The following is a 53,121-nucleotide window of genomic DNA, read 5'->3' on the forward strand; positions in this document are numbered from 1 at the left end:
ATCCCGGTGGGGCGCTACGGCACGCCGGAGGAGTTCGGGGCGATGTGCGCCTTCCTCTGCTCGGCCCATGCGGGCTACGTGGTGGGGCAGAACGTCGTGCTGGATGGCGGGGCGGTGAACGCGACGCTCTGAGGCTTGCCCCCGCCCGGTGGGCGGCATAGGACCCCGAAGATTTCTGTCGGGAATGGGTGATCATGCAGCCGCGGCTCGAGATCCAGGGCCTCGTGCGCCGCTTCGGCGGGCGCGAGGTGGTGTCGGACGTCTCGCTTTCGATCGCGGCCGGGCAGGTGAGCTGCCTTCTGGGACCCTCGGGCTGCGGGAAGTCCACGACGCTGCGCCTGATCGCGGGCGTGGACATGCCGGACGAGGGCGTGATCCGGGTGGACGGGCAGCCCATCGTTGAGGGGACGACCCGCGTGCCGCCGGAGCGGCGCGGCATCGGGCTCATGTTCCAGGACTTTGCGCTGTTCCCGCATCTCACGGTCGAGCAGAACGTGGGCTTCGGGCTGGCGAAGGCCGCCCCTGACCGGCGGGCGCGGATCGCCGAGCTTCTGGAGCGGGTGGGCATGAGCCGGCACGCGGCCAAGCATCCGCACGAGCTGTCGGGGGGCGAGCAGCAGCGGGTGGCGCTGGCGCGGGCGCTCGCGCCCCGGCCCCGGATCATGCTGATGGACGAGCCGTTCTCGGGCCTCGACGACCGGCTGCGCGACGACATCCGCGACGAGACGCTGGAGGTGCTGAAGGCCGAGGGGACGGCGGTGCTGCTGGTCACGCACGAGCCCACGGAGGCCATGCGGATGGCGGACGAGATCCTGCTGATGCGCGACGGGAGGATCGTACAGGCGGGCGCGCCCTACACGATCTACAACAACCCCGTGGACCTGCCGGCGGCGGCGTTCTTCTCCGACCTGAACGTGATCCGGGGGCGGGTGCAGGGCGCGCTGACCGAGACGCCCTTCGGACCCTTCCTGGTGCCGGGGGTGCCGGACGGGACCGAGGTGGACATCGCCATCCGGCCGCAGCACCTGAAGATCGACTTCGACCGGGCGGGCAAGGGGCCTCTGTCCACGCCTACCCACGGCGAGGCCGCACGGGGCGTGGTGGAGCGGGCGCGCTTCATGGGGTCGGAGAGCCTAGTCGAATTCCGCATGGACTTTGACGGGCGGGTCCTGAAGGCGCATGTGCCCTGGGTGTTCCTGCCCAAGCCGGGGACGCCGCTCTGGCTGATGTTCCGGCGCGACCGCTGCTTCGTCTTCCCGCATCAGCCCAGGGTGGCCTGATAGTCGGCGAGCGTGCGGCCGGGCTCGTCCACGAAGAGCTGGGGCAGGGCGGTCACCTCGGCGATCAGGTCGACGCGGAGGAGCTGGAAGGACCGGGTCGTCTCGTCCCAGCAGGTGACGGTCCAAACCCGGCCCCAGTAGTCGAGCCGCAGGGGCCGGACGATGCGGCGGGGCAGGGGATCGTCGGCGAGGTGCAGCCGCAGCTTCTGGCGGGCGCGGATGGCGGCGCGGATCGGGGCCATGTGGCGGAAGCCGCGCGAGGCCTCGGCGAAGGCATGGGTGGCGAAGCCGAAGGTCGCGCCACGCGCCGAGCGGTCCTCGGGCAGCACCGCGTCGATCTTCTCGGACAGCGTGCGGGCGGCCTCCTTGAGCTCCTCGTCGCCCGCCTCGCCCACCACGGCGAGGCCGAGGTGCAGGGCCTCCAGCTCGGGGAGCGAAAGGTTCAGGGGCGGCAGGGTGATGGCGGCGGTGGCGGCGTAGCCCAGGCCGCGTTCTCCGGCGATGGGGACGCCGCTCGCGATCAGCGTGTCCATGTCGCGGTAGATCGTGCGCTGCGACACGCCGAGACGGCGCGCGAGGTCCTCGGCCCGGTGGAGGCGGCCGTCGGAGAGGAGGCGCACGAGGTCGAGGAGGCGGTCGGTCCGGGGGGGCATCGGAGGGCTACTGACAGGTTCGTGTCACAAATTGCGACGGCGGCGGACGGTTCTCAAGCCCGTGCCGGTTCCGGCGGGGGATGTTCTGGCGTAGAACGGGGCAACGCGAACCCTCCGCCGGAGTATCCGACATGCTCAACAACATCGGCCTGCCCGGCCTGCTTCTCATCGCCGTCGTCGTGCTCGTGCTGTTCGGCCGGGGCAAGGTGTCCTCGCTGATGGGCGAGGTCGGCAAGGGCATCACCGCCTTCAAGAAGGGCATCGACGACGGCCAGAAGGAGGTCGAGGACGCCAGGGTGACGGCGGCCCGCGACGTGACCCCCGCCGAGAAGCGCGCGGGCGCCTGAGCCGCCCGCGGCCCGGATCGATATCCACGCCAGAGAGGATAGACTCCCATGCTCAACAACATCGGCCTTCCCGGCCTTCTGCTGATCGCCGTCGTCGTGCTCGTGCTCTTCGGGCGCGGCAAGATCTCGTCCATGATGGGCGAGGTCGGCAAGGGCATCACCGCCTTCAAGAAGGGGATGGACGACGGCCGCAAGGAGATCGAGGACGCGAATGCCTCGACCCCGGTCACGCCCGTGACCACCGTGACCTCGGAGCCCACGGTCACCACCGTGACGCCCGAGCGCGACCGCGTCTGACGATCCCCGGCCCCCTTCGGGGGGCGTGACCCAGGAGGCATAGGCCCATGTTCGACCTCGGCTGGTCGGAGATGCTGCTCATCGGCGTCGTGGCCCTCATCGTCGTCGGGCCCAAGGAGCTCCCGAACCTGTTCCGGCAGGTCGGCGTGTTCATGGGCAAGGCGCGTGGCATCGCGCGCGAGTTCAGCCGCGCGATGGAGGCCGCCGCCGACGAGAGCGGCATGAAGGAGATCGACCGCACCATCCGGGCCGCGGCGAACCCCGTGAAGTTCGGGACCAGCGCCCTGCGCGACGCGGCCACGGGCAAGCCGGCGACGGCGGCTACGGCCAAGGTGCCGACGGCCGGGACGCCGCTCGATCCGGGCGCGCCGATCACCCCCGGGGCGCCGGTCGCCAGCGCCGTGACGGGGGCCGTCGACACCGCGCCCGGCAGCACCGCGCCAGGCAGCGCGGCGGCGGTGCATGGTGCGGCCACCATGGGCGTGGCGGCGCAGCGCGCCAGGGAGCGTGAGGAACGGCTCGCGGCGGCGGCCGCTCGGCAAGCCGCCACGTCGCCGGTGGCTACCCCTGTGGCCGTGGCGCCGGCCGCGGCCTCTGGCGACCTGCCGCCCACGCCCAACCCGGACGGGACGGCATGACCATGACCCCACCCCTCAAGCCCGCCCCCGCCGTGGACGAGATCGACGAATCCTCGGCCCCGCTGATCGAGCATCTGGCCGAGCTGCGGAACCGGCTGATCTGGTCGCTGCTTGCCTTCACGGTGGCGATGATCCTGTGCTTCTTCGTCTGGGAGCCGATCTACGACTTCCTGACGGTGCCGCTCTGCGAGGCGCTGAACTCGCGCGGGCAGGACTGCGCGCTGGTGTTCCTGAGCCTGCAGGAGGGCTTCTTCCTGGCCTTCTCCATCTCGGTGATGGCGGGGCTGGTGCTGTCCTTCCCGGTCATCAGCTACCAGATGTGGCGCTTCGTGGCGCCCGGACTCTACAGGTCCGAGAAGGCGGCCTTCCTGCCGTTCCTCGTGGCCTCGCCCTTCATGTTCTTCCTGGGCGCGGCCTTCGCCTATTACGTCGTCACGCCCATGGCGTTCAGCTTCTTCCTGACCTTCCAGGACGTGGGCGCCCTGGTGAGCGACGGCGTGGTGGCGGAGGGCGAGGGCTCGGCGGCCATGGTGTTCCAGGGCTCGGCGCAGATGTACCTGTCGCTGACGATGTCCTTCATCGTGGCCTTCGGACTGTGCTTCCAGCTTCCGGTGCTGCTCACGCTCATGGGGCGGGCGGGGATCATCAGCTCGAACGCCCTGGTGCGGACGCGGAAGTACGCCGTCGTGGCGATCCTGATCCTCGCGGCGGTGGCCACCCCCCCCGACATGATGAGCCAGATCATCCTGTTCTGCGCGGTCTACCCCCTTTACGAGGTGTCCATCCTGCTCATGCGGCGGCACGAGAGGAAGGTCGAGGCGCAGATGCGCGCCGAGGGGCTGCTGGGTCCGAACGAGACGCTCTATGGCGACGGCGACGCGGAGGAAAAGGCGTGAGCTTCGATAGTCCGGCGGGGAACGACCATCTCCGCCGCATCGCCGAGGCGCTGGAGCGCCTCGCGCCCCCCTCGACGCCGATCCCCGACTTCCGGGGCTTGGCCTTTGCCTGGCACGCCGATCCCGACCGGCTGGCGCTCGTGCCGCGGGTGAGCCGCGTAGACCTGTCGCTCCTGCAGGGCGTGGACCGGGCCCGCGACACGCTTCTTGCGAACACCCGCGCCTTCGCCCGGGGGTTCCCGGCCAACAACGCGCTTCTCTGGGGCGCGCGGGGCATGGGGAAGTCGAGCCTCGTCAAGGCCGTGCACGCCGCCGTCGAGGCCGAGTCGCCGGGGCTCAAGATCGTGGAGGTCAGCCGCGAGGACCTGCCCACGATCGGGCGCTGCCTCGGCCTCCTGCGCGGGGCGCCGGGGCGCTTCATCCTGTTCTGCGACGACCTGTCCTTCAGCCACGACGACGCGCACTACAAGTCGCTCAAGGCGGTGCTGGACGGCGGCATCGAGGGGCGGCCCGAGAACGTGGTGCTTTATGCCACGTCGAACCGGCGCCACCTGATGCCGCGCGACATGATCGAGAACGAGCGGTCGAGCGCCATCACGCCCTCCGAGGCGGTGGAGGAGAAGGTCTCGCTGTCGGACCGCTTCGGCCTGTGGCTGGGCTTCCACCCCTGCTCGCAGGACGAGTACCTCGGCATGATCCGGGGCTACTGCGAGGCCTATGGGATCGCAATCGACGATGCGACGCTGCGGGCCGAGGCGATCGAGTGGCAAGCCACGCGCGGGTCGCGATCGGGGCGGGTCGCGTGGCAGTACGTGACCGACCTCGCCGGGCGGCGTGGGGTGCAACTCGGCTGACGCGGCGGATTGGCGCGAAGGATCAGGGGGTGGGCCGTGGCCCGCCCTTTGCCGTTCCGGGCGCCCTACGGCAGGAAGGCGCTCGGGTCCTGGCTGGCCATGCCGCGCCGGACCTCGAAATGCAGGAAGCTCGGGTCGCCGGCGCGGATTGCGCCGATGGGCTGGCCGCGCGACACGCGGTCGTCCTTGGCCACGGTCAGGCTGTCGACATGCGTGTAGACCGTCAGCAGGTCGTTCGCGTGCCGGATGACGACGATCTGGATGCCCTCGGTGTTGGTGGTGATCGCCGCCACGGTGCCCGCGTCGGCGGCGCGCACCTCGGTCCCGGCCGGCGCGCCGATGTCGATGCCCTCGTTCCGGCCGGGCGCGTAATCGCGGATGATCGAGCCCGTGGCGGGCATGACGAGCTGCGCGCTCGCCGTCTCGGTCTGCTGTGCGCCCAGGTCCTGGGGCACGGGGGCAGGCTCGGGCTCGGCGGCGGGCGCTGGGGGCTCCTCGTCGGGGAGGGGCTCGCTCGCGCTGGGCGGCACAGGGGTGGGGCTGCCCACACCGGGCGCGGCGACGACGTTCGGGCCGGGCGCGGCGGCGGGGACGGGCGGCACGAGGAGCTGCTGCCCCTCGCGCACGGCGAGGTCGGGGCCCAGGCCGTTCCATTCGGCGATGGTGCGGACGGGCACGCCGTAGAGGCGGGCGATCGAGTAGGCGGTCTCGCCGCGGGCGACCGGGTGGCGGATGGGCTCCACGCCCGAGGGCACGCCCGTGGACGGCGCCGCGGGCGCGCTGGCGGTCGGCGCCGGGGGGGCAACGGCCGCGGGCGTCACCGGGGCGAGCGGCGTGGTGGACACGGGGCCCGCCCGGTCGATGGCGGCGGAGGCGACGCTCACGAGGTCGGTCGAGGGCGCGGCGGGAGCCATAGGTGTGCCGGGGGCGGCCACGGGCGCGGGGAGGGCGACCAGTTCCTCGGCCCGCAGGGGAGCGTCGGGCGCCAGGCCGTTGAAGGCGGCGAGCTCCTCGGCGCTCAGGCCGAGGCGGCCGGCGAGCGTGCCCACGGTGTCGCCCTGCCGGGCCACGGCGACCTGGTAGGTCGGATAGGAGATCACGCCGCGCGAGTCGGGGGCAGGCCGCTCCATGGCGTTGAGCGCGGCGTCGGTGGTCGAGAAGCCGTCGCCCAGGCTGCGCATGTCCGTGTCGATGGGACCTCCGCAGGCCGAAAGCGCGCCCAGGGCCAGAGCCGCGCAGGCCGCGCGGCGGGTGCCATGGAATCGGATCGACATGGTAGCTGCCCTCTCATCCCGCCTCGGGCCCGTTCGCGGGCCCCTTGGCGCTCCCTTAATCCGTCCCGAGCCCCGGCAGAAGGGGGACGAAGCGGACGGGGCGCAGTTCGTCGTAGTCGAAGCCCTTTTCGCCCGTGCGCGTCACGCGGATCAGGCTTTGGACCGTGTCGCTCTGGCCGACCGGCAGGACCATGATGCCACCGATGCGCAACTGGGCCAAGAGGGGCGAGGGCGGGTCCTCGGCCGCGGCGGTCACGAGTATGCGGTCGAAGGGGGCCTGCTCGGCCAGGCCGTGGCTGCCGTCGGCGACCAGCGTCGTGATGTTGTGGAGCCCCAGCGACTCGAGGATCTCGCGCGCCTGGAGCACGAGGTCGCGGTGGCGGTCCACGGTGTAGACGCGCCGGGCGAGCAGGGCGAGGATCGCGGCCTGATAGCCCGATCCGGTGCCGACCTCGAGCACCTTGTCGCGGGGGCCGACCTGGAGCGCCTGCGTCATCAAGCCCACGACGGAGGGCTGGCTGATCGTCTGGCCGCAGGGGATGGGCAGCGGCACGTCCTCGTGTGCGCGGTCCTTGAAGATGCCGTGGATGAAGTGGCCGCGCGGGATGCGCTCCATGGCGGTGAGCACGCGCGGGTCGGTCACGCCCGCGCTGCGCAGCGCATAGAGGAGCTGCATCGTGCGTTCGGCCCCTTCGTCGGTCATGCCCCGGCCAGGGCGCGTTCCAGCGCCGGGAGCGCGTCATGGGCCGTGAGGTCTGCCCGGCAGGGCTGGACGGAGATGAAGCCGTCCATGTTGGCCTCCACGTCCGTGCCGGGGCCCGTGCGCTCGTCCTGGGGGCCGCCGCGCACCCAGAGGAAGCGCCGGCCCGAGGGCGAGACGTGGGGCTCGACCGCGTGGACGGCGCGGCGGCGGAAGCCCTGCCGGGTGACGGCCAGCCCCGCGCAGTCGTCGCCAGAGACGGGTGGGAAGTTCACGTTGTAGAAGAGCCGGTAGGGGCCCTGGTCCCAGATCGCCTTGTCGAGGAGCGTGCGCACGACGCGGGTTCCGTGGCGGGCGGCGCAGTCGAAGGGGTTGTCGAGCGCGGCCGTGCGGGGGCCCATGAACTGCGACAGCGCGATGGCGGGCAGGCCCTGGAGCGCGGCCTCCATGGCGCCGCCCAGGGTGCCGGAATACATCGCGTTCTCGCCCGCGTTGTTGCCCCGGTTCACGCCCGAGAGCACGAGGTCGGGCCGGGCGTCCACCAGCACGTCGTGGAGGCCCGCCAGAACGCAGTCGGCGGGCGAGCCTTCGGCGGCGAAGCGGCGCTCGGCCAGCTTCACGATCATCGTGGGATGGGTGTAGCTGATGCAGTGGGCGACGCCCGACTGCTCGAAGGCCGGGGCGACGGTCCAGACCTCGCCCTCGCTTCCGGCGATCTCGGTGGCGATGGCGTGCAGGATCTCGAGCCCGGGGGCGTTGATGCCGTCGTCGTTGGTGATGAGAATGCGCATGACGTCCCCGTTGTGCCCGCCTTTCCTACGGAAGGCGGCGGGCACGGGCAAGGCGGGAGGTCAGCCGAGGATCTGCGGCAGGAGGCGCTGGACTTCGTCCGTGGGGGTGGCGAGGCGCGAGCGGTCCTCGCCGGGGAAGAAGCGGGCGCGGGTGCCGGTGGCCATGGGCTCTGGCTGGAGGACCAGCACGCGGGGGCCGATGCGCTCGGATTCGGCCTGCCACGAGCGGACGAGCGCGATCTGTGCGGCCTTGGTCGCCCCGTAGTGGCCGAAGAACCTCTGGCCGCCGCGCGGATCGTCGAAGAAGACGGCGCGGGACTCGGGCGCGAGGAGGGGCGAGAGGACCCCGATCAGGTCGGCGGTGGCGCGCAGGTTGATGGCGATGGACTTGTCGAGGTCCTTGACCGCGAGATGCCCGGCCGGGGCGAGAGGCCCCGCATGGATGGCGGTGTGGACCCAGAGGTCGAGCCGGCCCCAGCGGTCGTGGATCGAGCGGGCGAGCTGGCGCATCGCGTCGGGCACGGCGATGTCCATGGGGGCGAGCGTCGCCTGGCCGCCCTGAGCCTGAATCCGGTCGTCGAGCTCTTCGAGCGCGCCCACGGTGCGGGCGACGGCGACGACGTGGTGCGTGGGCGCGAGCGCGAGGGCGAGCGCGTGGCCCAGGCCGCGCGAGGCGCCGGTGACGAGGGCGGTAGGCATGGGGCGGGCCTTTCTGGACGATGCGGCCGTCTTCTGCCGCGTCCGGGGCTGGCCCGCAAGGCGGGCGCTCAGCTCGGGAGAGTGAGGAGGACGGACTCGGCGCCGCGCTGGAGGCGGAGGCCCTGTTCGTCGATCGCCAAGACCCGACCGCCGTCGACTTCCGCCCCTTCCGCAACGCGCACGACCTTGCCCGAGGCGAGGCGGAGCAGGGCGGAGTTGCCGTCCGGAGCGCCGAACAGGCCGATCAGCGTCGTCCGGTCGAGCGGGAGGCGGTCGGGAATCGTGGCCTTGGCTTCGGTGTCGGAGTTCACGTGGCCCAGGCTCTCGGGCCGCCCCTGCGGTCGGGTGGGCTCGGGCGCGAGGGCGTCGGGACGCGCGCGCGGGCGCAGGGGCTCGGGGAGGTCCCAGGTGTCGGCCATGCTCGGAACGCCTCTGTCATGGGCGCGCAGCTTCGGGCCGCGCCTCAAAGGGGCGTCCTAGGCAACGGAGGCGGTCCTGCGGAACTGACGAAACCGTGTGCCTGATCGATAGGCAGGATGCAGCGCATCCGGGCAGACCAGAGCAGCGGGCTTCGGCCAGCCACCGCAAGAGTGGCTGTGGCCGATCGTCGCCCCGACCGGGCCTACTCGGCGGCGGTCTTCATCTCGAAGCCCTGGTCCATCATGTCGGCCGGGGCCACGGGGTATTCGCCCGAGAAGCAGGCGTCGCAGTAGCGCGGCGCGAGGGGGTCGCGGCCCCCGGCCTCACCCACGGCACGGTAGAGGCCGTCGAGCGAGATGAACTTGATTGAGTCGACGCCCAGGTGGGAGCGCATCTCCTCCTCGCTCATGTTGGCGGCCAGGAGCTTCTCGCGGTTGGGCGTGTCCACGCCGTAGAAGCAGGGCCAGGCCGTGGGCGGGGAGGCGATGCGGAAATGGACCTCGCGCGCGCCGGCATCGAGGATCATCTCCTTGATCTTGCGCGAGGTGGTGCCGCGCACGACCGAGTCGTCCACCAGGATCACCCGCTTGCCGCGGATCAGCGCCCGGTTGACGTTGAGCTTGAGCCGCACGCCCATGTTGCGGATCTGGTCCGTGGGCTCGATGAAGGTGCGGCCCATGTACTGGTTGCGGATGATCCCCATGCCGAAGGGGATGCCCGACTCCTGCGCGTAGCCGATGGCGGCCGGGGTGCCCGAGTCCGGGACCGGGCAGACGAGGTCGGCGTCCACCGGCGCCTCGCGCGCCAGCTCCTTGCCGATGGCCTCGCGCGTTTCGTAGACCGATCGGCCGCCGATCAGGCTGTCGGGACGCGAGAAGTAGACGTGCTCAAAGATGCAGAAGCGCGACTTGCGTGGGCGGAAGGGGAAGAAGCTTTCGAGCCCCTTCTCGGCCGAGATGACGACCATCTCGCCGGGCTCGATTTCGCGCAGGAACTCGGCCCCCACGATGTCGAGCGCGCAGGTTTCGGAGGCGAGGACCCAACCCCCGCCCAGGCGGCCCACGACGAGCGGGCGGATGCCCAGGGGGTCGCGGCAGCCCACCAGCTTGGTCCGGGTCATGGCGACGACCGAGAAGGCGCCCTCCACCTTGCGCAGCGCGTCCTCCATGCGGTCCACCAGCGTGCGGCCCATGGAGCGGGCCATCAGGTGGATGATGCATTCCGTGTCCGAGGAGGACTGGAAGATCGACCCGCGCTCGATCAGTTCGCGTCGGAGCGCGACGGCGTTGGTCAGGTTGCCGTTGTGGGCGATGGCCGCGCCGCCGATGGCGAACTCGCCGAAGAAGGGCTGGACGTTGCGGATCACCGCCGGGCCCTTGTCACCGCTAGTCGAGTAGCGGACGTGGCCGATGCCGAGCGAGCCCGGCAGCGTGTCCATCACCTCGCGCGAAGTGAAGTTGTCCCGAACGTAGCCCATGCGGCGGGCCTGGTGGAAACCGCCCTCGGGGTCGAAGGTGACGATGCCCCCGGCCTCCTGCCCGCGGTGCTGCAGGGCGTGGAGCCCCAGGGCCACGAAGTTCGCCGCGTCGGCGACCCCGATGACGCCGAAGACGCCGCATTCCTCGCGCAGCTTGTCGTCGTCGAAGGGATGGGCGTAATGGACCTTCTCGGCCATGGTTCGGGCTCCGTGGCGGCGGCGGGGGCGTGCGGCGCCCGGATAGCCGAATGGCGTGGGGGTGTCACGGGCCTGTAACAGAGGTCCGAGCGCTGGGCACGGGAACGTGTCGCCGCAGCAGGCCTCAGGCCGGGGTGGCGCAGCTGCCGACCAGTTCCTCGTATTGGGTGGTGATCCAGCCCAGGGCCGCCTGCGGGTCCTGCTGCTCGATCTGGCCGGTGAGCCGGGCGAAGACGGCGCTGGCGCGGCTGTTCTCGACCATGGGGATGGGCTCGGCCGAAAGGACCGTGTCGTAGATGAAGAAGGCGACCGCGATCAGCAGGACGCCCCGGAACACCCCGAACAGGAAGCCCAGGCCCTGGTCGAGCCCGCCCAGGGCAGAGCGCTGCACGACCGAGGAGAAGAGCGGCGTGAAGATCGAGAAGAGCACGAGCGCCACCGCGAAGACGGCGGCGAAGGCGGCGATGATCGACAGCTCGCAGGAATCGCCGATGAAGTCGCCCAGCATGGGGATCTGGCGGACGAGCGGCTGCGCCCGGTCGGCGAAGATGAAGGCCAGGATCGTGGCCCCGATCCAGCCGGCGATGGCCAGCATCTCGCGCACGAGGCCGCGGCTGTAGGCCAGGAGCGCCGAAACCACGATGACGATCGCGACAATGCCGTCGATGATGGTGAAACCTTCCATGCGTCCCCGTGCCCTGTGTCTCAGGTCTCGCCGAGATGACCGGTCACGGCGGCGGCCAGATCGGGCATCTCCTTCAAGGCAAGCCCGGTGCTGGCCGCACGCTTGGCCAGCGTCGGCAGGATGGCCGCCGTGAAACCAAGTTTCTGCGCTTCCTTCAACCGGTTTTCGGTCTGGGTGACCGAACGGAGCCCCCCGGACAGGCTGATCTCGCCGAAGACGACCGCCTGCGGGTCGAGCGGCCGCTGCGCCTGGGCGGAGACCAGCGCCATGGCCACGGCCAGATCGGCGGCGGGCTCGGTGATGCGCAGGCCGCCCGCGACGTTGAGATACACGTCGAGGCCGGCGAAGCTGAGGCCCGCGCGGGCGTCGAGCACGGCAAGGATCATGGCGAGGCGCCCGCCGTCCCAGCCCACGACCGAGCGGCGCGTCTGGCCCGGCGCGGCGGGGGCGACGAGGGCCTGGATCTCGCACAGGATGGGCCGGGTTCCCTCGATGCCGCCGAAGACCACCGAGCCAGGAACCGGCGCGCCCCGGTCGGCGAGGAAGAGCGCCGAGGGGTTCTTCACCTCGATCAGGCCCTTGCCGGTCATTTCGAAGACGCCGATCTCGTCAGCGGGGCCGAAGCGGTTCTTGACGGCGCGCAGGATGCGGAACTGGTGGCCGCGGTCGCCCTCGAAGTAGAGCACCGTGTCCACCATGTGCTCGACCACGCGGGGGCCGGCGATCGCGCCTTCCTTGGTGACGTGGCCGACCATGACCACCGCGATGCCGCGCCGCTTGGCGAAGGAGGTCAGCTCGTGCGCGGCGGCGCGGACCTGGGAGACGGAGCCGGGCGCCGATTCGACGGTGTCGAGCCACATGGTCTGGATCGAATCGATGATGGCGAGCTGCGGCTGCTCGGATTCGAGCGTCGAGAGGATGTCGCGGAGCGCCGTCGCGGCGGCGAGCTTCACGGGGCTTTCGGTAAGCCCCAGCCGCTGGGCGCGCATCTGGACCTGGCCCGCCGATTCCTCGCCGGTGACATAGACGACCTTGAGGCCGTTGCGGGCGAAGCGCGCGGCGGCCTGAAGGAGGAGAGTGGACTTGCCGATGCCGGGATCGCCGCCCACGAGGATGGCCGAGGCCGCCACGAGGCCGCCGCCCAGGACGCGGTCGAGTTCGGCCACGCCGGCCTCGGTCCGGGGCGGGGGTGCCTCGGCTGTGGCGAGGTCCGTGAGAGTGAGGGCCGCGCCGCGCTTGAGCGCCTTTCCGGGCCCGGTGGCCAAGGGGCTGTCCTCGACGATGGTGTTCCACGAGCCGCAGGCGTCGCAACGCCCCGACCACTTGGACTGCGTGGCCCCGCAGACCGTGCAGGAAAAGACTTGTTCGCGCGCCATGATGCCCCCGATGTGGGCCATGGCGCGCGGGGGCGCAAGCCGTGGGGGATCACGTCATTCGGCGGCGGGGCGCTGGCCCATCGGGAAGACGTTGGCCCGCCGGTCGATGGCGGCGCCGTCGCGGTCGAGGTCCTGGCCCAGCGAGGGCAGCACGCGGCGGAGCTGCTCCTCCAGTTGCTGGATTTGGCTCGCGACGGTGGCTTCCTCCAACTCGACCTGCGAGGTCCAGCGCATGAGCTCGCGGCAGATCACCAGCGCCTCGCCGATGCGCTTCTGCTGCTCCTCGGCCTCCTGCTGCCGCTGGGCAAGGAAGGACTTGGCGCGGGCGACCTTCTCGTCGTTGTAGATCTCGGCCAGCCGATGCGATTGCTGCGACATCTGCGCGGCCATTGTCAGGATGTCGGCTTCGAGAAGCTTGAGATCGGGATGTTCGCGCAGGTAGTCGATCCGCTCGCGGACCTGATCGAATTCCGAGCTGAGCGTGAACACACCCTTTCGGTCGGCGACATGGGCGGCGTGATAGGCCAGCGAGACGTCCTCCATCGTCAGGCGGAAGTCGCGGTGGCTGCGCTCCAGCGACAGGACGCGGAGCGAGGACGGGAAGAACGCGGCGATCATCACGAGAAGGACGGTCAGGCCGATCTGAAGCGCCATGCCGGCTTGGGGAAAGGCCGTTTCGCCGAAGCCCGCCTCCAGTCGCAGCCAGGGCAAGATGCCCAGGGCCGATAGGAGCGTCACGACCACCATCGCCGCTGCTGCGGCGCCCACGACGTAAAGCGCGATCACGTGCAGGATCCGCACGACGTGATTCACGGTGGCGCGGAATTGCATCGACGCCCTCCCTTTCCTGATCCGAAACCATTGATTACCGGCTGCGTGCGCCGCATTCGCAATTTCAATGGCCGGGCGCTGGCTGTGGTTCCTCAGCGCCAGGAAACAATACCACGGGATTGGCCAAAAGATTAGGCCAACTTTTCGGCATTCACGATCAGCGGAGCGTGGCGATGGGGCCTTGGGCGCGGCCGTGGATGAACTGCTCCACGTAGGGGTCGCCGCTGCGGTCCAGCTCGGCCGCCGGACCCATCCAGCGCAGGTGACCGCCGTGGAGGAGCCCGACCCGGTCGGCCACCGCGTGCACGGTGGTCATGTCGTGGGTGATCGTGACGGCGGTGGCGCCGAGGTCGGTCACGGCCTCGCGGATGAGGCGGTTGATGACGCCGGCCATGATCGGGTCGAGGCCCGCCGTCGGCTCGTCGAAGAAGATGACTTGGGGGCTCGCGGCGATGGCGCGGGCGAGCGCCGCCCGCTTCTGCATGCCGCCCGACAGTTCGGCGGGATAGAGATCGGCGGTGCGCTCGGGCAGGCCCACGCGGGCGAGGCTGTCCACGGCGCGGGCGCGGGCCTCGGGGCGGGACAGGCCGTCCTTGAGGTGGCGGAAGGCCACGTTCTGCCAGACGGGCAGCGAATCGAAGAGCGCGCCGCCCTGGAAGAGCATCCCGAAGCGGGCCAGAAAAGCGTCGCGCGGCATCTCGCGCGTGTCCTGGCCGTCGAGGCGGATGGTGCCCGCGTCCGGGGTGACGAGGCCCAGGATGCACTTGAGCAGGACCGACTTGCCGGTGCCCGAGCCGCCGATGACCACCAGCGATTCGCCGCGCCCCACGTCGAGGTCGATGCCGTCGAGGACGGTGTTCGCGCCGAAGGCTTTGCGCAGGCCCCTGAGTTCGATCATGCGGAGAAGAACGCCTCGGTCAGGATCAGGTTGGCCGCGAGGATCGCCACGGCGGCGGCGACCACGGCGCTTTTCGTGGCCCGGCCCACGCCCATCGCGCCGCGGCCCGAGGTCATGCCGAACCAGCAGCCCATGAGCGCCGCGAGGAAGCCGAAGACGGCGCCCTTGGCCAGCGAGGACAGGATGTCGAGCGGTTCGAGGAAGTTGATGGTGTTGCGCAGGTACGGGGTGGACACGAAGCCCAGCCGTTCCGTCGCGACGAACCAGCCGCCCAGGATGCCGATGACGTCGCCCACCGCCACGAGGAGCGGCACCGAGACGAGCCCGGCGAGGACGCGCGGCAGGACGAGGTACTTCATCGGGTGCGTCGAGAGCGTCACGAGCGCGTCGATCTGCTCGGTCACCTTCATGGTGGCGATCTCGGCGGCGATGGAGGAGGTCACGCGCGCGGCGATCATCAGGCCCACGAGGACCGGGCCCAGTTCCCGCACCATGCCGATGGCGACGATCTGGGGGACCACCGCCTCGGCCCCGAAGCGGTTGCCGCCCGCGTAGATCTGAAGCGCCAGGGCGCCGCCGGTGAAGAGCGCCGTGAGGCCCACCACGGGGAGCGACAGCCAGCCGACCTGAAGGAGCGCGAGCCCGATCTCGCGCCCGTGGAAGGGAGGCCGGACGGCGTGGCTGACCGTCTCGGCGGTGAAGGCGGCGAAGCGGCCGATCCCGGCGAGAAGGCCCAGCGTCCAGGCGCCGAGCCGCGCGAGGGCCGTCAGGATCATTCGCGGTGGCTGCGGGCGTAGCGGGTGCCGAGCGACGTCAGCACCTCGTAGCCGATGGTCCCCGCCGCATCCGCGAGCTGGTCGATGGTCTGATGCGGCCCGAGGATCGACAGATGCTCCGGGTCCTCGGGCAGGTCGGTCACGTCGACGATGATGAGGTCCATCGAGACCCGCCCCACGGCGGGGCAGGGCGTGTCGCCGTGCCAGAGCGTGACCTTGTGCGACAGCGAGCGCAGGAGCCCGTCGGCGTAGCCCGCCGAGACGGTGGCCAGCCGCGAGGGCCGCTGCGCCTGCCAGGCGTTGCCGTAGCCTGCGACCTCGCCGGCCTGGAGGTCGCGGACCTGGATCACCGGCAGGTCGAGCGTCGCCACGGGGCGCGCGTGCTCGAAGGGCAGGCCGCCGTAGAGGCCGATGCCGGGGCGCACGAGGTCGAAGTGGTAGTCGGGGCCGAGCAGGATGCCCCCCGTGGCCGACAGCGAGCGTGGCACGTTCAGCCCGTCGGTCATCTGCCGGAAGAGGTCGAGCTGGTAGGCGTTCATCGGGTGGTCGGGCTCGTCGGCGCAGGCGAGGTGGCTCATCAGCAGGACGGGGTTCTGCGAGAGCGCGATCTCGGCCACCGCGGCCCATTCGTTCCATTCCATGCCCAGCCGGTTCATGCCAGTGTCGAGCTGGAGGCCGAAGGGCTGGCCGGGCACCGATTCGAGATGCCGCATGAGTTGGTCAACCGAGTTGACCACCGGCGTGAGCCCGCATTCGGCCACGAGCCGGGCGTCGCCCGCCATGTGGCCGGACAGCACGAAGATCTCTGGGCCGGGGCCCAGGGCGCGGCGGAGCGCGAAGCCTTCCTCGGCATAGGCCACGAAGAACTGCCGGGCGCCGGCGGCGGCCAGCGCGCGGGCGACGGGGCCCACCCCCAGCCCATAGGCGTCGGCCTTGACGACCGGCGCCGCGGGGGTGCGCGCGAGGGAAGCCAGCGCCTGCCAGTTGGCGACGATGGCGGAAAGATCGATGGAAAGACGCCCGGTGCCCATGGCCCGCCTCATGGCAGGAGAGGCGCGGCGCGGCAAGGGGCCGGGCTTGCGCCGAGGTTGCGCGGGAGCAAATCCGCAGGCAAGGGTGCGCGCTAAGGGACGGACCGGAACTCGTTCCCCGCCCCTGCGGGCCCGGTCGGGCCGCTTACGGAGATCACCATGACGACCAAGACCCTGGCGCTCGCGGGCGCCCTCTTCGCCGCGCTCGCCGCCCCGGCCGCTGCGCACATCACGTTCGAGGTTCCCGAGGCGGCGGCCGGCAGCACCTACAAGGGCGTGCTTCGCGTGGGCCACGGCTGCGAGGGCGCGGCCACCACGGCGATCCGGGTGCGGATCCCCGATGGCGTCATCAACGTGCATCCGATGCCCAAGCCCGGCTGGACGCTGGAAACGGTGGTCGCGCCCTATGCCAAGCCGGCGGTGCTGCACGGGGAGACCGTGACCGAGGGCGTGCGCGAGGTGGTCTGGAGCGGCGGCGTGCTGGAGGATGCCTGGTACGACGAGTTCGTGATCCGCGGCACCCTGCCCGAGGGAGAGGCCGGCACGGTGCTCGTGTTCCCGGTCGTGCAGGACTGCGGCGAGGCGGCGAACCGCTGGGTCGAGGTGCCTGCCGAGGGACAGGACCCGCACGACTTGGAGTTCCCGGCGCCGACCCTGACGCTGGTCCCGGCCGCGCATCACGGGCACTGAGGGAGGTGGCCTAGACCCTGGGGTCGAGCGGGTCGAGGTCGGGGTCGACGCCCTGCTTCTCGCCCTCTCCGGCCTGGCCCGGCACCGCGTCGCGCGCGAAATGGGCAGCCGAGGCCCCTTCGCCCACGTCCGGCAGACCCTGCGCGAACGTCTCGGACGGGACGTCGGCGTTGGCGACGGCGGGGCGCCGCGCGGGCGGGGTCCGGGGCGGGGTGGGACGTTCGGTCATGGGTTCGCTCCTGTCCGGGGACTGCCGGGATCAACCGGCGAGCGGGGGAGACGTTCCCGCGGAGGCGCCTGCCGGCCGTCGTTCCGGCCCGCCTATGCCATCGGGCGCCCGAAACTGGGAACAGCGCCCCGCACTGTTCCGCAGGTGGCTTGGCGACCTATCGCTCCTCGCCCTGCCAGGGCTTCACGAGGTTGCCGAAGCGGGTGAAGCGGCCCTCGAAGCTGAGTTCCACGGTGCCGATGGGGCCGTGGCGCTGCTTGCCGATGACGACCTCGGCCTTGCCGTGCAGGCGCTCCATCTCCTCCTGCCAGGTGGCCATCTTCTCCAGCTCGTGCTCGCCGGGTTTCTCGCGCTCCTTGTAGTATTCCTCGCGGAACACGAACATCACCACGTCGGCGTCCTGCTCGATCGAGCCCGATTCGCGGAGGTCCGAAAGCTGGGGCCGCTTGTCCTCGCGGTTCTCGACCTGACGGGAGAGCTGCGAGAGGGCGACCACGGGAACGTCGAGCTCCTTGGCGATGGCCTTGAGGCCCTGCGTGATCTCGGACACCTCGTTCACGCGGCTGTCCTTGGCGGTCGCGGGACGGATGAGCTGGAGGTAGTCGACCATCAGCACGTCGAGCCCGTGGGTCCGCTTGAGGCGGCGGGCGCGGGCGGCGAGCTGGTTGATCGGGATCGCGGGCGTGTCGTCGATGAAGAGCGGGCAGGCCTCCAGGTCCTTGGCGGCCTCGACGAAGCGGCGGAACTCGGCCTCGGTCATGTCGCCGCGGCGGATCTGCTCGGACGGGACCTCGGAGGCTTCGGAGAGGACGCGGGCGGCGAGCTGCTCGGCCGACATTTCCAGCGAGTAGAAGCCGACGATGCCGCCGTTCACCGTGCCTTCGGAGCCGTCGGGGAGGCGGCCGCGCTTGTAGGCCTTGGCGATGTTGAAGGCGATGTTCGTCGCGAGCGAGGTCTTGCCCATGGAGGGGCGGCCCGCGAGGATCAGGAGGTCGGACTTGTGCAGGCCGCCCAGCTTCTTGTCGAGGTCGATGAGGCCTGTGGAGATGCCCGCGAGACCCCCGTCGCGCTGGTAGGCGGCGTTCGCGGATTGGACGGCGTCGGTGACGGCGCGGAGGAAGGACTGGAAGCCCGTCTCGGACTTGCCCTGCTCGGCCATCTTGTAGAGCGCCGATTCGGCCTGGATGATCTGCTCGGCCGGGGGGCTGTCCACGTCGACCTGCGCCGCCTTGTCGGCGATGTCCTTGCCCAGGCGGATCAGCTCGCGCCGGATGGCGAGGTCGTAGAGGAGCTGGGCGTAGTCGCGGGCCGCGAAGCCCGAGATCGCCGCCCCGGCAAGGCGGGCGAGGTAGGCGGGGCCGCCCAGTTCCTTCAGCCCCTCGTCGTTCTCCAGGAAGGCCTTGAGCGTGACGGGCGAGGCCAGCGCGTTCTTGAGGATGCGCGACTTGGCGACCTCGAAGATCCGGGCGTGGACGGGATCGTAGAAGTGCTCGGGCCCGATGATCGCCGAGATGCGGTCGAAGATGTCGTTGTTCGTGAGGATCGCGCCCAGGATCTGCTGCTCGGCCTCGATGCTGTGGGGCATCGCCTCCTGGACGGGCGGCTCGGACGGCAGCGGGCGCGGCCGGAAGGGCGCGATCTCGGTCATGACTCGGAGCCTCGTGTTCGCATTCTGTTTTTCTAGGTCTTACGCCGCCGCCGTCATAGGGACAAACGACGAATCCTGTGGGAGGCTCTGTGGATCGTTCGGCGGGGCCTGTGGACAACAGGGGGCCGGAGCGTTTCCGCCGCGTCTGGGGGCACGGGGCGGACGGTTTCCGGCGCTGCGCCGGGGGTGCCAGTCCGGGCGCAGGGGGCGCGTCCACGACGCGCGGCGGCTGGCATGGCACCAGCGGACCCCGTCCCGGTCCTCAAGGAGCATGGCACCCGGCGGGCGGTTCTCATCGGCCCTGAAGGGCCGGGCACCGGGGGCGCGGGGGACGGCCTGTGTCGTCGGCACCCGTCGCGAGGGCCAGACTGGCAGGCGAGGGTTAACAGATCCTCACACCACCGAACGGTCCTCCCCCGCTTCGCGCAACACCCCCCTGGAGCGTCAGGCCGGGGCCCAGCCCTCCGGGTCGTGGAGGTAGGCCTCGACGGCGGCCAGCGTCTCGGCGTCGAAGGCCTCCCGGCGGCGGGCCTCGGCCAGCACATCCCACCAGGTGCAGAGCGAATGGAGCCGCACGCCCTCGGCGGCGAGGCGCTCGTGCATCTCGGGGAAGATGCCATAGGCGAAGATGACCGCCGTATGGGCGCAGGTGGCCCCGGTGTCGCGGATGGCCTGCACGAAGCTGAGCTTGGAGCCGCCGTCGGTGGCGAGGTCCTCGACGAGGAGGACCCGCTGGCCCTCGGTCATCACGCCCTCGATCCGGGCGTTCCTGCCGTAGCCCTTGGGCTTCTTGCGCACGTAGGTCATGGGCAGCGCCATGCGGTCCGCGACCATGGCGGCGAAGGGGATGCCCGCCGTTTCGCCGCCCGCGATGTTGTCGAAGGCCTCCAGCCCCGCCTCGCGCATCACCGTCACGCACAGGAAGTCCATCAGCGCCGACCGGATGCGGGGGAAGGAGATCAGGCGGCGGCAGTCGATGTAGGTGGGCGCCTTGCGGCCCGAGGCGTGGGTGAAGGGCTCGCGCGCGTTGAAGTGGACGGCCTTGGCCTCCAGCAGCATGGCGGCGGACAGGCGCGCGATCTCCTCGCGCGGGGGGAAGCTCGTGGGGATCATGGCGGCTCCGGGGCGTTGGGTCGGGGCCGCATATGACGGATGGACGGGGGACGGAAGGCCCCGGCGTCAGCAGATCGAATAGGCGTGGGCCCAGAAGGTGCGGTTGGGGATCGGGTCGTCGGTCCGCGTCTCGCGCAGGTAGCGGCCGCCCAGAAGATAGGCTTCGGTTTCGCCATGCGCGGGGCAGGGCCAGGTCGCGGCGGCGCCGGTCTGCCACTGGATGTGGTGGATCAGCTCGTGGAGCACGATCTCGCGGAAGATCGGGTTCTCGGCCGGGTCCTCCCAGTGCTCGGCGTCCGTGACGTACTCGGGTGAGAGGACGTAGATCGTGCCGTGGGCGCCGTCCTCGGCCGAGTAGAGCGCGAGGAGGCGGTCGTCCACGCCGTCCGAAGGCAGGAGCTGCGGCGCGGCCGAGTAGTATTCGCGCGTCAGGTCCGGGGGGCGCATGAGGACGAGGGTGGGGCGGGGCAGGTCGGCGGTCTCGTAGTCGGTCTCGGCCTCGATCCAGGCCAGGAGGGCGTCGAGGAGCAGGTCCATGGGGGGTTCCATCGCAGGCAGCTTGGCGGAACTACGACCAAGGTCGGTGTTTCGTCCCCACCGAGGGCAAAAATTTTGACGAGACTGTTCTGAATTTGGATACAATCGCCGCCGGGGGGTCGTGTGATGGACCTGGGTGGCGTTGTTCTGGACGAAAGGGGAAACCTGCGGAACGCGGCGGGGGCCCCGGTGCCGCTGCGGGCGCAGTCGCTGAAGGTCCTGCTGGTGCTGGCCGGGCGGCCGGGCCAGGTGGTGAGCAAGGACGAGATCTTCGCGGCCGTCTGGGGCGCGGTCCATGTCACCGACGACAGCCTGACCCAGTGCGTGGCCGATATCCGCCGCGCCATCGGCGACCGGGGGCACAGGGTGGTCCAGACGGTGCCCAAGCGCGGCTACCGGCTGGTGCCGCCCAGCGTTCCCGATCCCGAGCCGCTCCAGCCGCCTCCCGCGCCGGAGGCGGCCCCGGTCGTCGCCGCGTCGGCCCCGAAGCGGGCCCGCCCGGCGTGGATCGGAGGGGCGGCTCTGGCGGCGCTGGTGGCGGTCGGGACACTGGGCTGGTCCTGGGGCGGTCGCGGCGGCACGCTGCCCACGCTGGCCGTGATGCCCTTCGAGGACCTGTCGGGCGACCCGCGCTGGGAGCGGCTGGGGCGTGGGATCGCGGCGGACCTGGCCGCCGACCTGTCGCGGGGCGGCAACGTCGTGGTCGCCGCGCCCGAGGCCGAGGCGCGCTACCGCCTGGACGGCACGCTGACGGCCGAAGCGGGTGCGCTGCGCATCGTGGCCCGCCTGACGGACGAGGCCGAGGGGCGGGTGCTGTGGTCGGATCGGTGGACGGGTCCGGCCGAGAGCGTCTTCGCCGTGCAGGACGAGATCCTGCGCCGGGTGGGCGGGCAGATGGACGGGACCTGGACCGGGCTGATCGCGCGGGCGGAGATGGTGGGCGGGGGGACGCGCGACCTGGGGGCCTACGAGCTGTACCTCAGGGGCGCGGAGGCCAAGCACCGCTTCACCCCGGAAGGCTATGTCGAGGCCGTGGGCCATTTCCGGCAGGCGATCGCCGCCGATCCGGGCTTCGTGAAGGCTCATGTCTCGCTGGCCATCGTGCTCATGTTCCAGGTCCTGGGCGCCCCCACCGAGGCCGAGGCGCGGGCGCTGCTCGACGAGGCGCGGGTGGCCGCCGAGCGGGCGGTGGCGCTCGACCCCGAGGACCCGGACGCCCTGGTGCAGCTTGCCTCGGCGCGCGTGGGGCAGGGGCGGCGGGCCGAGGCGCGGGCGGCGCTGGAGCGGGCGGTGGAGCTGGCGCCCAACAACCCCGACGTGCTGACCGTCGCCGCCTGGACCTACCCCTGGGCGGACGGGCCGGGGCTCGACTGGGCGCGGCGGGCGATGGAGCTGCATCCCGCTCCGCCGGGCTACTTCCAGGTCGGGCTCGCGCTCGCGGCGCTGCTCGCGGGCGAGCTGGAGCTGGCGCGGAGGGCCGCCCGCGCCGCGCCCCCCGTCCCCGAGGCCCTGGCCGTCCGGGGCGCGGCCGAGGCGCTGGCGGGCGACCTCGTGGCGAGCCGGGCGGCCTTTGCGGACTTCGCCGCGCAGACCAGCTTCCGCCGGCTGGGGCTCTATTACGGCACGCCGGATTTCGTGGCCGACCCGGCCTGGGCGCCGTTCGTGGAAGGCGCGCGGCGCGCGGGGGTCCTTTCGGGCCGAAGGGGGCTGGCCTGGAACTAGGACCCGACCTGCCAGTGGAGCGGGAAGCCCGGATCGAAGACGGTCACGGGGCCCTCGTCGGTGGCGACGGCGGCGGGCGGAGACCAGGGCTCGCCCCGGACGAGCGTGATCCGCTCCTCGTTGGGAGGCAGGCCGTAGAAGCGCGGGCCGTTGAGCGAGGCGAAGGCTTCGAGCTGGTCGAGCGCCTCGGCGGCCTCGAAGACCTCGGCCAGGATGGACATCGTCACCGGCGCGGTGAAGCAGCCCGCGCAGCCGCAGGGCTGGAGCTTGGCCGCGTCGAGGTGCGGCGCGGAGTCGGTGCCCAGGAAGAAGCGCCTGTCGCCCGACACGGCCGCCTGCACCAGCGCGATGCGGTGCGTCTCGCGCTTGGCGACGGGAAGGCAGTAGTAGTGCGGCCGGATGCCCCCCGCGAGGATGGCGTTGCGGTTGATGACGAGGTGGTGGGTGGTGATCGTCGCCGCCACGTTCTTGGGCTGGTCGCGCACGAAGTCCACGCCGTCCTGGGTGGTGACGTGTTCGAGCACGAGGCGCAGGTCGGGGATGCGGCGGCGGAGGGGCTTGAGCACCCGGTCGATGAACACCGCCTCGCGGTCGAAGATGTCGACCTCGGAGTCCGTCACCTCGCCGTGCAGGCAGAGCGGCATCCCGATCTCGGCCATGCGCTCCAGCACCGGGCGCACCTTGTCGAGATCGCGGACGCCGGCGTGGCTGTTGGTCGTGGCGCCCGCCGGATAGAGCTTCACCGCATGGGCGACGCCCGACAGGAAGGCATGGGCCACGTCGTCGGGGTCGGTCGCCTCGGTGAGATAGAGCGTCATCAGCGGCTCGAACCGCAGGCCTTCGGGCAGCGCGGCGAGGATGCGGTCGCGGTAGGCGGCGGCCTGCGCGGCGGTGACCACCGGGGGCACGAGGTTCGGCATGACGATGGCGCGGGCGAAGTCGCGCGCCGTGTGCGGCAGCACGGCCCGGAGCATGGCCCCATCGCGCAGGTGCAGGTGCCAGTCGTCGGGGCGGCGGAGGGTGAGGCGGGTCCAGGAGCGGTGCGGCATGATGGGTTCGGGCCTAGCACGAGGCGGGGAAAGGGACCAGATGGGGCGATCCTGCCGCCACGCCGCCACGGAAGGGCCGTTAGGCCGCGGGCGGCGTCTGCGGCATGATGGGGCCGAATCCCCCTGCGATGGGTGCCCCCGTGATGCGCGTGCTTTCGGCCCTGGCCGCCCTTCTCGTTCCCGCCGCCCCGGCGGCGGCGGACTGCCTCGGGGGCGATCATCTGGGGCGCGGCGTGGTCGTGACCTTCGAGAACGGCGACCGCACCACCCTGCGGCGCCTGGCCGATGGGGCCATCGAGGTCGAGGAGCGGCGCGCGGGCGAGGGAGCGGCGATGCGCTACCGGTCGGCCTTTGGCGTCTACTTCTTCGAGGAGGTGGAGCTGGACGAGGACGGGGCGCCCGTGCCCGGCACGCGGCTCGAGGTGCTCTATCCGCAGGACCCGCTGACCCTGCCGCCACCCGCGCCCGGGATCGTCTGGTCGGGACGCACCACCAACCGCTTCGCCGACGGGCAGGAGCGCGCCGAGATCGCCACCGTCCGCTTCCTCGAAGGAGAGCCGCTGGAGATCGGGGGCTGCTCCTACCGGACGGTCGCGGCCGAGCTGCGCTACGACTGGGGCAAGGCCGGGGGGCTGACGTTGCGCTACGATTACCTGATCGACCTGGGGGCCGCGGTGATCCGCTCGAACCGGTTCGACGGGAGCGCGCTGCGGGAGACGCGTCCGGTGCGGCTGGCGCCGGCGCGGAAATAGGGCGGGGACCACAGCCGGGGGGAGGACGCGTGGCCGGGGACGGGAACGAGGAACAGGCGGGGATCTGGAACGGCGACGTGGGGCAGCGCTGGCTCCAGTACGGCACGGCGCTGGAGGCGATGCTGGCCGAGGTCTCGGCCCGGCTTCTGGCGCAGGCCGGGCTCGGGCCGGGGATGCAGGTGCTGGAGGTGGGCTGCGGCGCCGGGGCGCTGGCGCTGCAGATCGGGCGGCGGGTCGGGCCGCGGGGCTTCGTGCTGGGGCTCGACATCTCGGAGCCGCTGCTGGCCGAGGCCGAGGCGCGGCGGCGCGTGGCGGGGCTGCCGCAGGTGGGCTTCCAGCTTGAGGACGCGCAGGACGCGCGGCTGCCGCCCGGGACCTTCGACCTCGTGATGTCGCAGTTCGGGGCGATGTTCTTCGCGGACCCGGTCGCAGCCTTCGCCAACCTGCGCGGCGCGCTCAGGCACGGGGGACGGGTCCTGCTGATGGGCTGGGGGCCGGTGGGGCAGAATCCCTTCTTCGCGCTCGCCCGCGCGGCGGCGGTGCGGCAGCTGGGGCCGCCCGAGGCCACGGGGCCGGAGGACGCGCCGGGGCCCTTCGCCTTCGCCGACCGGGCGCGGGTCGAGGCGCGGCTCGCGCACGCGGGCTTCGAGGAGGTGGGCTCCGAGGCGCTGCCGGTGGACCTCTGGCCTCCGGGCGGGCCGGCCGAGGCGGCGGTGCTGGCGACCGGCCTGGGGCCGGCGGCGGCGCGCCTGCGCGAAGCGGGCGCGGGCGAGGAGGAGCGCGCGGCGATCCGGGCCGAGCTGGAGGCCGCCTACGCGCCCTTCGCGACCGCGCGGGGGCTGCGGGTGCCGGCCCTCGTCCACGTCTTCGAGGCCCGGCGGTAGGGGGTCACTGGAAGGCCTGGAGCCCGGTCTGGGCGCGGCCCAGGATGAGGGCGTGGACGTCGTGCGTGCCCTCGTAGGTGTTGACCGTCTCCAGGTTGATCATGTGGCGCATGACCGGGAAGGCGTCCGAGATGCCGTTGCCGCCCAGCATGTCCCGCGCGGCGCGGGCCACGTCGAGCGCCTTGCCGCAATTGTTGCGCTTCATGAGGGAGATGCCTTCGGGGCTGGCGGTGCCGGCCTCCAGCATCCGGCCGAGGGCGAGGGCGCCCTGGAGGCCCAGCGCGATCTCGGTCTGCATGTCCGCGAGCTTCTTTTGGAAGAGCTGGTTAGCGGCGAGCGGCTTGCCGAACTGCTTGCGGTCGAGCCCATAGGCGCGCGCCGTGTGCCAGCAGGACTCCGCCGCGCCCATCACGCCCCACGAGATGCCGTAGCGCGCGCGGTTGAGGCAGCCGAAGGGGCCCTTGAGCCCTTCGACGTTCGGAAGAAGGGCGGATTCGGGCACCTCCACGTCCTCCATCACGATCATGCCGGTGACGGAGGCGCGCAGGGACAGCTTGCCACCGATCTTGGGGGCGGACAGGCCCTTGGCGCCCTTGTCCAGCACGAAGCCGCGGATCTTGCCGCCATGCGCCTCGGACTTGGCCCAGACGACGAAGACGTCGGCGAGGGGAGCGTTGGAGATCCAGGTCTTGGAGCCGTTGAGAAGGTAGCCGCCCTCGGTCTTGCGCGCGACCGTGCGCATCCCGGCGGGGTCGGACCCGGCGTCGGGCTCGGTCAGGCCGAAGCAGCCGATGAGGGTGCCGGCGGCGAGGCCGGGGAGGTACTTCGCGTGATGCTCGGGCGAGCCGTAGGCATGGATCGGATACATCACGAGGCTGGACTGCACGGACATCATGGAGCGGTAGCCCGAGTCGACCCGCTCCACCTCGCGCGCGACGAGCCCGTAGGAGACGTAGCCCGCTCCCAGGCCGCCGTGCTCCTCGGGGATGGTGACGCCCAGGAGCCCGGCCTCGCCCATCTCGTGGAAGATGCCGGGGTCGGCGGTCTCCTCGTGGTAGGCCTGCTGGACGCGGGGGGCGAGGCGCTGTTCCGCGAACTGCCGCGCGGCGTCGCGGAGCATCCGCTCGTCCTCGGAGAGCTGGTCCTCCAGCCGCAGGGGGTCGGCCCAGTCGAAGGAGGAAAGGCCGGGCCCGTGGCCCGCCGCCTCGGTCGGGGGGGCGATGCGCGTGGTCTCGTTCATGGGCGTCTCCTCCGTCCTGCGGGCGCAAGGTAGGGCGGCGCGTCGCGAGGCGCAATGGCGGGGCGGCGGTCGGGTATTCCCCACCTGACAGGCGTCACGGAAAAGCCGAAAAGCCGTGGCATTCCAGCATTTAGCGTTCTGCACCCGCATCGTTCGGAGATTGTCATGAAGGTTCTTTTCGCTGCCGCCGCCCTGTCCGTCCTGGCCGCCGCGCCGGCCCTGGCCTGCCCCAACTGGGAGGCCAGTCCCTCCTTCGGCCAGATCGACCTCTCGGCGGGGTTCATGCCCGACCCCTATGTGCGCAACATCACCGCCGGGGGGCGCTACGACCTGGCCGGGTGCTTCGGGTCCAACGGCTGGGGCGGGTCGGTCGCGTCCAAGCCCGACTTCGACCTCTACTGGTCGGGCAACTCGTCGGCGCTGACGATCTCGGTCAACTCGGGGTCGGACACGGTGCTGCTCATCAACGCGCCGGACGGCGAGTGGTACTACAGCGACGACCCGGCAGCGATCACGTTCCGCAGCCCGCAGCAGGGGCTCTACGACATCTGGATCGGCTCCTACGGCGGCCACAGCGGCATCCCCGGCCAGCTCGTCATCACGGAGCGCTGAGGTGCCGGCCTCCGCGGCCGGCTCTGCCCCGGGGTTATGGCCTGCGGGGCGGATGTTATTGCCTAACCTCCGGGCGGAAACCAGATCCGCCAGCATGCGTTGATCGCGGACCCCGCGCCCGCCCCGTCCGGGGGACGGGCGCCGTCCGCCGGAGGAAATACCGATGACGTCACGACCCATCCGCGCCACCACGGCGCTGGTCGCCACGCTGGCGCTGCTGGTGCCGCAAGGCGGCCTCGTCTCCGAGGCCCAGGCGCAGGAAACGGTGCGGCTGTGCCGCGACCAGTCCGAGCCCCCCTGTCCGGACGGCGAGCCCCGCCGCGGCAGCCGCTTCATCGTGAACGAGGATGGCAGCCTCAGCCGCGCCAACGGTGGCGGCGGCGAGGAGGGGCGCGCCCGGGAGGGAGGCGGCGGCGAGGGGGAGCGCGCCCGGGAGGAGGGCGGCGGCGAGGGCCGCGAAGAGGAGCGCCGGGCCCGTCGCGAGGAGCGCCGGGCCGAGGAGCAGGCGCGCGAGGAAGAGCGCCGGGCCGAGGAGCAGGCCCGCGAAGAGGAGCGCCGGTCCGAGGAGCGCACCCGCGAGGAGCGGCGCGCGGCCGAGGAGCAGGAGCGCGAAGAGGGCCGCCGGGCCGAGGAGCGGGCCCGCGAGGAGGAGCGCGCGGCGGAAGAAGAGGCTCGGGCGCAGGCCGAGGCCGAAGAGGAAGCGCGGCGGCAGGCCGAAGAGGAGGCGCGGGCCGAGGAGGAATCGCGGGCCGCCGCGGAGGCCGAGGAGCAGGCCCGCGCGGAGGCCGAGGAAGAGGCTCGGGCCGAGGAAGAGGCGCGTGCCCAGGCCGAAGCCGAAGCCGAGGAGGAGGCCCGCGCGGCTGCGGAGGCCGAAGAGGAGGCCCGTGCCGAGGAAGAGGCGCGGGCCCAGGCCGAAGCCGAAGCCGAGGAGGAGGCCCGCGCAGCTGCGGAGGCTGAAGAGCAGGCCCGTGCCGAGGAAGAGGCGCGTGCCCAGGCCGAAGACGAGGCCCGCGCCGAAGCCGAAGCCGAGGCGCAGGCCGAGGAAGGAACCCGGGCCCAGCGCCGCGAGGAGCGCCGCGCCCGCGCCCGCGCCGAGCGCGAGGCCGCGCAGGAGGCTCTGGCCGAGGAGGAGGCGCGCGCCCGCGCCGAGGCAGAGGCGGAGGCCGAGGCCGACACGGAGGCCCGCGCCGCCCGCCGGGCCGAGGCCCGCGCTCGCGCCCGCGCCGAGGCCGACGCCGAGGCGGCCGCCGCTCTGGAGGATGCCGCTCAGCGGGAGGCCGAAGCCATCGAGGCCCGCGAGGCGGCCGAGGCGGAGCTGGAGGAGACGCGCCAGCGGCTCGAGGCGGCGCTGGCCGCCGAGGCGGGCGCTGCCGAGGAGGAGGCCAACGTCGAGGAGCTGAGCATCGGCGAGGCGGATGTCCGCACCGCGACCGAGGACTTCGCCACCGACGTGAGCGGCGACGACGAGGACGACGGTGGCCTGAGCACCCTGGAGCGCGCGCTCCTTCTGGGGCTGGGCGCCGCGGCGGTGGGCTCGTTCCTCAACAACGGCGACGAGGTGGTGACGAACTCGGGCGACCGGGTGGTGACGCGCAATCCGACCACGGGCGGCTACGACGTCTACCGCAACGACGACGCGATCCTCTACCAGCCGGGCTCGGACGTGCGGACCGAGACCTTCTCGGACGGGTCCACCCGGACCTTCGTGGACCGCGGCGACGGCACGCAGGTCGTGACCATCCGGGACGCGAACGGGGTCGTCCTGCGCCGGGCGCGGGTGCTGCCCGACGGCACTCAGGTCCCGCTGATCGACGACCTGCGCGAGGTCCCGCCCGTGGACGTGCGGGCGCTGATCGACGAGGCCCCCGCGCCGGTGGTGGTGGAATCGGCCGGGCTCGACGTGGCCGAGCTGCGGGCGCTGCTGGAGGAGGAGCCGGAATACGACCCCGGCCGCGACTTCTCGCTGCGGCAGGTGCGCGAGATCTCGGCGGTGCGGAACCTGATGCCGGCCGTGGACCTGGAGGTGAACTTCCCCAGCGGATCGGCGGCCATTCCGGGGACGCAGCTGTCGAACCTCGTGGAGATGGGCATCCTGATCGAGGACGCGCTGGACGAGAATCCCGGCGAGGTCTTCCTGATCGAGGGCCACACCGACGCGGTGGGCGGCGACGCGCTCAACCTCGCTCTGTCGGACCGGCGGGCCGAGTCGGTCGCGCTGGCGCTGACCGAGAACTTCGATATCCCGCCCGAGAACCTGGTGGTGCAGGGCTACGGCGAGGAGTTCCTGAAGGTGCGGACCGAGTCCGACGAGGAGGAGAACCGCCGCGCCACGATCCGCCGGATCACGCCGCTGCTGGACGTGGCCTCGGCCGAGTAGGGCCGCGGAGCGAGGGACGGGAAGGGGGGTCGCGGTCGCGGCCCCCCTTCGTCGTCGCGGCGCCGTGTCCGGCCCGGAGGCGGGGCCTTTTCAGGGCGCCGCCGCATGCTTATGTTGCGGTTTCCACCAGGAGGCGTGCCCATGTTCTCGATCCCCGGCAAGCAGGCCGTGAGCCTGACCCCCGCCGCCGCGCGGCAGATCGCCCGGATGATGACCAAGGACGGACGGTCCGGGCTGCGCGTCGGCGTCAAGAAGGGCGGCTGCGCCGGCATGGAATACACGATGGAATGGGCCGACAGCGTCAACCCGCTCGACGAGGTGGTGGAGCAGGACGGCGCGCGCGTGATGATCGCCCCCATGGCCCAGATGTTCCTGATCGGCACCGAGATCGACTACGAGACCTCGCTGCTGGAGGCGGGCTTCAAGTTCCGCAACCCCAACGTCGTGGACGCCTGCGGCTGCGGCGAGTCGGTGAAGTTCGCGGAACCCGCCGTCCGCTAGGACCCTTTCCGGGGGCCGGGCGGCTTGATAGGTCTCCTCCGGCCAACAGGAGGGACAGGGATGCGCCGCAGGCTTGCCGCCGGGAACTGGAAGATGAACGGGACGGCCGCGAGCCTGTCCGAGGTCGAGGCCCTGCTGGACGCGCATGTGTCCCCCAGCGTCGAGATCCTGCTCTGCCCGCCCGCCACGCTCATCTCGGCCATGGCGGCGGTCAAGGGGCAGCATCCGCTGATGATCGGTGGGCAGGACTGCCACGCCGAGGCCAAGGGCGCGCATACCGGCGACATCGCGGCGGCGCAGCTGGCCGACGCGGGCGCGACGCATGTCATCGTCGGCCATTCCGAGCGGCGCACCAATCACGGCGAGACCGACGAGACGGTCGCGGCCAAGGCGCGCGCGGCGCACGGGGCGGGCCTCGTGGCGGTGATCTGCCTGGGCGAGACGCTGGAGGAGCGCGAAGGAGGCCGCACGCTGGAGGTCGTGGGGCGCCAGCTCGACGCGAGCGTGCCGGACGGCGCCACGGGGCAGAACACCGTCATCGCCTACGAGCCCGTCTGGGCCATCGGCACGGGCCTCACGCCCACGAACGGGCAGATCGGCGAGGTCCACGAATTCCTGCGCTCGCGCCTGTCGGCCCGGTTCGGGGCGGAGGCGGCGCATGTCCGGTTGCTCTACGGCGGCTCGGTCAAGCCTTCGAACGCCGCCGAGATCTTCGGCATCCCCGACGTGGACGGGGCGCTGGTGGGCGGCGCGAGCCTGAAGGCCGCCGACTTCTCGCCCATCATCGAGGCGCTGGAGCAACTGGCGGACGTGGAGCTGCCCTGATGCTGCGCCTGGCGCAGTCGCCCACCGACCCCGCCTTCGTCCAGGACCCTTATCCCTTCTACGACCAAGCACGGGCGGGCGGGGACCTGTTCTGGTGGGAGGACTACGGGCTGGCCTGCGCCATCTCGCACCGGGCGGTGTCGGCGCTGCTGCGCGACCGGCGGCTGGGGCGCGAGGCGCCCGAGGGCTTCGCGCCGGACTTCCCCGAGCACACGCGGCCCTTCTACGACATCGAGGCCCATTCGATGCTGGAGCTGGAGCCGCCGCGGCACACGCGCCTGCGGGGGCTGGTGCTGCGCGCCTTCACCTCGCGCCGCATCGCCGCGATGGGGCCGGAGATCGCGGCGCTCTGCGACCGGCTGATCGACAGCTTCCCCTCGGGGCCCTTCGACCTCCTGGACTCCTATGGGCGGATCATCCCCGTGGTGGTGATCGCACGCCTTCTGGGCGTGCCCGAGGAGCGGGCCGACGACCTGCTGCGCTGGTCCAACGCCATGGTCGCCATGTATCAGGCCCGGCGCACCCGCGAGGTGGAGGAGGCGGCCGTCGAGGCCGCGCTCGCCTTCCGCGCCTTCGTCGAGGAGACGATCGCCGCGCGGCGGTCGCGGCCCGGGGACGACCTGCTCACGCATCTCATCGCCGCCGAGGAGGGGGGCGAGAGGCTGTCCACCGACGAGCTGGTGACGACCTGCATCCTGCTCCTGAACGCCGGGCACGAGGCCACGGTGCACACGATGGGCAACGGGGCCAAGACGCTGCTGGAGCATGAGGTTCGGGACATAACCGACGGCGCGGTCGAGGAGATCCTGCGCTTCGACCCGCCGCTGCACATGTTCACGCGCTGGGTCTACGAGGACGTGGAGCTTTACGGACACCGCTTCGCGCGCGGGGACCGGGTGGCGCTGCTCCTGGGCGCGGCGAACCGCGATCCCGCGGCCTATTCCGACCCGCACCGGTTCGACCCGCGCCGCGAGGGACCTGCGAACGTCGCCTTCGGCGGCGGCATCCACTTCTGCGTGGGCGCGCCGCTCGCGCGGCTGGAGCTGGTGATCGGGCTGGGGCGGCTGTTCGAGCGCTGTCCCGGCCTGCGGCTTGCGGAGCCGCCGCGCTATGGGGACGTGTATCATTTCCATGGGCTCGAACGGCTGATGGTGGAGGCGTAAGGCGTGGTCATGCGAGAAGGCTCGCAGGATGGGGTTAACGAAGTCTGACAGCACCGAACGGTCGTACCACTGAGAAGTTAACACCGCATCGGCGCGGAAACGGCGGCTTCAGAGCGGCAGAGCCACCGTGCTCTTGATCTCTTCCATGGAGAGCAGGGCAGTGACGTTGTAGATGCGGACCTCGGAGATGAGCGCCTGATAGAAGGTGTCGTAGGCGCGGGCGTTCCTCACGCGCACCTTCAGGATGTAGTCGATGTCCCCGGCCAGGCGGTGGGCCTCCTGCACCTCCGGCCGCGCGCGGAGGGCGGCCAGGAACTTCCGCTGCCAGTCGGCCTCGTGCTCGCTGGTGCGGATCAGAACAAAGAAGGTGGCCTCGAAGCCCAGGGCCTCGGCGTCGAGGAGGACCGTGTTGGCCTTGATGATCCCGGCCTCGCGCATCCGGCGGATGCGGTTCCAGACGGGGGTCTTGGACGAGCCCACGGCGCGGGCGATCTCGTCGAGCGAGCGGCCCGAGTCGGCCTGCAGTTCGGCAAGGATTTTCCTGTCCGTCTCGTCGGGGCGGAACGTCATCCCGGACCTGTCCTTCCTGCGGAACGCCCGTCCAGAACCGGGCCATAGGGCGAACATACGTCCTTATCTGCGTCGGGCAATGGCGGGAAACCGGGACAAAGTTCTATATCTGCACGACAGGCAAGGCGCCTGGGACGGAGTCGGCGGATGCAGCATTTTCCGATCTTCATGGCGGTCAAGGGACGGCGGATCGTGGTCGCGGGCGGCGGTGAGACCGCCTTGGCCAAACTGCGCCTGCTGCTCAAGACCGAGGCGCGGCTGACCGTGATCGCGCCTGCGCCCGAGGCCGAGGTCGAGCGGCTGGCCGCCGAGGGGCGCGTGATGCTGCTGCGGCGCGCCTTCGAGCCGGGCGACGCCCTTTGCGCCGTGCTGGCCTATGCCGCCACCGACGGCGACGCCGAGGACGCCCGCGTGGCGCGGCTCGCCCGCGCGGACGGGGCGCTGGTGAACATCGTCGACAACCTGGAGGATTCGGCCTTCATCACGCCCGCGATCGTGGACCGCGATCCCGTGGTGGTGGCCATCGGCACCGAGGGCGCGGCCCCGGTGCTGGCGCGGGCCATCAAGGCCGACCTCGAGGCGCGGCTGCCGTCGTCGCTGGGGTTCCTGACGCGCATCGGCAAGACCTTTCGCCATGCGGCCGAGCGGCTGCCCTTCGGCCGCAAGCGGCGCGAGTTCTGGGCGGACTACTACGACCGCGTGGGCCCGCAGGCCTTTGCCAAGGGGGGCGAGGAGGCCGTCGCCCCGGCGCTGGCCCGGCTGCTGGCCGACCATCTGGAGGAGGCCCCGAAGAAGGGGCACGTGGACTTCGTGGGCTCGGGCCCCGGCGACCCGGACCTGCTGACCGTGCGGGCGCGGCGGGCGCTGGACCGGGCCGACGTGGTGATCCACGACCGGTTGGTGACGCCCGCGATCCTCGACCTCGCGCGGCGCGAGGCGCTCATCATCGACGCGGGCAAGGAGGGCTTCGGCGCCTCTACCCCGCAGGCCGAGATCGACGCCATGCTGGTGAGGCACGCCAAGAAGGGCCGCCATGTCGTGCGGCTGAAGGCGGGCGACCCGACCGTGTTCGGGCGGCTCGACGAGGAGATCGAGGCGGTCGAGGCGGCCGGCATCTCCTTCGCCATCGTGCCGGGGATCACGGCGGCCTCGGCGGCCGTCGCGGCCATCGGGCAGAGCCTGACGAAGCGGGGGCGCAACGCCTCGGTCCGGCTGCTGACGGGGCACGACGTGAAGGGCTTCGCCGACCACGACTGGAAGGCGCTGGCGCGCCCCGGCGAGGTCGCGGCGATCTACATGGGCAAGAAGGCCGCCCGCTTCGTGCAGGGACGGCTGCTCATGCATGGCTGTCCGCCCGAGACGCCCGTCACCGTCGTCGAGAACGCCTCGCGCGCGGACCAGCGCATCCTTTCGACCACGGTGGCCGAGATGGAGCCCGCGATGACCGAGGCGGCGCTTGACGGCCCCGCCCTGACCTTTATCGGTCTGGCGCCCCGCGCGGCGCAGGCCGCTGTCCGCACCTTCGCCCAAGAGGCCATCCCATGAGCCGTCGTTTCACACCCAAGGTCGTTTCGGCCAACCACCTGATCGAAGGCGATGCCGTCTGGCTGACCGAGGACGATCGCTGGACCCGCGACATCGCCCAAGCCGAGCTGATCGAGGACGAGGCCGTGGCGCAGCTCCGGCTCCTGTTCGCCAAGAGCCAGCCGGCGGTCGTCGTCGGGCCCGATCTCGTGGACGCCGTCAAGGGCGCCGATGGCGGGCCGGTGCCCACGCATTTCCGCGAGGCCTTCCGCACCCACGGCCCGACCAACTACCTCCATGGCAAGCGCGCCGAGGGCCTGACGCCCCGCGGCAAGATCCCCGGCAACGAGACGCTCTCCAATGTATAAGTACAACGAATTCGACGAGGCCTTCGTCCGCGAGCGCGTGCGCCAGTTCCGCACCCAAGTGGAGCGCCGCATCGACGGCTCGCTCACCGAGGAGGAGTTCCGGCCGCTGCGGCTGATGAACGGGCTCTACCTCCAGCTTCACGCCTACATGCTGCGGGTGGCGATCCCCTACGGGACGCTGAACCCCGACCAGATGCGGCAGCTCGCCATGATCGCCGAGCGGTGGGACCGGGGCTACGGCCACTTCACCACGCGGCAGAACATCCAGTTCAACTGGCCGCGCCTCAAGGACGTGCCGGACATTCTCGACGCGCTGGCGGATGTGGGGATGCACGCGATCCAGACGTCGGGCAACTGCGTGCGGAACGTGACCGCCGACCATTTCGCGGCCGCCGCGGCCGACGAGATCGCGGACCCGCGCCCGGTGGCCGAGCTTCTGCGCGAGTGGTCCACCGACCACCCCGAGTTCCAGTTCCTGCCCCGCAAGTTCAAGATCGCCATTACCGGGTCGCCCAACGACCGGGCGGTGACGCGCGCCCACGACATCGGCCTGCGCATGGTCCGCAACGAGGCCGGGGAGCCCGGCTTCGAGGTGCTGGTGGGCGGGGGCTTGGGCCGCACGCCGATGCTGGCGCAGGTGATCCGGGACTTCCTGCCCAAGGCGGACCTGCTGCCCTACATCGAGGCGATCCTGGGGGCCTACAACCTCAAGGGCCGGCGCGACAACAAGTACAAGGCGCGCATCAAGATCACCGTCTTCGAGAACGGGCTCGACGCCTTCAAGGCCGACGTGGAGGAGCGCTTCGCGCGGCTGCGGTCGCAGTGGACCGGCGCCGACCAGGAGATCCTGGCCGAGATCGAGGCGCAGTTCGCGCCCCCCGCCTTCCGCAACGCCCCCGTGGACGCGTACGAGGCCTTCCGCGCCGGGAACGGCGTGTTCCGCGCCTGGACGGACGTGAACCTCCATCCCCACAAGGTGGACGGCTACGCCATCGTCTCGATCTCGCTCAAGAAGCACGGGGCGACGCCGGGCGACGCGACGGCTGACCAGATGCGCGTGATGGCGGACCTCGCCGAGCGCTATGGCCACGGAGAGCTGCGCATCTCGCACGAGCAGAACGTGATCCTGCCGCATGTCCACAAGTCGGACCTGCCGGCGGTCTGGGCGGCGCTGCGCGAGGCCGAGCTCGCCACGGCGAACATCGGGCTCGTGAGCGACATCATCGCCTGCCCGGGGATGGACTACTGCGCCCTGGCGACGGCGCGGTCGATCCCCATCGCCCAGCAGATCGCCACGCGCTTCGAGGAGCTGAAGGTCGAGCACGAGGTGGGGCCGCTCAAGATCAAGATCTCGGGCTGCATCAACGCCTGCGGGCACCACCACGTGGGCCACATCGGCATCCTGGGCCTCGACCGCGCGGGGGTGGAGAACTACCAGGTCACGCTCGGCGGCGACGGCACGGAAACGGCTGCCATCGGCGAGAAGATGGGCCCTGGCTTCCCGGCCGAGGAGATCGTCGGCGCGGTGGAACGGCTGGTGCTGGGCTACCTGGAGGTCCGGCGCGACGCCGAGGAAACGTTCCTGGAGGCGTTCCGCCGCCTGGGGCCCGAGCCCTTCAAGGGCTTCCTGTACGGGACAGAGGAAACGGCGGATGCGGCCTGAACCCATCGCGGCGGCGGATGCCGTGCCGGTGAGCGGCCATGGGCTGAGTCCCGTGGCCGAGCGCGTGGCCGAGCTGAACGCCCGTTACAAGCATCACTCGGCCACCGACGTGATGCAGCATGCCATGACCGACCCCCAGGTGGGGCGGCTGGCGCTCGTGTCCTCGTTCGGGGCCGAGTCGGTGGTGCTGCTGCACATCGCGGCGGTGAAGAACCGGCACGTCCCGGTCCTGTTCATCGACACCGAGATGCTGTTCGCCGAGACGCTGGCCTACCAGCTCGAACTGACCGAGCGGCTGCGTCTCACGAACGTGCAGGTCATCAAGGCGGCCTCCGCCGAGGTCGCGGCCAAGGACCCTTGGGGCCTCCTGCACAAGGGGAACCCCGACGCCTGCTGCGACCTGCGCAAGACCGTGCCGCTGCAGACCGCGCTTTTGGGCTATGACGCCTGGATCACGGGGCGCAAGCGGTACCAGGGCAAGACGCGGGCCGCGCTCGACTTCTTCGAGAACGAGGGCGACATGCGCATCAAGGTCAACCCGCTCGCCCATTGGACGAGCGAGGATCTGAAGGACTACATGGCCGAGAACCGCCTGCCGCGCCACCCGCTGGTGGCCAAGGGCTATCCGTCCATCGGCTGCGCGCCCTGCACCACGCCCGTCAAGGAGGGCGAGGACCCGCGCGCGGGCCGCTGGCGGAACCAGGGCAAGGACGAATGCGGCATCCACGTCGTGGACGGAAAGGTCGCGCGCGGCCCCGTCGCGGCCAGCGGAGGATTTTAGGCATGGCCATCATCGTGACCGACACCGGCTTCGCGGTCGACGACTTTCCGGGCGTGATCCGTCCCCTGGCCGAACTGGGCGAGATCCAGGAGGGCGACGGGGTCGAGATCGGCCCCGCCGACGACCCGCGTGCGCTTGTGGGCGTTCTGGGGCAGGTGGCGCTGGTGCGCGTCCGCTTCCCGGCCTTCAACGACGGGCGGGGCTTTTCCCACGCCCGCGACCTGCGGAGCTTCGGCTTTCACGGGCGGCTGCGCGCCGTGGGCCACGTGCTGGCGGACCAGTACGCCATGGCCCGTCGCGTGGGCTTCGACGAGGTCGAGATCGACGAAGGCTTGGCCGCCCGCCAGCCCGAGGGCCAGTGGCTGAGCCGCGCGAACTGGCGCGACCACTACTACCAGGGGCGCCTGCGCGCCTGAGCCGCATTCCCCTGCGGCACCATTTCCTTACATGAGGCGCTCGACAGCGAGCGAGGACCGATGACCGAGCAGACCCCCGTCAAGGACAAGGCCGCCACCGCCGTGACCCTGCCCGACGCGCAGACCGTCACCAGCGTGCGGCACTACACCGACCGCCTGTTCGCCTTCCGCTGCACGCGGCCCCAGTCGCTGCGCTTCCGCTCGGGCGAGTTCGTGATGATCGGCCTCATGGGCGACAACGGGCGGCCCCTGCTGCGCGCCTATTCCATCGCCTCGCCTTCCTGGGACGAGGAGCTGGAGTTCTACTCGATCAAGGTGCCGGACGGCCCTCTGACCTCCAAGCTCCAGCACGTGCAGCCGGGCGACCAGATCATCCTGCGGCCCAAGCCTGTGGGCACGCTGGTGCATGATGCGCTACTGCCGGGCAAGCGGCTGTGGATGTTCTCGACCGGGACGGGCTTCGCGCCCTTCGCCTCGCTCCTGCGCGACCCCGAGACCTGGGAGAAGTACGACGAGGTCGTCATCACCCACACCTGCCGCGAGGTGGCCGAGCTGACCTACGGCCGCGAGATCGTCGAGGCGCTGCGCGACGACGAGCTGATCGGCGAGCTGGTCGAGGGCAAGCTGAAGTATTACCCGACGACGACCCGCGAGGAGTCGCCCAAGATGGGGCGCATCACTACGCTGATCGAGAGCGGGGAGGTCTTTGCCGACTTGGGGATCCCGCCGCTCGACCCGGCGGTGGACCGGGCGATGGTCTGCGGAAGCCTCGCCTTCAATCTCGACATCAAGGCGCTGCTGGAGAAGGCGGGCCTGCGCGAAGGTGCGAACAGCGACCCCGCCGAGTTCGTGGTCGAGAAGGCCTTCGTCGGCGACGGCGTCTGACGCCCGCTTTGATAGGACGCAGGTGAAGGGCGCATAAGCCGGTCATGCGCCTTTCGTCGTTGCGGACCCTGCATCTGACGGCTGATCTCGAGACCAGACCACGGGGGCGGTGGAGGGCGACCCCTTTGGTGGGTCGCGCCTCATGCGCTTCCCCTATGGTTCCCTTATCTGGAGTCCGACCTTTTAGGTTGCCGACCGGCGGCTTGCCGTGGCGCCGGGCCGGCATGGGCAGTTCTGCCTATAAATCTGGGCCACGCGCGGCACGCCTCTTGTACATGGGAGCCACCCTTCATCGAGATGATGGGGGACTGTCGCTGTCTGACGGTCGATGCCGGGGACGAAGGGCGCTCACCTTCTGGGCGGGGCCGAGGGCCCAGGCATCCGGCGCGGTCTGCCGCTGGACGTCGCCGCCACGCAGATGGCGCGGGCCTGCGGGCCGCACGGATCGAGCGCCGAGTACCGGCACAACGCCGTGCGCTCGCTGGAGGAGCACGGCATCTGGAGCCGAAACCTGTAGCTCCAGCGGCTGGTGGCCGTAAAGATCGACCGGTTGCACGCCGTGCCCGCCTGACGGGGCGGTACCGTTCGATCGCCTTCTGGCCGGTCTCCGCCGCGTCGGCGGAAGTCGCCTGCCTCTGGGGAGGCCATGCTCTGTGGGATGCACAGGGTCGAGGACCTCGATGAACCGGCATCGAGGTCCTCTAAGGTATGCGCGCCCGAAGGCGTCAGTCGGTGGCCGGGTCGGCCACGGCCGGACCAGGATCGGCGCCCTCCGTCGTGGGCGCGCGCACGGCGGGACCGGCATCGCCCGCGGTCGCTCCGCCCTCGGCTTCGTTGGCCAGAAGGCCCGAGTCGTCCGTGGCCTCCTCGGTGGCGCCCGTCTGGGCGCTGGCCGCGTCCTCGGCCGCTTCGGCGGCCGCGCCGTCCTGGGCCTCGGCGTCATCGAGAGCGCCGCCGGTGCCCACGGCCTCGGGAGCGTTGTCGTTGGTCGTGTCGAGACCCGGAGGGGTCTGGCCGGGGTCGGCGCTCCCCTCCTGCGTGGTGCCGGGCTCGGCCGGGACGGGCGCCGCTTCCGGGTCGGTGCCGATCAGCCCTTCCTGCTCCTCGGAGTCCGCGGTGATTCCGGTCGCGCCCGCGCCCTGCGTCTCCTCCTCGGTCGAGACGGCCCCTACGCCGGTGTCGGGCTCCTCGTCGGCGGGACCTTCCTCGGCCGGCACCGTCTCGGAGGTGTCCGCCGCCCCTTCCTCGGCGGCCTCCGCTTCCTCCCCGGTCGCCTCGTTGCCCACGTCGGCGCCCGCCGTCGCGGCCGTGCCGGCGCCGGTCTCGTCCGCGGCACCCTCCTGGGCGGGGTTCGTGACCTCGGCCTCGTCGCCGGGCACGGCGGCGCTGTCGGTCGCGGTCTCGCCGGTCGGCTGCGTCGAGCTGGGCACCTCGCCCACCTCCACGTCGCCGGCGCTGGTGTACATGTAGGCGACCACCGCAGCGGCGATCACCACGACGATGGCAATGATCCGTGTCATCCGTTTGTCCTTCACCTCGCGGGGACCGGCGGCCCCCGGCCTTGGGCGGAGATATGTCACGGATCCGTGTGGCGGCAACGGCGGTCGCGGGGGCGTGAGAGAGGCGCGCGGGCTTGAAGGCACGGCCCATTTTCACTATGTTCCGGCGCGCATTCCCTGTCACTGCCGAAGGACCAGAGCCATAGGACGCAGACCCCACAACGCACCGCCGGTGCGCGAGACCGGCCCCCGGATCAACGAGCGCCTCCTGCGCGGCGGTGACATCCGCCTGATCGGGGCCAACGGCGAGAATCTTGGCGTCACGTCGCCCGAGCGGGCGCTGTCGCTGGCCGAGGATGCCGGGCTCGACCTTGTCGAGATCTCGCCCACGGCGAACCCGCCGGTCTGCAAGATCATGGACTTCGGCAAGTTCAAGTACGAGACCCAGAAGAAAGAGGCCGAGGCCCGGAAGAACCAGAAGGTCATCGAGATCAAGGAGGTCAAGTTCCGGCCCGGCACCGACACGCACGACTATGACGTGAAGATGCGGTCGGTGTTCAAGTTCCTGGAGGAGGGCGACAAGGTGAAGGTCACCCTGCGCTTCCGTGGCCGCGAGATGGCGCACCAGGACCTGGGCAAGGCGCTGCTGGACCGCGTGGCCGAGGACGTGAAGGCGGCGGGCAAGATCGAATCGATGCCCCGCCTGGAAGGCCGCCAGATGGTCATGATGATCGGCCCCGTGAAGTAGGGCCGACCGCATTCCCGAGAGACTGGCCCGGATACCCGTCCGGGCCTTTTTCGTTCATGAGGGCCGGCCGGCAACGCCGCGCCAGCGTCCCGGCCGCGCCGGAAACCGGGCCAGCCTGTCAGGGCTGCCGCTTGCCGGGGTTTTCGAGGCCGAGAACGGTCGCCGCGGGACCTTACATGAAGCCCAGTTCGAGCCGCGCCTCGTCCGACATCATCTCCATGCCCCACTGGGGCTCGAAGGTCATCTGGACATCGACCTGCTTCACGCCCGGGATGGCGTTGACCGCGTCGGCGACCCAGCCCGGCATCTCGCCCGCCACGGGGCAGCCGGGGGCCGTCAGCGTCATCACGATGTTCACGGCGCTCTCGGCGTCGATCTGGATCGTGTAGACGAGGCCCAGGTCGTAGATGTTCACCGGAATCTCGGGGTCGAAGACGGTGCGGCAGGCCTCGACCACGCTGTCATAGAGCGGATGGTCGATGGTGGACGGCGCGATGAGCGGCGTGCCTTCGAGCTTGGCTTCGGCGATCGACATGCGAGGCTCCCGGCTGAAATCCCGACCGATCATATAAGGAATCGGTCCCGGGCGGTAAAGGGGACCGGCCGGGCATTCAGTCGCAGGCCCGCGCCTCGCCCCGGTCGATCAGGTTGCGGGCGGGAATCCGCACGAAGTCGTCGCCGTGGCGCCAGTCGCGCAGGAAGAGTCGCGCGACCCGGGGCGGGTAGTAGGCGGCCATGGTGCGCGAGACGGCCTCGAACTGCGCCTCCGACATCCGCCAGCCCCAGGGAAAGCGGGGGCCGTGGAAGCCCAGCACCGCGTCGGGCTCGAAGCAGGCGGTCGAAAGGCCCAGGTACATCGTGCAGGCCGACAGGCATTCGCCGGAGACGCGCTTCTCTTCGCCTCGCGCCTCCAGCGCGCCGATCTCGATGACGCGCAGCGCGACCGAGCCGCCGGGGTCGCGGGCGGGCTCGTCGGTCGCAGCGGCGCAGGCGGCCAGAAGAGCAAGGGCGGATAGGCGGATCATGCCGGCAGACTGGCCGAGCTTGCCGTCCGCTTCAACGCACGCCCGCGCGAGGCCGCGCGCCGGGCGGGTTCCCCCCGCCTCCGCGCTCGGATAGGGAAGCCCGTCAGGAGGCGCAGACCATGGCCACAGGCTTTTCCTTCACTCTGAACGCGACCGACGGGCGGGCCCGGACGGGCGTCATTTCGACGCCCCGGGGCGAGATCCGCACCCCGGCCTTCATGCCGGTGGGCACCGCCGCAACGGTCAAGGCCATGCTGCCCGAAAGCGTGCGCGCCACGGGGGCTGACATCCTCCTGGGCAACACCTACCACCTCATGCTGCGGCCCGGGGCCGAGCGGGTCGCGCGGCTGGGCGGCCTGCACAAGTTCATGAACTGGGAGCGGCCGATCCTGACGGATTCGGGCGGCTTTCAGGTGATGTCGCTGTCGTCTCTCCGCAAGATGACCGAGGAGGGCGTGACCTTCTCCTCGCACATCGACGGCTCCAAGCACGCGCTCACGCCCGAGCGGAGCATGGAGATCCAGAAGCTCCTGGGCTCGGACATCGTCATGGCCTTCGATGAATGCACGCCCTTCCCGGCGACCGGGGAGGTCTCCCTGGCCTCCATGCAGCGGTCGATGCGCTGGGCGCAGCGGTCGCGCGACGCCTTCGGGGACCGGCCGGGGCACGCGCTCTTCGGTATCCAGCAGGGCAGCGTCTTTCCCGAGCAGCGCGCGGAATCGGCCGAGGCGCTGAAAGCCATCGGCTTCGACGGCTACGCCGTGGGCGGCCTCGCGGTCGGCGAGGGGCAGGAGAAGATGTTCGAGGTGCTGGACTACGCACCCGGGATGCTGCCCGAGGACCGTCCGCGTTACCTGATGGGCGTGGGCAAGCCCGACGACATCGTGGGGGCCGTCAAGCGCGGCATCGACATGATGGACTGCGTGCTGCCCACGCGGTCGGGGCGCACGGGGCAGGCCTGGACGCGGCGGGGGCAGGTGAACCTGCGCAACGCCCGCCACGCCGAGGACACGCGCCCGCTGGACGAGGCCTGCACCTGCCCGGCCTGCCGCAGCTATTCGCGCGCCTACCTGCACCATGTCGTGCGCGCGGACGAGATGATCGCGGGGATGCTGCTCACCTGGCACAACCTGCATTATTTCCAGGAGATCATGGCCGGCATGCGCGCGGCCATCGCGGCAGGGCGCTTCGCCGAATGGGAGACGGGCTTCCACACCCTTCGGGCCGAGGGGGACATCGAGCCCGTCTAAGGGCTCTCCGGGGGTGTTGCGCGAAACGCCGGACCACCGCGCGGTGGTGTCAGGTTTCGTTAACTTCCCGCTGGCAGCCTTGTCGCAGAGTGGCCGGAGAAGGGAGATCGCCATGAGGTGCCGACAGCGTGATCGGGGGGCCAGCCGTCCCCGGCCTGCCGGGGCGGGCAGGTTGACACCCCCGGCCCAAGTCACCAACTATGCTTCACCGACCGGGGAGGGCCGAGTGCCGCCGATGACCGGGGCCAGAGCTCTCCGCTTAAGAGGAATTCCCGAATGACCGATCCCCTCGCGACCAGCCATCCCGTCCTTCCGCTGCGCGACATCGTGGTCTTCCCGCACATGATCGTGCCCCTCTTCGTGGGCCGCGAGAAGTCCGTCCGCGCGCTGGAGGCCGTCATGGCCGAGGACAAGCAGATCCTGCTGTCCTCGCAGATGGATCCGGGCGTCGATGACCCCGGAACCGACGGCATCTACAAGGCGGGCGTGCTGGCCAACGTGCTGCAGCTCCTCAAGCTGCCCGACGGCACCGTGAAGGTGCTCGTCGAGGGCAAGAGCCGCGTCCGCATCACCGAGTTCGTGACGAACGAGCGCTACTTCGAGGCCCGCGCCGAGTCGCTCGACGAGGCCATGGGCGACCGGGAGGTCGTGCAGGCCCTGTCCCGCTCCGTGGGCCAGGAGTTCGAGAAGTACGCCAAGATCAAGAAGAACATCCCCGAGGAGGCCATCGCCGCCGTCACCGACGCGACGGACCCGGCGAAGCTGTCGGACCTGATCGCCGGGCATCTCGGCATCGACGTCAAGCAGAAGCAGGACCTGCTGGAGACGCTCGTCGTCTCCGAGCGGCTGGAGAAGGTCTTCGGCCTGATGCAGGGCGAGATCTCGGTCCTGCAGGTCGAGAAGAAGATCAAGACCCGCGTCAAGTCGCAGATGGAGAAGACCCAGCGCGAGTACTACCTGAACGAGCAGATGAAGGCGATCCAGCGCGAGCTGGGCGATGGCGACGAAGGCCAGAACGAGATCGCCGAGCTCGAGAAGCGGATCGCGGACACCGATCTGTCCAAGGAAGCGCGCGACAAGGCCGAGGGCGAGCTGAAGAAGCTCAAGTCCATGTCGCCGATGTCGGCCGAGGCGACGGTGGTGCGCAACTACCTCGACTGGCTGCTGGGCGTGCCGTGGGGCCTCAAGTCCAAGGTCTCCAAGGACATCAACAAGGCCGAGGCGATCCTGAACGCCGACCACTACGGCCTGGAGAAGGTCAAGGAGCGCATCGTCGAGTATCTTGCCGTGCAGGCGCGGTCCGCGAAGCTCAAGGGCCCGATCCTGTGCCTCGTCGGTCCTCCCGGCGTGGGCAAGACCTCGCTCGGCAAGTCGGTGGCCAAGGCCACGGGGCGTGAGTTCATCCGCATCTCGCTCGGCGGCGTCCGGGACGAGTCGGAGATCCGCGGCCACCGCCGGACCTATATCGGCTCCATGCCCGGCAAGATCATCCAGGCTCTGAAAAAGGCCAAGACCACGAACCCGCTCATCCTGCTCGACGAGATCGACAAGATGGGACAGGACTTCCGTGGCGACCCGGCCTCGGCGATGCTGGAGGTGCTGGACCCCGAGCAGAACGGGACCTTCGTCGACCACTACCTCGAGGTGGAGTACGACCTGTCCAACGTGATGTTCATCACGACGGCCAACTCGTACAACATGCCGGGGCCTCTGCTTGACCGGATGGAGATCATCTCCCTCGCCGGCTACACCGAGGACGAGAAGCGCGAGATCGCCAAGCAGCACCTGCTGCCCAAGGTCATGAAGAACCATGGCCTCAAGGTCGGCGAGTTCGAGATGACCGATGGGGCGCTCAACGAGATGGTCCGCACCTACACCCGCGAGGCGGGCGTGCGGAATCTGGAGCGCGAGATCGCCAAGGTGGCGCGGAAGTCCACGACCAAGCTCGTGAAGAAGGAAGCGACCAAGGTCGTCGTGACCGAGGAGAACCTCGAGGAGTTCCTGGGCGTCAAGAAGTTCCGCTATGGTCTCGCGGAGAAGGAGGACCAGATCGGCGTCGTCACGGGCCTGGCCTGGACGAGTGTCGGCGGGGATCTCCTGTCCATCGAGGCGCTTCGCCTGCCCGGCAAGGGCCGGATGAAGACGACCGGCAAGCTCGGCGACGTGATGAAGGAGTCGATCGAGGCGGCGGCGTCCTATGTGCGGAGCATCAGCCCGCAGATCGGGGTGAAGCCTCCGAAGTTCGACAAGATGGACATCCACGTCCACGTCCCCGAGGGCGCGACGCCCAAGGACGGCCCTTCGGCGGGCCTCGCCATGGTGACGTCCATCGTTTCGGTGCTGACGCAGATCCCCGTCCGCAAGGACATCGCCATGACCGGCGAGGTCACGCTGCGGGGCAACGCGCTGGCCATCGGCGGCCTGAAGGAGAAGCTGCTCGCCGCGCTGCGCGGCGGCATCAAGACGGTGCTGATCCCGGCCGAGAACGAGCGCGACCTGCCGGAGATCCCGGAGAACGTGAAGCAGGGGCTGGAGATCATCCCCGTGTCGCACGTCTCGGAGGTGCTGAAGCACGCGCTGGTGCGCCAGCCCGAGCCCGTGGAATGGGACGAGGAAGCCGAGGAGGCGGCGGCGCTGGCCAAGGCCAAGGCGGTGGACGAGGCCTCGGGCGCTGTCGCGCACTGACCGGAGCCAAACACCGGGAAGATCTGGATGGGGGCGCGGCGAAGGCCGCGCCCCTTTCGCCTGTCAGTCGGGCAGGGCTTCCAGGAAGGCCGTGACCACGGCGGCCGAGTTGCCGGCAGCGAGGCCCATGAAGGTGCCCATCTCATTTGCGCCCTCGCCTCCGCCAGCAAGGTCCGAAAGGCTCCGGAAGGCGATGAACGGGACGTCGTTGGTGTAAGCGACGTGGGCGACGGCGGCGCTCTCCATGTCGAGCACCTGCGCTTCGAAGGTGGCGTGCACCCATTCCCGGAACTCGGCGTTGTCGACGAAGGCCTGGCCCGAGACCCCCTTGCCGCCCACGACGATCTGCGGCGGGTCCGAAAGGCAGGCGCCCTCGGCACCGCAATCTTCCAGCGTCGTATTGGCGGCGATCTGCTCGGCGATGCGGAGCCAGTCCGGATCGGCGGGGAACCAGACCTTCTGCTCGACCCCCTCGGCTCCGTCGCGAGTGACGCCGACGGGCTGGGGATGGATCATGCCGAAGCTGGCGATGCCGCTAGGCTCCATCCAGGGCGGCAGGGCGAAGTCGCCGTCCGTCTCGCGGGCGAAGACCGACTCCAGGTACTGGCTCCATTCGGAGGCGACCACGACGTCCCCGATGGCGAGCGCGGGGTCCACGCCGCCCGCGATGCCCGAGAAGACGACGCCTTCGATGTTGAAGCGGTCGATCACAAGCTGGGTGTTCATCGCGGCATTCACCATCGAGACGCCGGTGAGGAACAGGACGACGGGTCGGCCCCCCAGCTCGCCCGTGACGAAGCGGACGCCGTTCACGACATGGTCCTGCGGCTCTTCCATCAGGTCGAGGAGGGTGGTCCATTCGGGCTCGAAGGCCGACATGACGGCGATGCGCGGCTCGGAGTCGAGCGGCTGGGCAAGGGCCGCGCCGGGCGCGAGAAGCGCCAAGGCGAGGATGCGGGCGGAACGGATCATGCAAAGGTCTCCGGCTTGGGTGCGCCCTGAGGGGAGGACGCGGGAGTCGCAAGGTCAAGCCGTGGACCGCGCGAGACCGCTTGCACCCCCCTGAAAAGGCCGCTAAACGGCGCGTCATCGGGCGATTAACTCAGTGGTAGAGTGCTTCCTTCACACGGAAGAAGTCGGGGGTTCGAATCCCTCATCGCCCACCACCTCCTCCCCGATATCATCATGCTTCGCCATGGCGAGACCGAGTGGAACCGTCAGGGCCGCTTCCAGGGCCTGCTTGACTCGGACCTGACCGATCGTGGGCGCGCGCAGGCCGTGGCCATGGGCGCGATGCTCCGATCGCTCGGGGTTTCGGGGGCGAGCCACGCCGCGCGCACGAGCCCGCAGGGTCGCGCCCGAGTGACAGCGCAACTCGCGTTGGCGGGCACCGGCCTCTCGGCCCAGGACGATCCCCGGCTGGTCGAGATCGGCATGGGCGATTGGACGGGCCTGTGCCGGCTCGAGATCGATGCGCGCTGGCCGGGGCCTGCGGGAGAGGCGCTCTTCGACTTCTACGCTCGTTGCCCCGGCGGCGAGACGCTGGAAGCGGTCGCGGCGCGCGCCGCCTCAGTGCTGGCCGACCTCGACCGGCCGACGGTGATCGTCACCCATGGCATCACTCTGCGGATGCTCTGCGCCCTGGCCCTGGGACGGCCGCCTGCCGAAGGGGGACTTTTGCTGATGCGGCAGGGCACCGTGCTCCGCATCGCCGGCGGAGAGTTGTCCGTCATGGATCCGTCGGGCTTGCCAGCGTCCGTCCTGAACGGTAATTCGCGCGGGCCGGGTGGTTAGCTCAGTTGGTAGAGCGTCTCGTTTACACCGAGGATGTCGGGGGTTCGAGCCCCTCACCACCCACCACGCCCCCGGAGGACTGATCGTGACGGTGCCCCTGTTCTCGGTCGTGATCCCTTTCCGCAACGCCGCAAGCACTCTGCCGGCCACGTTGGCCTCTCTTCGCAGGCAGACGCTGGAGGATTGGGAAGCGCTGGTGGTCAACGACGGCTCCACGGACCGCGGGGCGGCTCTGGTCGTGGATCTGGCCCGTCAGGACCCGCGCCTGCGGCTCATCGACGAAGGTGGCGTTGCGGCGCGGGGCGCTGCGGCCACGCGGAATCTGGGAATCCAGGCGTCGCGGGGGCGCTACGTGGCCTTTCTCGACGCCGACGACCTCTGGCGGCCCACGAAGCTGGAGCGACAGGCCGAGGCCTTCGCGGCGGGCGCGCCCATGGTCTTTTCCTCCTACCAGCGGATGGACGGGGATGGGCGGGCGCTGGGCGTGGTCCCGGCGGCCGCACGGGTGGCCTGGGAGGACGCGCTGGGGGGCAATCCCATCGGCTGCCTGACCGCCGCCTATGACACGGACCGCTTCGGGCGGGCCGAGATGCCGCTTCTGCCCATGCACGAGGATTATGCCTTCTGGCTGGCGCTGCTGCGGGACGGAGCGGTGGCGTGGGGCCTGCCGGAGGTGCTGGCCGACTACCGCGTGCGGCCGGGCTCGGTTTCGGCCAACAAGGTCCGGGGCGCGGCGGCCGTATGGCGCATCCTGGGGGCGGAAGGCGTCCGGCCCGCCGAGCGGGTCCTGCACTTCTCGCGCTACGTGCGGACGGGGCTGGCGCGGCGGCTCTAGCGTCGTTCCGGCGTTTGTCGCAGGACAAGGAGCCGGACCAGTTCCTCGATCTCCACCCCCCAGAGGCGCAGGCGCACGGCGCTCGCCGTCAGCCGCCAGCCCAAGGGATGGGACGACACAACATAGGCCGCGATCTCGCGCAGGGGCGGGCAAAGGCTTCGGACCGTCCAGAACACCCGGCGGCGGAGCGGGCCGGCGGCGACCTGCCCGCCTTTGATGCGGCGGGCCTTGGTCACGAGCTCCTGGCGGCTCGCGCGGGCGGGGTGGTCGACGACCGCGTCGGGGACGTAACGAAGCGGGTGACCCTGCGTGCGCGCACGGCGGCAGAACTCGGCGTCGCCACCGGAAAGGCGGGTGGCGTCGAAGCCCCCCAGCGCCGCGAAGACCCCGCGCGGGAGCGACAGGTTGGCCGTGGCCGCATACCCGTGCCGGATGAAGGATTTCTGAGGGATTCCTCGCACCGTGTCGAAGATCTCCCAAGGGTTGGGCCGGGGGCCGGGACGGATCTCGACGGGGCCGGCGAGAAGCTCGGGCACGTCGCGGCGGGCGGCCATGAGCCCGGCGAGCCAGCCGGGAGAGGGCAGGCAGTCGGAATCCGTGAAAGCGAGGACCTCTCCGCGAGCCTCGGCCGCGCCGGCGTTGCGGGCGGCGTAGGAGCCCTTCTGCGGGCAATGGACAAGCCGGGTGCGCTGGACCGGCGACCGGAGCGGCCCGGGCCAGGGCTCGGGGCCGTTGTCGACGAGGAGGAGCTCGAAGTCGGTCCAGGTCTGGGCGGCCAGCGCCCCGAGCAGGAGGGGCACGCGGTCCCAGTCGGCGTAGACCGGGACGATGACCGAGACAGCGGGGGGCACTGGGTCACTCATGAAGTCCCGCGACCTCCAGATAGCGCCGGGCGGCACGGTCGGAGCCGTAGCGCAGCGCGGCGTCGCGACGGGCGGCGAGGTCGCCGGGAGCGTCGAGCGCCGAGAGCATCGCCTCGGCCAGCCTCGCGGGATCGCCAGGGGGCACCAGTGGACCGAGACGTCCGCCGTCGAGGATCTCGGAGGGTCCCGAGGGGCAATCGGTCGAGACCACCGCGCAACCGCAGCCCATCGCCTCGATGAGCACGGTGGGCAGGCCCTCCCAGCGGGAAGACAGGGCGAAGAGGTCCGCGCGGGCGAGGTAGGGGAGGGCGTCCGGCACATGCCCGGGCAGGTCCAGCGCCTCGGTCAGCCCGAGGTCGGCGCCCAGGGCGGCGAGGGCCGGACGGTCCTCGCCCTCGCCCAGGATGACGAGCCGCGCGCCGGGCCGGGCCTCGCGGAGTCGGGCGAAGGCCCGCAGGAGCGTCGGGAAGTCCTTCTGCGCCGTCAGGCGACCCGCGCCGAGGATCACGGGCGCCCCGGAGTCGCGCAAGCCGGGCGCGCGGGCGGCCAGCCAGGGGTGGGGGCAGGGGTCCTCGCGCCTCAGGAGGCGGGCAGGGGTCCAGACCGGGTTGTCGACGACCTCGACCAGGCCGGGCGGCAGGGCGAGCCGGGCTTCCAGGTCTTGCGCCACCCCGGCCGAGACGGCGACGCGGGCATCGGGCCGGCGGATCAGCCGGTCCGCCAGGTGTCCGGCGAGACGGTCCATGCGCGAGGGGACGCCGATGCGTTGGGTGCTGCCGTGCGTGTGGTAGGTCCAGACGAGGCGGGTGCGGCCCCGCAGCCCCGCCCGGTGAAGCCCCGCCAGCATGAGGAGATTGACGTAGTCGCGGGCCGAGATCAGGACGGCGGGCCGCGCCTCGCCCAGGTAGCGGACGAGGGCCGGCAGGGCCGAGCGCGCCCGGCGACCCAAGCGGACGGGCCGAAGGCCTTGGGGCACGGCTCGGGTCTCAGCCTCGTCGAGGAGGAGGAGGTCCACGGGGTGGCCGCGCTCGCGCAGCGCCTCGCCGAGGTTCAGCATGACGACCCCGATGCCGCCGCCACCGATCCCGCCGGGGGCGAGGCAGATGCGGGGGCGGTCCTCGGGGGACGTCATCGGGCGACTCCCTGCTCCGCGAGATCCCGGCGTGCAGGCGTCCGCACCGGTCGGCCGAGCCGGAGGGCATGGGTCCGGGCCGGAACGGGACGTTCGCGCTCCCGCGCAGGGCCGAGGGCCCGAGGCCGCGCCGAACGCGGCCGTGCGCGTAGGAGGCGCTCCGCGGGCCGGTGGGCGACAGGCGGGATGGAGCGCAACGGCGCCGGTGCAGTCGTCGTGTGGGTCAAGGCCGAGCGTCCTGGGTCCGCTCTTGGAACGGACCGTTTCCGCCGCCGAGCCATCGCAGAGCCTGATCCATTGCTAGCCGCGCGTTGTGGCAGGGCCTGCCCCGCGGGCCTTGCAGGAGGTGGAGGGCGACCACATGGGATTGGCCAGTGTCTCGGAGGGTTTGAGTGGCCTTGTGGTGCGGCGCGGAAACGAGGGCGCGGGAATGGCGGTCGACCGCCACGGCGTTCCTGGTGTGCACGAGCTCGCCGCGGGCGTGGACCTCGGAGGATTTGCGGCCGAGCGGGATTTGAAGGAGCGGCAGAGCGCCGATCGGGAGCGGGTGGAATTGGTCGCCACGAGTGACTTGGCCGCTCCGTCGGGGGCGGCGGCCGTCATTCCCGATTGCGGCGCGGAGCCGGCCAAGCCGGACGTTGGAGCCGAGCGGGGCCGCCAAGCTCTCGGGGTAGCGGACATGCGGGATGTGGACGTTCATCTTGGGCATCAGGCGGCACGATCCGTGACGGGGGCCAGTCGGCGCGGGGCGGGCGAGATCATGGGGCCGTGGCTCCCGGCAGGTTGGGTCCCGGTTCGGATGCGCTGCCGCCGATGCCTGGGGCGGGGCCGCGCGATCACGTTCGAGGTCTTACTCGCGCGGTCGGTGAGGCGCAACCGCGGCGGGTGACGTCACCGTGCAGGGCCTTTGGCCCAGCTCTCGCAACGGGATCGCCAGTGCTGTCCTCCAGGCGTCCTGCCGCCGACGAAGTGGACCTGACTTGTTCACTCCCGCCGTTTGATGACCCGGAGCGGCGACGTCCCCTCTTCGCATCCCATCTTTAGCGAGGCGGGGGCGTGGTGGTTTCCGCAAGGCTGGGGTCCGATGGCCGGGGCCGTGAAGCTCACGCCCGCCACACAGGACGATGGGCGGCTTGGGCGCGTCCGGTCTCCTGCACGGTCCGCCGTAGCGCAAACGGCACGGCGCGCTATGATCATCCGCGCGGCGGGGGCTCAGGGGCGGACGTGCGGGAGGGTGGCGTGACGGCGATGGGGCAGGCGGCGCGCCCGGGAAGGCTCGGGAGCCTTCTGCTGGACCGGTTCGGAGGCTGGGCGACGGCGCGGCGCAGCGTGGCCTTTCGCTGGGGCCTGGCGACGGTCGCCTTCGGGCTGGCGACGGCGACGCGGTTCATCCTGGACCCCCATCTTCCGCAGGGCTTTCCCTTCCTGACCTTCTTTCCGGCCATCACGCTGACGGCGTTTCTCGCCGGGACGGTGCCGGGCGTGGTGGTGATGATCCTGTCGGGGGCCGTGGCCTGGTACTGGTTCATCCCGCCTGTCGGCAGCTTCCAACTGGGCAGCGGCGCCACGCTGGCGATGGGGCTCTATGTCTTTGTCACCGGGACGGAGATCGGGCTGATCTGGCTGATGCGGCGGGCGGTGGAGCGGGCGGCGGAGGCCGAGGCCGCCGCGCGCGCGATGGCGCAAAGCCGGAGCCTGATGTTCGCGGAGCTTCAGCATCGCGTCTCGAACAACCTCGCCGTGGTGGGCTCTCTCCTGGCGCTGCAGCGGCGGGGCGTGGCGGACCCGGCGGCGCAGCGGGCGCTCGACGAGGCGGTGGCGCGGCTCGACGTGGTGGCGCGGCTGAGCCGGCTGCTTCACGACCCCGAGGCGCAGCAGATCGACTTTGGCGCCTTCCTGCGCGCCATGGTGCCCGACGCGGTGGCCGCCGCCGGAGCGGGCGACCGGGTGGCGGTCCGGGTGGTGGCCGAGCCGGTGGTGGTGCCGGCCGACCGGGCCGTGCCGCTGGGGCTGGTGGCGACCGAGCTTCTGGCCAACGCGCTGGAGCACGGGGTGCAGACGGGCGCGCGGGGGACGATCCATGTCGCGCTGGAGCAGAGGGGCGGGGTGGCGCGGCTCACGGTGCGCGATGACGGGCCGGGGCTGCCCGAAGGCTTCGACGTCGCCGGCGCCCGCAGCCTGGGCCTGAGCATCGCGCGGCAGTTCGCGCAGCAAATCGGTGGCGTCCTGTCGATGTCGTCCGAGGGGGGTACGCTGTCCTGCCTCGAGATGCCCTTGGGCGAGAGGGCCTGAGGGCGCACAGGGGCTGTGCGAGGGGGCGTTTGTCCGTGGCGCGCGGGGCGCTTACCTTGGGGTCAGTCCTCCCGCCGCGAAAGGTGGCCCCATGAGCTGGAATCCTTCCCTCGATCCCGTCGTTCCCGAAGGCGCCGCCATCGACGCCATCGAAACGGTCATCGTGCCGCGCGCCCGCGACCTGGGCGGATTCGAGGTGCGCCGCGCGCTGCCCTCGGCCAAGCGGCAGATGGTCGGGCCCTTCATCTTCTTCGACGAGATGGGCCCGGCCGAGTTCCTGACGGGCAAGGGGCTCGACGTGCGGCCGCATCCTCATATCGGGCTCGCGACCGTCACTTACCTGTTCCGTGGGCGCATCCACCACCGCGACTCCCTGGGCACCGACCAGTGGATCGAGGCGGGTGCGGTGAACCTGATGACGGCCGGGCAGGGGATCACGCATTCGGAGCGCATGGACCAGGGGGCGCTGCCGCAGAGCATGTGGGGGCTCCAGACCTGGCTGGCGCTGCCCCTGGACAAGGAGGACGGGGGGGCGGCCTTCGGGCACACGCGGGCGGAGGAGCTGCCGCTGCTGGACGGGGAGGGCAAGACGGTGCGGCTGATCCTGGGTCGGGCCTGGGGCGCCGAGTCGCCGGTCGTGACGCCGTCCGAGACCTTCTACGCCGACGTGACGCTGGCGCCGGGGGCGCAGGTGCCGCTGCCCGCCGAGCAGGAGGACCGGGGGGCCTATGTCCTGGGCGGCAGCGTCGAGGTCGCGGGCGAGCGGTTCGACGCGGGGCGGATGCTGGTGTTCCGGCCGGGCGACGCGCTGGCGCTGCGGGCGGGGCCCGAGGGGGCGCGGCTTGTCATGCTGGGGGGCGCGACGCTGGAAGGGCCGCGGCACATCTGGTGGAACTTCGTCGCCTCGTCGAAGGAGCGGATCGAGGCGGCCAAGGAGGCCTGGCGGCAGGGGGACTGGCGCGAGGGGCGCTTCGCGCTGCCGCCGGGGGATGACGCAGAGTACATCCCGCTGCCGGACAAGTAGGCCGGGAAACCGGCTTGACGCCATCCGGCGCACCCCCTAGAAGCCCCCTTGTCCGACGCAGGCACGACAGCGTCGGCGGCAGATGCGCGGTTGTAGCTCAGTCGGTTAGAGTACCGGCCTGTCACGCCGGGGGTCGCGGGTTCGAGCCCCGTCAACCGCGCCACTGCTGGACGACGATGAACGGCGCCCCCTGGGGCGCCTTTTTCGTCTGGGGGAACCATGGGCCACGGGGCAAGGCTTCTGCTGGGATTGCTGGCGCCCGTCCTGGGGGCGGTGTTGGGCGGCGGGCTTGGCATCCTGGGCG

General features: G+C 71.1%; 57 protein-coding genes and 3 tRNA genes (2 of these 60 only partly in view). 34 read left to right on the top strand and 26 right to left on the bottom strand.

Annotated features, from left to right (window positions below):
* Together FHG71_RS04570 and FHG71_RS04575 are read left to right on the top strand one after the other, a co-directional pair.
* Nucleotides 1–132, top strand: partial view of an SDR family oxidoreductase gene (locus FHG71_RS04570; RefSeq protein WP_139080440.1) — the 3' end only. The gene continues 648 nt to the left of window position 1, outside the view; only the last 132 of its 780 coding nucleotides appear in the window; the start codon falls outside the window, past its left edge; the stop codon is at nt 130–132.
* A 62-nt stretch (nt 133–194) separates the two neighbouring features.
* A complete protein-coding gene (locus tag FHG71_RS04575) occupies nt 195–1,280 on the top strand; it encodes an ABC transporter ATP-binding protein (protein WP_425467324.1) in 1,086 nt (361 codons plus the stop codon).
* Here FHG71_RS04575 and FHG71_RS04580 read toward each other — a convergent pair.
* Nucleotides 1,262–1,933 (bottom strand): helix-turn-helix transcriptional regulator, encoded by a 672-nt coding sequence (locus tag FHG71_RS04580; protein ID WP_139080441.1) that lies wholly within the window; start codon nt 1,931–1,933, stop codon nt 1,262–1,264. The genes FHG71_RS04575 and FHG71_RS04580 overlap by 19 nt on opposite strands.
* A 131-nt stretch (nt 1,934–2,064) precedes the next feature.
* On the opposite strand from FHG71_RS04580, the gene FHG71_RS04585 reads away from it, so the two are divergent.
* The 5 genes from FHG71_RS04585 to FHG71_RS04605 are packed head-to-tail and all read left to right on the top strand — an operon-like array spanning nt 2,065 to nt 4,965.
* Complete coding sequence (locus tag FHG71_RS04585; RefSeq protein WP_139080442.1) at nt 2,065–2,280, top strand: twin-arginine translocase TatA/TatE family subunit; 216 nt, start codon at nt 2,065–2,067, stop codon at nt 2,278–2,280.
* A gap of 48 nt (nt 2,281–2,328) precedes the next feature.
* Entirely contained in the window at nt 2,329–2,577 is a 249-nt protein-coding gene (locus tag FHG71_RS24200; RefSeq protein ID WP_246045340.1) for a twin-arginine translocase TatA/TatE family subunit, read from the top strand.
* 47 nt (nt 2,578–2,624) lie between these two features.
* Nucleotides 2,625–3,215, top strand: a complete 591-nt coding sequence (tatB, locus tag FHG71_RS04595; RefSeq protein WP_139080443.1) for a Sec-independent protein translocase protein TatB — start codon at nt 2,625–2,627, stop codon at nt 3,213–3,215.
* Between the two features lie 2 nt (nt 3,216–3,217).
* Entirely contained in the window at nt 3,218–4,111 is an 894-nt protein-coding gene (tatC, locus tag FHG71_RS04600; RefSeq protein WP_139080444.1) for a twin-arginine translocase subunit TatC, read from the top strand.
* Nucleotides 4,108–4,965, top strand: coding sequence for an ATP-binding protein (locus FHG71_RS04605; protein WP_139080445.1), 858 nt, complete (start codon nt 4,108–4,110; stop codon nt 4,963–4,965). The genes tatC and FHG71_RS04605 overlap by 4 nt, the downstream gene beginning before the upstream one ends.
* A 65-nt stretch (nt 4,966–5,030) precedes the next feature.
* Here the strand turns inward: FHG71_RS04605 and FHG71_RS04610 are convergent, their stop codons facing one another.
* From FHG71_RS04610 to alr, 12 genes are all read right to left on the bottom strand, one after another.
* Nucleotides 5,031–6,239 (bottom strand): peptidoglycan DD-metalloendopeptidase family protein, encoded by a 1,209-nt coding sequence (locus FHG71_RS04610; protein WP_139080446.1) that lies wholly within the window; start codon nt 6,237–6,239, stop codon nt 5,031–5,033.
* Nucleotides 6,240–6,294: 55 nt separating this feature from the next.
* Nucleotides 6,295–6,942: a protein-L-isoaspartate(D-aspartate) O-methyltransferase gene (locus FHG71_RS04615; RefSeq protein ID WP_139080447.1), complete on the bottom strand. Its 648-nt coding sequence runs from the start codon at nt 6,940–6,942 to the stop codon at nt 6,295–6,297.
* On the bottom strand, nt 6,939–7,730 hold the full coding sequence (gene surE, locus FHG71_RS04620; RefSeq protein ID WP_139080448.1) for a 5'/3'-nucleotidase SurE: 792 nt from the start codon (nt 7,728–7,730) through the stop codon (nt 6,939–6,941). The genes FHG71_RS04615 and surE overlap by 4 nt, the downstream gene beginning before the upstream one ends.
* A 60-nt stretch (nt 7,731–7,790) precedes the next feature.
* The gene (locus FHG71_RS04625; protein ID WP_139080449.1) at nt 7,791–8,429 is read right to left on the bottom strand and encodes an SDR family NAD(P)-dependent oxidoreductase; all 639 of its coding nucleotides are present in this window, start codon (nt 8,427–8,429) and stop codon (nt 7,791–7,793) included.
* A 68-nt stretch (nt 8,430–8,497) separates the two neighbouring features.
* Entirely contained in the window at nt 8,498–8,848 is a 351-nt protein-coding gene (locus FHG71_RS04630; RefSeq protein ID WP_139080450.1) for a hypothetical protein, read from the bottom strand.
* Between the two features lie 203 nt (nt 8,849–9,051).
* The gene (gene purF, locus FHG71_RS04635) at nt 9,052–10,524 is read right to left on the bottom strand and encodes an amidophosphoribosyltransferase (RefSeq protein WP_139080451.1); all 1,473 of its coding nucleotides are present in this window, start codon (nt 10,522–10,524) and stop codon (nt 9,052–9,054) included.
* Between the two features lie 124 nt (nt 10,525–10,648).
* Nucleotides 10,649–11,209 carry a CvpA family protein gene (locus FHG71_RS04640; protein ID WP_139080452.1) on the bottom strand — a complete coding sequence of 187 codons (561 nt, stop codon included), beginning with the start codon at nt 11,207–11,209 and terminating at the stop codon, nt 10,649–10,651.
* 20 nt (nt 11,210–11,229) lie between these two features.
* Nucleotides 11,230–12,585 carry a DNA repair protein RadA gene (gene radA, locus FHG71_RS04645; protein WP_139080453.1) on the bottom strand — a complete coding sequence of 452 codons (1,356 nt, stop codon included), beginning with the start codon at nt 12,583–12,585 and terminating at the stop codon, nt 11,230–11,232.
* A gap of 54 nt (nt 12,586–12,639) precedes the next feature.
* On the bottom strand, nt 12,640–13,416 hold the full coding sequence (locus FHG71_RS04650; protein WP_176559288.1) for a DNA repair protein: 777 nt from the start codon (nt 13,414–13,416) through the stop codon (nt 12,640–12,642).
* A 157-nt stretch (nt 13,417–13,573) separates the two neighbouring features.
* Nucleotides 13,574–14,314, bottom strand: a complete 741-nt coding sequence (locus tag FHG71_RS04655; protein WP_139080454.1) for an ABC transporter ATP-binding protein — start codon at nt 14,312–14,314, stop codon at nt 13,574–13,576.
* Nucleotides 14,311–15,090: an MlaE family ABC transporter permease gene (locus FHG71_RS04660; RefSeq protein ID WP_176559289.1), complete on the bottom strand. Its 780-nt coding sequence runs from the start codon at nt 15,088–15,090 to the stop codon at nt 14,311–14,313. Before FHG71_RS04660 ends, FHG71_RS04655 begins: the two co-directional genes overlap by 4 nt.
* On the bottom strand, nt 15,087–16,121 hold the full coding sequence (gene alr / locus FHG71_RS04665; RefSeq protein WP_139080455.1) for an alanine racemase: 1,035 nt from the start codon (nt 16,119–16,121) through the stop codon (nt 15,087–15,089). Before alr ends, FHG71_RS04660 begins: the two co-directional genes overlap by 4 nt.
* Before the next feature lie 159 nt (nt 16,122–16,280).
* Here alr and FHG71_RS04670 point away from each other — a divergent pair, with 159 nt between their 5' ends.
* Nucleotides 16,281–16,811, top strand: coding sequence for a YcnI family copper-binding membrane protein (locus FHG71_RS04670; RefSeq protein ID WP_139080456.1), 531 nt, complete (start codon nt 16,281–16,283; stop codon nt 16,809–16,811).
* A gap of 10 nt (nt 16,812–16,821) precedes the next feature.
* Here FHG71_RS04670 and FHG71_RS04675 read toward each other — a convergent pair whose 3' ends face one another.
* From FHG71_RS04675 to FHG71_RS04690, 4 genes are all read right to left on the bottom strand, one after another.
* Nucleotides 16,822–17,040, bottom strand: a complete 219-nt coding sequence (locus FHG71_RS04675; protein ID WP_139080457.1) for a hypothetical protein — start codon at nt 17,038–17,040, stop codon at nt 16,822–16,824.
* Nucleotides 17,041–17,197: 157 nt separating this feature from the next.
* The gene (locus tag FHG71_RS04680) at nt 17,198–18,688 is read right to left on the bottom strand and encodes a replicative DNA helicase (RefSeq protein ID WP_139080458.1); all 1,491 of its coding nucleotides are present in this window, start codon (nt 18,686–18,688) and stop codon (nt 17,198–17,200) included.
* A gap of 444 nt (nt 18,689–19,132) precedes the next feature.
* A complete protein-coding gene (locus FHG71_RS04685; RefSeq protein ID WP_139080459.1) occupies nt 19,133–19,801 on the bottom strand; it encodes an orotate phosphoribosyltransferase in 669 nt (222 codons plus the stop codon).
* Between the two features lie 66 nt (nt 19,802–19,867).
* Nucleotides 19,868–20,338, bottom strand: a complete 471-nt coding sequence (locus FHG71_RS04690; protein WP_139080460.1) for a hypothetical protein — start codon at nt 20,336–20,338, stop codon at nt 19,868–19,870.
* 126 nt (nt 20,339–20,464) lie between these two features.
* On the opposite strand from FHG71_RS04690, the gene FHG71_RS04695 reads away from it, so the two are divergent.
* A complete protein-coding gene (locus FHG71_RS04695) occupies nt 20,465–22,060 on the top strand; it encodes a winged helix-turn-helix domain-containing protein (RefSeq protein WP_139080461.1) in 1,596 nt (531 codons plus the stop codon).
* Here FHG71_RS04695 and pyrC read toward each other — a convergent pair.
* Nucleotides 22,057–23,109, bottom strand: a complete 1,053-nt coding sequence (gene pyrC / locus FHG71_RS04700) for a dihydroorotase (RefSeq protein ID WP_139080462.1) — start codon at nt 23,107–23,109, stop codon at nt 22,057–22,059. The two genes, FHG71_RS04695 and pyrC, sit on opposite strands and share 4 nt — an antisense overlap.
* Before the next feature lie 143 nt (nt 23,110–23,252).
* On the opposite strand from pyrC, the gene FHG71_RS23420 reads away from it, so the two are divergent.
* Nucleotides 23,253–23,861 (top strand): hypothetical protein, encoded by a 609-nt coding sequence (locus FHG71_RS23420; RefSeq protein WP_218014035.1) that lies wholly within the window; start codon nt 23,253–23,255, stop codon nt 23,859–23,861.
* Between the two features lie 29 nt (nt 23,862–23,890).
* The gene (locus tag FHG71_RS23425; RefSeq protein WP_176559291.1) at nt 23,891–24,745 is read left to right on the top strand and encodes a class I SAM-dependent methyltransferase; all 855 of its coding nucleotides are present in this window, start codon (nt 23,891–23,893) and stop codon (nt 24,743–24,745) included.
* A gap of 4 nt (nt 24,746–24,749) precedes the next feature.
* On the opposite strand, the gene FHG71_RS04710 is transcribed toward FHG71_RS23425, so the two are convergent.
* Entirely contained in the window at nt 24,750–25,985 is a 1,236-nt protein-coding gene (locus FHG71_RS04710; protein ID WP_139080464.1) for an acyl-CoA dehydrogenase, read from the bottom strand.
* Nucleotides 25,986–26,150: 165 nt separating this feature from the next.
* Here FHG71_RS04710 and FHG71_RS04715 point away from each other — a divergent pair, with 165 nt between their 5' ends.
* The 5 genes from FHG71_RS04715 (at nt 26,151) to FHG71_RS04735 (ending at nt 31,463) form a co-directional block, all read left to right on the top strand.
* Nucleotides 26,151–26,597, top strand: coding sequence for a peptidase S1 (locus FHG71_RS04715; RefSeq protein WP_139080465.1), 447 nt, complete (start codon nt 26,151–26,153; stop codon nt 26,595–26,597).
* A 163-nt stretch (nt 26,598–26,760) separates the two neighbouring features.
* On the top strand, nt 26,761–28,974 hold the full coding sequence (locus tag FHG71_RS04720; RefSeq protein ID WP_139080466.1) for an OmpA family protein: 2,214 nt from the start codon (nt 26,761–26,763) through the stop codon (nt 28,972–28,974).
* A 141-nt stretch (nt 28,975–29,115) separates the two neighbouring features.
* Nucleotides 29,116–29,475: a HesB/IscA family protein gene (locus FHG71_RS04725; protein WP_139080467.1), complete on the top strand. Its 360-nt coding sequence runs from the start codon at nt 29,116–29,118 to the stop codon at nt 29,473–29,475.
* Nucleotides 29,476–29,535: 60 nt separating this feature from the next.
* Nucleotides 29,536–30,300, top strand: coding sequence for a triose-phosphate isomerase (gene tpiA / locus FHG71_RS04730; RefSeq protein ID WP_139080468.1), 765 nt, complete (start codon nt 29,536–29,538; stop codon nt 30,298–30,300).
* Complete coding sequence (locus FHG71_RS04735; protein ID WP_139080469.1) at nt 30,300–31,463, top strand: cytochrome P450; 1,164 nt, start codon at nt 30,300–30,302, stop codon at nt 31,461–31,463. The genes tpiA and FHG71_RS04735 overlap by 1 nt, the downstream gene beginning before the upstream one ends.
* Before the next feature lie 108 nt (nt 31,464–31,571).
* Here FHG71_RS04735 and FHG71_RS04740 read toward each other — a convergent pair whose 3' ends face one another.
* Nucleotides 31,572–32,033 (bottom strand): Lrp/AsnC family transcriptional regulator, encoded by a 462-nt coding sequence (locus FHG71_RS04740; RefSeq protein WP_139080470.1) that lies wholly within the window; start codon nt 32,031–32,033, stop codon nt 31,572–31,574.
* 147 nt (nt 32,034–32,180) lie between these two features.
* On the opposite strand from FHG71_RS04740, the gene cysG reads away from it, so the two are divergent.
* From cysG to FHG71_RS23430, 7 genes are all read left to right on the top strand, one after another.
* Nucleotides 32,181–33,578: a siroheme synthase CysG gene (cysG, locus tag FHG71_RS04745; RefSeq protein ID WP_139080471.1), complete on the top strand. Its 1,398-nt coding sequence runs from the start codon at nt 32,181–32,183 to the stop codon at nt 33,576–33,578.
* Entirely contained in the window at nt 33,575–33,925 is a 351-nt protein-coding gene (locus tag FHG71_RS04750) for a DUF2849 domain-containing protein (protein WP_139080472.1), read from the top strand. The genes cysG and FHG71_RS04750 overlap by 4 nt, the downstream gene beginning before the upstream one ends.
* Nucleotides 33,918–35,588, top strand: coding sequence for a nitrite/sulfite reductase (locus FHG71_RS04755; protein ID WP_139080473.1), 1,671 nt, complete (start codon nt 33,918–33,920; stop codon nt 35,586–35,588). Before FHG71_RS04750 ends, FHG71_RS04755 begins: the two co-directional genes overlap by 8 nt.
* A complete protein-coding gene (locus FHG71_RS04760) occupies nt 35,578–36,369 on the top strand; it encodes a phosphoadenylyl-sulfate reductase (protein WP_139080474.1) in 792 nt (263 codons plus the stop codon). Before FHG71_RS04755 ends, FHG71_RS04760 begins: the two co-directional genes overlap by 11 nt.
* A gap of 2 nt (nt 36,370–36,371) precedes the next feature.
* Nucleotides 36,372–36,785, top strand: coding sequence for a DUF934 domain-containing protein (locus FHG71_RS04765; RefSeq protein ID WP_139080475.1), 414 nt, complete (start codon nt 36,372–36,374; stop codon nt 36,783–36,785).
* A 60-nt stretch (nt 36,786–36,845) separates the two neighbouring features.
* Nucleotides 36,846–37,670: a ferredoxin--NADP reductase gene (locus tag FHG71_RS04770; RefSeq protein WP_139080476.1), complete on the top strand. Its 825-nt coding sequence runs from the start codon at nt 36,846–36,848 to the stop codon at nt 37,668–37,670.
* A gap of 328 nt (nt 37,671–37,998) precedes the next feature.
* Nucleotides 37,999–38,187: a hypothetical protein gene (locus FHG71_RS23430; protein WP_176559292.1), complete on the top strand. Its 189-nt coding sequence runs from the start codon at nt 37,999–38,001 to the stop codon at nt 38,185–38,187.
* A gap of 208 nt (nt 38,188–38,395) precedes the next feature.
* Here the strand turns inward: FHG71_RS23430 and FHG71_RS04780 are convergent, their stop codons facing one another.
* Nucleotides 38,396–39,190: a hypothetical protein gene (locus FHG71_RS04780; RefSeq protein WP_139080477.1), complete on the bottom strand. Its 795-nt coding sequence runs from the start codon at nt 39,188–39,190 to the stop codon at nt 38,396–38,398.
* Between the two features lie 211 nt (nt 39,191–39,401).
* Between FHG71_RS04780 and infC the strand changes: the two genes are divergently transcribed.
* Nucleotides 39,402–39,917, top strand: coding sequence for a translation initiation factor IF-3 (infC, locus tag FHG71_RS04785; protein WP_246045341.1), 516 nt, complete (start codon nt 39,402–39,404; stop codon nt 39,915–39,917).
* Between the two features lie 172 nt (nt 39,918–40,089).
* On the opposite strand, the gene FHG71_RS04790 is transcribed toward infC, so the two are convergent.
* Both FHG71_RS04790 and FHG71_RS04795 read right to left on the bottom strand, forming a co-directional pair.
* The gene (locus FHG71_RS04790; RefSeq protein ID WP_139080479.1) at nt 40,090–40,452 is read right to left on the bottom strand and encodes an SUF system Fe-S cluster assembly protein; all 363 of its coding nucleotides are present in this window, start codon (nt 40,450–40,452) and stop codon (nt 40,090–40,092) included.
* A 76-nt stretch (nt 40,453–40,528) separates the two neighbouring features.
* Nucleotides 40,529–40,942 carry a hypothetical protein gene (locus FHG71_RS04795; protein ID WP_139080480.1) on the bottom strand — a complete coding sequence of 138 codons (414 nt, stop codon included), beginning with the start codon at nt 40,940–40,942 and terminating at the stop codon, nt 40,529–40,531.
* A gap of 119 nt (nt 40,943–41,061) precedes the next feature.
* On the opposite strand from FHG71_RS04795, the gene tgt reads away from it, so the two are divergent.
* Both tgt and lon read left to right on the top strand, forming a co-directional pair.
* The gene (tgt, locus tag FHG71_RS04800; RefSeq protein WP_139080481.1) at nt 41,062–42,192 is read left to right on the top strand and encodes a tRNA guanosine(34) transglycosylase Tgt; all 1,131 of its coding nucleotides are present in this window, start codon (nt 41,062–41,064) and stop codon (nt 42,190–42,192) included.
* 276 nt (nt 42,193–42,468) lie between these two features.
* The gene (gene lon, locus FHG71_RS04805) at nt 42,469–44,877 is read left to right on the top strand and encodes an endopeptidase La (RefSeq protein WP_139080482.1); all 2,409 of its coding nucleotides are present in this window, start codon (nt 42,469–42,471) and stop codon (nt 44,875–44,877) included.
* Between the two features lie 63 nt (nt 44,878–44,940).
* On the opposite strand, the gene FHG71_RS04810 is transcribed toward lon, so the two are convergent.
* The gene (locus FHG71_RS04810) at nt 44,941–45,849 is read right to left on the bottom strand and encodes a 5'-methylthioadenosine/S-adenosylhomocysteine nucleosidase (protein WP_139080483.1); all 909 of its coding nucleotides are present in this window, start codon (nt 45,847–45,849) and stop codon (nt 44,941–44,943) included.
* 119 nt (nt 45,850–45,968) lie between these two features.
* Here FHG71_RS04810 and FHG71_RS04815 point away from each other — a divergent pair.
* From FHG71_RS04815 to FHG71_RS04830, 4 genes are all read left to right on the top strand, one after another.
* Nucleotides 45,969–46,043, top strand: a tRNA-Val gene (locus FHG71_RS04815).
* Between the two features lie 19 nt (nt 46,044–46,062).
* Nucleotides 46,063–46,671, top strand: a complete 609-nt coding sequence (locus FHG71_RS04820) for a histidine phosphatase family protein (RefSeq protein WP_139080484.1) — start codon at nt 46,063–46,065, stop codon at nt 46,669–46,671.
* Nucleotides 46,662–46,737, top strand: a tRNA-Val gene (locus FHG71_RS04825). Before FHG71_RS04820 ends, FHG71_RS04825 begins: the two co-directional genes overlap by 10 nt.
* Before the next feature lie 19 nt (nt 46,738–46,756).
* On the top strand, nt 46,757–47,506 hold the full coding sequence (locus tag FHG71_RS04830; protein WP_176559293.1) for a glycosyltransferase family 2 protein: 750 nt from the start codon (nt 46,757–46,759) through the stop codon (nt 47,504–47,506).
* Here FHG71_RS04830 and FHG71_RS04835 read toward each other — a convergent pair.
* Together FHG71_RS04835 and FHG71_RS04840 are read right to left on the bottom strand one after the other, a co-directional pair.
* Nucleotides 47,503–48,369 carry a glycosyltransferase family 2 protein gene (locus tag FHG71_RS04835; protein WP_139080486.1) on the bottom strand — a complete coding sequence of 289 codons (867 nt, stop codon included), beginning with the start codon at nt 48,367–48,369 and terminating at the stop codon, nt 47,503–47,505. The two genes, FHG71_RS04830 and FHG71_RS04835, sit on opposite strands and share 4 nt — an antisense overlap.
* Complete coding sequence (locus FHG71_RS04840) at nt 48,362–49,501, bottom strand: glycosyltransferase (RefSeq protein WP_139080487.1); 1,140 nt, start codon at nt 49,499–49,501, stop codon at nt 48,362–48,364. Before FHG71_RS04840 ends, FHG71_RS04835 begins: the two co-directional genes overlap by 8 nt.
* Before the next feature lie 1,248 nt (nt 49,502–50,749).
* Here FHG71_RS04840 and FHG71_RS04845 point away from each other — a divergent pair.
* The 4 genes from FHG71_RS04845 to FHG71_RS04860 all read left to right on the top strand — a co-directional run.
* Entirely contained in the window at nt 50,750–51,793 is a 1,044-nt protein-coding gene (locus tag FHG71_RS04845; protein ID WP_246045350.1) for a sensor histidine kinase, read from the top strand.
* Between the two features lie 91 nt (nt 51,794–51,884).
* Nucleotides 51,885–52,817 carry a pirin family protein gene (locus FHG71_RS04850; RefSeq protein WP_139080489.1) on the top strand — a complete coding sequence of 311 codons (933 nt, stop codon included), beginning with the start codon at nt 51,885–51,887 and terminating at the stop codon, nt 52,815–52,817.
* A gap of 86 nt (nt 52,818–52,903) precedes the next feature.
* A tRNA-Asp gene (locus tag FHG71_RS04855) sits at nt 52,904–52,980 on the top strand.
* A gap of 56 nt (nt 52,981–53,036) precedes the next feature.
* Nucleotides 53,037–53,121: the 5' portion of a hypothetical protein gene (locus FHG71_RS04860; protein ID WP_139080490.1), read on the top strand. It continues 161 nt past the right edge of the window; 85 of the gene's 246 nt are visible here — the first part of the coding sequence; it begins with the start codon at nt 53,037–53,039; its stop codon lies beyond the right edge, outside the window.

Origin of the sequence: Rubellimicrobium roseum (assembly GCF_006152145.1) — a bacterium.
In the GTDB taxonomy this organism is placed as follows: domain Bacteria; phylum Pseudomonadota; class Alphaproteobacteria; order Rhodobacterales; family Rhodobacteraceae; genus Rubellimicrobium; species Rubellimicrobium roseum.

Bases quoted from the DNA above. Each gene is read 5' to 3' on its own strand.
- FHG71_RS04575 (WP_425467324.1), top strand. From the start codon at position 195: ATGCAGCCGCGGCTCGAGATCCAGGGCCTCGTGCGCCGCTTCGGCGGG.
- FHG71_RS04580 (WP_139080441.1), bottom strand. From the start codon at position 1,933: ATGCCCCCCCGGACCGACCGCCTCCTCGACCTCGTGCGCCTCCTCTCC.
- FHG71_RS04585 (WP_139080442.1), top strand. From the start codon at position 2,065: ATGCTCAACAACATCGGCCTGCCCGGCCTGCTTCTCATCGCCGTCGTC.
- FHG71_RS24200 (WP_246045340.1), top strand. From the start codon at position 2,329: ATGCTCAACAACATCGGCCTTCCCGGCCTTCTGCTGATCGCCGTCGTC.
- tatB (WP_139080443.1), top strand. From the start codon at position 2,625: ATGTTCGACCTCGGCTGGTCGGAGATGCTGCTCATCGGCGTCGTGGCC.
- tatC (WP_139080444.1), top strand. From the start codon at position 3,218: ATGACCCCACCCCTCAAGCCCGCCCCCGCCGTGGACGAGATCGACGAA.
- FHG71_RS04610 (WP_139080446.1), bottom strand. From the start codon at position 6,239: ATGTCGATCCGATTCCATGGCACCCGCCGCGCGGCCTGCGCGGCTCTG.
- FHG71_RS04615 (WP_139080447.1), bottom strand. From the start codon at position 6,942: ATGACCGACGAAGGGGCCGAACGCACGATGCAGCTCCTCTATGCGCTG.
- surE (WP_139080448.1), bottom strand. From the start codon at position 7,730: ATGCGCATTCTCATCACCAACGACGACGGCATCAACGCCCCCGGGCTC.
- FHG71_RS04625 (WP_139080449.1), bottom strand. From the start codon at position 8,429: ATGCCTACCGCCCTCGTCACCGGCGCCTCGCGCGGCCTGGGCCACGCG.
- FHG71_RS04630 (WP_139080450.1), bottom strand. From the start codon at position 8,848: ATGGCCGACACCTGGGACCTCCCCGAGCCCCTGCGCCCGCGCGCGCGT.
- purF (WP_139080451.1), bottom strand. From the start codon at position 10,524: ATGGCCGAGAAGGTCCATTACGCCCATCCCTTCGACGACGACAAGCTG.
- FHG71_RS04640 (WP_139080452.1), bottom strand. From the start codon at position 11,209: ATGGAAGGTTTCACCATCATCGACGGCATTGTCGCGATCGTCATCGTG.
- radA (WP_139080453.1), bottom strand. From the start codon at position 12,585: ATGGCGCGCGAACAAGTCTTTTCCTGCACGGTCTGCGGGGCCACGCAG.
- FHG71_RS04650 (WP_176559288.1), bottom strand. From the start codon at position 13,416: ATGCAATTCCGCGCCACCGTGAATCACGTCGTGCGGATCCTGCACGTG.
- FHG71_RS04655 (WP_139080454.1), bottom strand. From the start codon at position 14,314: ATGATCGAACTCAGGGGCCTGCGCAAAGCCTTCGGCGCGAACACCGTC.
- FHG71_RS04660 (WP_176559289.1), bottom strand. From the start codon at position 15,090: ATGATCCTGACGGCCCTCGCGCGGCTCGGCGCCTGGACGCTGGGCCTT.
- alr (WP_139080455.1), bottom strand. From the start codon at position 16,121: ATGGGCACCGGGCGTCTTTCCATCGATCTTTCCGCCATCGTCGCCAAC.
- FHG71_RS04670 (WP_139080456.1), top strand. From the start codon at position 16,281: ATGACGACCAAGACCCTGGCGCTCGCGGGCGCCCTCTTCGCCGCGCTC.
- FHG71_RS04675 (WP_139080457.1), bottom strand. From the start codon at position 17,040: ATGACCGAACGTCCCACCCCGCCCCGGACCCCGCCCGCGCGGCGCCCC.
- FHG71_RS04680 (WP_139080458.1), bottom strand. From the start codon at position 18,688: ATGACCGAGATCGCGCCCTTCCGGCCGCGCCCGCTGCCGTCCGAGCCG.
- FHG71_RS04685 (WP_139080459.1), bottom strand. From the start codon at position 19,801: ATGATCCCCACGAGCTTCCCCCCGCGCGAGGAGATCGCGCGCCTGTCC.
- FHG71_RS04690 (WP_139080460.1), bottom strand. From the start codon at position 20,338: ATGGACCTGCTCCTCGACGCCCTCCTGGCCTGGATCGAGGCCGAGACC.
- FHG71_RS04695 (WP_139080461.1), top strand. From the start codon at position 20,465: ATGGACCTGGGTGGCGTTGTTCTGGACGAAAGGGGAAACCTGCGGAAC.
- pyrC (WP_139080462.1), bottom strand. From the start codon at position 23,109: ATGCCGCACCGCTCCTGGACCCGCCTCACCCTCCGCCGCCCCGACGAC.
- FHG71_RS23420 (WP_218014035.1), top strand. From the start codon at position 23,253: ATGCGCGTGCTTTCGGCCCTGGCCGCCCTTCTCGTTCCCGCCGCCCCG.
- FHG71_RS04710 (WP_139080464.1), bottom strand. From the start codon at position 25,985: ATGAACGAGACCACGCGCATCGCCCCCCCGACCGAGGCGGCGGGCCAC.
- FHG71_RS04715 (WP_139080465.1), top strand. From the start codon at position 26,151: ATGAAGGTTCTTTTCGCTGCCGCCGCCCTGTCCGTCCTGGCCGCCGCG.
- FHG71_RS04720 (WP_139080466.1), top strand. From the start codon at position 26,761: ATGACGTCACGACCCATCCGCGCCACCACGGCGCTGGTCGCCACGCTG.
- FHG71_RS04725 (WP_139080467.1), top strand. From the start codon at position 29,116: ATGTTCTCGATCCCCGGCAAGCAGGCCGTGAGCCTGACCCCCGCCGCC.
- tpiA (WP_139080468.1), top strand. From the start codon at position 29,536: ATGCGCCGCAGGCTTGCCGCCGGGAACTGGAAGATGAACGGGACGGCC.
- FHG71_RS04735 (WP_139080469.1), top strand. From the start codon at position 30,300: ATGCTGCGCCTGGCGCAGTCGCCCACCGACCCCGCCTTCGTCCAGGAC.
- FHG71_RS04740 (WP_139080470.1), bottom strand. From the start codon at position 32,033: ATGACGTTCCGCCCCGACGAGACGGACAGGAAAATCCTTGCCGAACTG.
- cysG (WP_139080471.1), top strand. From the start codon at position 32,181: ATGCAGCATTTTCCGATCTTCATGGCGGTCAAGGGACGGCGGATCGTG.
- FHG71_RS04750 (WP_139080472.1), top strand. From the start codon at position 33,575: ATGAGCCGTCGTTTCACACCCAAGGTCGTTTCGGCCAACCACCTGATC.
- FHG71_RS04755 (WP_139080473.1), top strand. From the start codon at position 33,918: ATGTATAAGTACAACGAATTCGACGAGGCCTTCGTCCGCGAGCGCGTG.
- FHG71_RS04760 (WP_139080474.1), top strand. From the start codon at position 35,578: ATGCGGCCTGAACCCATCGCGGCGGCGGATGCCGTGCCGGTGAGCGGC.
- FHG71_RS04765 (WP_139080475.1), top strand. From the start codon at position 36,372: ATGGCCATCATCGTGACCGACACCGGCTTCGCGGTCGACGACTTTCCG.
- FHG71_RS04770 (WP_139080476.1), top strand. From the start codon at position 36,846: ATGACCGAGCAGACCCCCGTCAAGGACAAGGCCGCCACCGCCGTGACC.
- FHG71_RS23430 (WP_176559292.1), top strand. From the start codon at position 37,999: ATGCCGGGGACGAAGGGCGCTCACCTTCTGGGCGGGGCCGAGGGCCCA.
- FHG71_RS04780 (WP_139080477.1), bottom strand. From the start codon at position 39,190: ATGACACGGATCATTGCCATCGTCGTGGTGATCGCCGCTGCGGTGGTC.
- FHG71_RS04790 (WP_139080479.1), bottom strand. From the start codon at position 40,452: ATGTCGATCGCCGAAGCCAAGCTCGAAGGCACGCCGCTCATCGCGCCG.
- FHG71_RS04795 (WP_139080480.1), bottom strand. From the start codon at position 40,942: ATGATCCGCCTATCCGCCCTTGCTCTTCTGGCCGCCTGCGCCGCTGCG.
- tgt (WP_139080481.1), top strand. From the start codon at position 41,062: ATGGCCACAGGCTTTTCCTTCACTCTGAACGCGACCGACGGGCGGGCC.
- lon (WP_139080482.1), top strand. From the start codon at position 42,469: ATGACCGATCCCCTCGCGACCAGCCATCCCGTCCTTCCGCTGCGCGAC.
- FHG71_RS04810 (WP_139080483.1), bottom strand. From the start codon at position 45,849: ATGATCCGTTCCGCCCGCATCCTCGCCTTGGCGCTTCTCGCGCCCGGC.
- FHG71_RS04820 (WP_139080484.1), top strand. From the start codon at position 46,063: ATGCTTCGCCATGGCGAGACCGAGTGGAACCGTCAGGGCCGCTTCCAG.
- FHG71_RS04835 (WP_139080486.1), bottom strand. From the start codon at position 48,369: ATGAGTGACCCAGTGCCCCCCGCTGTCTCGGTCATCGTCCCGGTCTAC.
- FHG71_RS04840 (WP_139080487.1), bottom strand. From the start codon at position 49,501: ATGACGTCCCCCGAGGACCGCCCCCGCATCTGCCTCGCCCCCGGCGGG.
- FHG71_RS04845 (WP_246045350.1), top strand. From the start codon at position 50,750: ATGGGGCAGGCGGCGCGCCCGGGAAGGCTCGGGAGCCTTCTGCTGGAC.
- FHG71_RS04850 (WP_139080489.1), top strand. From the start codon at position 51,885: ATGAGCTGGAATCCTTCCCTCGATCCCGTCGTTCCCGAAGGCGCCGCC.